We start from the raw sequence: 57,671 nt of genomic DNA on the forward strand, positions 1-57,671 counted from the left end.
TAGGCATAGGCGTCGGGGTGCGTGAAGTCGATCAGGCCGCTGTCGGGCAGGGGGGTCAGCACGGGGCCGAAGGGTTCCAGATCCCACGTGTAGCGATAGGCCTCGCCCGTGCGCCGGTCCTTGAGCAGCCAGCCCTTGGCGGCCAGCTCATCGAACAGCGGGTTGTTGACCGACACCAGCGGGTATTCCCAGGCGCAGATCTTGAAGTCCATGGCCTTCAGGGTCGCCAGCGTGGCGGTGGGGTCTTGGAAGCGCTTCGGATCCCATTCGAAGGCGAAGCGGGTGTCGGTGTCCTGCCAGGCGCGGCCGTCGAAGGTGATGGTGTCGCAGGGCATGCCCTTGGCGCGCACCTCCGTCGCCACGGCGATGACCTCCTCCGGCGTGCGGTAATAGGCCTTGGACAGGATGACGCCCAGGCTCCACAGCGGCGGCACCGGCGCCCGGCCGGTCAGGCCGGTGTATTGTTCCAGCAGGGCGGCGCCGTCATCGCCGGCGAACAGGAACAGGTCCAGGTGCTCATCCTCGACCACCAGGCCGTAGGCGCGCTGCGACCAGGGGGCGTAGCCCACGCCATGAGTCACCGGCGCCGGCGTGTGCGCCAGCAGGCCCCAGCCCTCGGGCGACCAGGCGAAGGGGGTGTTCTTGTAGGACCATTGGCCGTTGACGCCCAGCGCGTCCTCGTTGCGGGACCGCAGCAACTGCCCGCGATGGTCCAGTTGCCCCCACTTCTCCCCCAGGCCGTAGACGGGCTCGCCGGACTTCAGGTCCAGGCTGACGAACCAGGCGCCGTCCAGCTTGGCGAAGGGCGGCAGGCGGAAACGGCGGACGAAATGCCCATCGGTGGGCGAGGACTGAACCACCCGGCCGTCGACCCGGGTCAGGGTGAAGGACAGGGGCGCGTGGTCCAGCGTGCACGTCAGGCCCCCGGCCGTGACCACGGTGCGGTCACCCTCCGCCACCAGGGTGGGCGTCAGCGGCGCCGGTTCGGCCGCCAGCAGGCCATAACCGCCGATGGCCCGCTCCCCCGTTCGCAGGCGGGCGCCGAAGGCGTGCAGCGTCAGCCACAGGGGGCCGGCGTCGGTTTCCAGCAGGACGGTGTCGCCCGCCAGGCGGGCCTTGGCCGTCACGGTCACGGCGGGGATGCGGCCCCAATTGGGGGACGCCGCCGCGCCGACCATATCCTGCACCACGCTCATGGCTCCGTTCCTCACTGCCGCCGGGTCATAGGCTTAAGCCCATACCCCAATCGGCACCGGCCCCGCCAGGGTCTCCCCGCAGGGACGGGACGCGTGAAACGGCCGTTCTGATGTCAGAACAAGGGCTTCAACCCGGGTGCCCAATGGCGGCCAGCGCGTGGTCCAGTTCCTGGATGGCGCAGACGATGTGGTAGAAGCTGCTGGCGGGGGCGGCCTCCTCGACGAAGGTGCCGTCCGGGTTCAGGCGGTCGCGCCACAGGCCCTTCACCGGCGTGTCGAAGTACTTCATCAGGCCGCGCCCGCCGTTGGCGGCCATGGTCCAGTAGGTGTCGCTGCGGTCGGCGTCGTCGCGGGTGGCCAGCGCCGCCAGCACGGCGCATTTGATGCGTTCCGTCTGCGGCCACAGGCGGGCGACGGGGTCGTGGGGGGTGAGGTCGTCCAGCAGGGCGTTCATGGCCACGCCCCGCGCCGGGTCCACGCCCGGCCCCTCGCCCACGGCGATCATGCGCCAGGCGGCGTCCGAGGCCGCCTTGTTGCCGGTCAGCGCCGCCCAGCGCAGCATCAGCCACGACCATTCGAACTGGTGCCCCGGCTCGACGATGCGGCCGGGCGTGCCGGCCTGGGGCCGCCAGTCGCCGTCGAAGAATTCCTTCAGCCCGCCCATGTCGTCGTCGATGAAGCGGCTGAGGGCCAGGCCCACGATCTCTTCCGCCAGGTCACGCCAGCCGCTGTCCCCACCCTGCTCCATCCAGGCCAGCGACGCCTCCAGCATGTGCATGTGCGGGTTGGACAGCAGGGGCAGGGTGCGGGGGTGGCTTTCCTCGAAGCCGCCCTGGGCGTGGTGCAGGGTGTCCAGCAGCCGCTGGCGCAGGGCCACGGCCATCTCCTCGGGCATGCGGCTCTCCGGCGTGGCGCTCTGCGCGGCGGCCAGGGCGAACAGGGCGAAGGCCTGGTCGTACAGCACCACGGTGTCGTCCAGGGCGGCGCCGTCCGGCGCCACCTTGGTGCGGAACAGGCCGTCGGGCCGGCGGTAGTGGTTCAGGAAGAAGGTCAGGCCATGCTCCGCCGCCTCGCGCACTGGGCCGTTCCAGCCGGACTTGGCGGCGACGGAATAGGAATACACTTGGCGGGCCTGCACCCGGGCGCGGCGCGCGTCGTTGGTCGGCTTGCCGTCCAGGCCCAGCTTCTCATGGAAGCCGCCGTTCACCCGGTCCGCCCCCACCTCCCACCACAGGGGATAGGCCCGCTCCACCAGCCAAGCCTTCAGTTGGCCACGCACGGCGGCGGCGTCGGCCACGGCGCCGGTGGGGGTGGAGTTGGGGATGGTGGAGGACAGCACAGCCGCTTGCATCATCATTCGCCTTCCGGTCGGCTCTCGGGGAAATTTCCAAGACGATAAAAGGCGTTGCCCATGCGGGCTAGAGGCAAGGCGGTAATAATTCGGTGACTGGATGGGTTTCGTTTTTGGGAACGCCACTCGACATACGATCGCGGCGATGCCACCTTCTGGATATGAGCAAGCCGGAACCCATAACGCCTTTGAGCGACGAGGAGGCTGCCGAATTGGCGGCTTTGACCGCTGCCGTGGCGGAGGCCCGGGCGGATCATCGCGGTATCCCGCATTCTGAGGTGCGGGCATGGCTGCTGGAGATCGCCGCCGGCAATTTCGACGTGCCGCATCCCGTTCCTCGGTAATCAGCATGACTGAGCAGGTCACGTGGCGCCCTGTGGCCTTCGCGGACCTTGCAAAGATCATCGCCCATATTCACGCGGAAAATCCAATCGCAGCCCAGCGGGTTGGCCGCGAATTGCTGCTGGCGGCAGACAGCTTAGCGATTTTCCAAATCGTGGGAGACACGGACGTGTGCCTGGAACGCGCGAACTGGTGACCATCCGCCCTTACATCATCGTGTACGAGGTCGATGACCGGAAAAGCGCGACAATCCTGCGGATTTGGCACAGTGCTCAGGATTGGCCGGCCTCTTAAGACCTCCTCCCAAGAAAAACGGCCCGGGCTCCGTCAAGGAACCCGGGCCGCATCGTAACCGCCGCTTCTAGGGGGGAGAGGAAGGCGGCGGGTGCGATCACTCGGCGGCGTGCTGCGCCGTATGGCCGTTGAGGGCCGGCTGTTCCAGCTTCTCGTGGGTGATCAGCTTGCCGCCCGCCAGCTTGCGCAGCAGGACGTAGAACACCGGGGTCAGCCCCAGGCCGAAGAAGGTCACGCCCAGCATGCCGAAGAACACGGCGACGCCCATGGCGTGGCGCATCTCGGCGCCAGGCCCCGTCGACATCACCAGGGGCACCACACCCATGATGAAGGCGATGGAGGTCATCAGGATGGGACGCAGACGCAGGCGGCTGGCCTCGATCGCGGCCTGGACGGGGGTCTTGCCGTGGATTTCCAGTTCACGGGCGAACTCCACGATCAGGATGGCGTTCTTGGCCGACAGGCCCACCAGCACCATGAAGCCGATCTGGGTGAAGATGTTGTTGTCACTGCCCGTCAGCCACAGGCCGGCCAGGGCCGACATCAGGCTCATGGGCACGATCAGCAGGATGGCCAGCGGCAGGGTCAGGCTCTCGTACTGGGCGGCCAGCACCAGGAAGACCAGCAGCACGCTGATGGGGAACACCCACAGGGCGGAGTTGCCGGCCAGGATCTGCTGGTAGGTGAGGTCCGTCCATTCCAGCTTGATCCCCCGGGGCAGGACCTCATGCGCGATCCGCTCCGCGGCGGCCTGGGCCTGGTTGGTGGAATAGCCGGGGGCCGGGCCGCTGTTGATGTCGGCGGCGGTGTAGCCGTTGTAGCGCACCACCATCTCCGGCCCATAGGTCGGGCTGACGCTGACCAGCGACGACAGCGGCACCATCATGCCCTGGGCGTTGCGGGTCTTCAGCAGGCCGATGTCGTCGGCATGGGCGCGGAACGGGGCGTCCGCCTGCACCCGCACCTGGTAGACGCGGCCGAAGCTGTTGAAGTCGTTGACGTACAGCGAACCCAGGTAAATCTGCATGGTGTCGAAGACGTCGTTGACCGACACGCCCAGCTGCTTGGCCTTCACCCGGTCCAGATCCACGTTCAGCTGCGGAACGTTGATCTGGTAGCTGGAGAACGTCGGCCCCAGCTCCGGCGTCTTCATGGCCTTGGCGATGAAGTCGTTGGACGCCTTGGCCATGGCCTCGTACCCCAGGGCGCCGGTATCCTCAAGCTGCAGCTTGAAACCGCCCAGGGTGCCCAGGCCCATGACGGGCGGGGGCGGGAAGACGGCGATGTAGGCGTCCTTGATGCCCGCGTATTCCTTGCGCAGGTTGGCGGCGATCTCGGCGGCCGAGATATGGCCGGGACGATCGTCGTAATGTTCCAGCGGGACGAAGACGATGCCGGCGCTGGAGCTGTTGGTGAAGCCGTTGACCGACAGGCCGGGGAACGAGACAGCATGGGTCACGCCCGGCTGTTTCATCGCGATCTCCGACATCTTGCGGATGACCTCCTCCGTGCGGTCCAGCGAGGCGCCGTTGGGCAGCTGGGCGAAGGTCACCAGGTATTCCTTGTCCTGGGCGGGCACGAAGCCGCCGGGCACGGTGTTACCCAGGAAGACGGTGGCACCCAGCAGGGCGACATAAATGCCGACCATGATGCCCTTGTGCCGGATGACGCCGCCCACGCTGTTGCCATAGGCCTGGGACCCGCGGTGGAACACCTTGTTGAAGCCCCGGAAGAAGGGGCCCAGCACGGTGTTCATGCCGCGCGTCAGCCAATCCTGGCCGTCATGGTGCCCCTTCAGCAGCAGGGCCGCCAGGGCGGGGGACATGGTCAGCGAGTTGAAGGCGGAGATGACGGTGGAGATCGCGATGGTCATCGCGAACTGCTTGTAGAACTGTCCGGTCAGGCCGCTCATGGCCGCCAGCGGCACGAACACGGCCACCAGGGTCAGGGCGATGGCGATGATGGGGCCGCTGACCTCACGCATGGCCTGGTAGGTCGCTTCCTTGGGCGACAACCCGGCCTCGATGTTGCGCTCGACGTTTTCCACCACGACGATGGCGTCGTCGACCACGATGCCGATGGCCAGCACCATGCCGAACAGCGACAGCGCGTTGATGGAATAGCCGAAGGCCAACAACAGGGCGAAGGTGCCGACGATGGAGACGGGCACCGCCAGCAGCGGGATGATGGATGCCCGCCAGGTCTGCAGGAAGACGATGACCACGATCACCACCAGGGTGATGGCTTCCAGCAGGGTGTGGATCACCGCGTTGATGCTGGCGCGGACGAACTGCGTCGGATCATAGACGATGCGGTATTCCACACCCGGCGGCATGTCGGACGCCAGTTCCGCCATGGTCTTGCGGACCTCGTCGGAAATGGCCAGCGAATTGGCGCCGGGCGACTGGTTGATGGCCATGGCCACGGCCGGCTTGTTGTCCAACAGGGCGCGCAGGCCATATTCCGACGCAGCCAGCTCAATGCGGGCCACGTCGCGCAGGTAGGTGACGCCACCGTCGGCCGTGGTCTGCAGGATGATGTCGCCGAACTCCGCTTCCGTCTTCAGACGGCCGCGGGCGTTCACCGACAGCTGCAGGGGTACGCCCTTCACCGACGGGGACGAGCCAATCACGCCCGCCGCCACCTGGACGTTCTGGTCGCGGATGGCGTTGACCACGTCCTCGGCGGTCAGGTTGCGCTGGGCCACCTTCTGCGGGTCCAGCCAGACGCGCATGGAATAGTCGCCCGAGCCCCAGACCTGCACCTGGCCCACGCCCTGGATGCGTTCCAGCCGGTCCTTCACGTTCAGGACGGCATAGTTGCGCAGATAGGTCATGTCATAACGGTCGTTGGGCGAGATCAGGTGCACCACCATGGTCAGGGTGGGGGAGCTCTTGATCGTCGTGACACCCAGGCGCTGCACGTCCTCCGGCAGGCGAGGCAGCGCCTGCGAGACGCGGTTCTGCACCATCTGCTGGGCCAGGTCGGGGTTGGTGCCCAGCTTGAAGGTGACCGTCACCGCCAGGTTGCCGTCGCTGTTGGCCTGCGACTGCATGTACAGCATGTTCTCGACGCCGTTGATCTGCTCTTCCAGCGGCGCCGCGACAGCTTCGGCGATGACCTTGGGGTTGGCGCCCGGGTATTGGGCGTGCACCACCACGGTGGCGGGCACCACCTCGGGGTATTCCGAGATGGGCAGTTGGAACACGGATATCAGGCCGGCCACGAAAATGGCCACCGACAGCACGCCGGCGAAGATTGGCCTATCAATGAAGAAACGGGAGATGTTCATGGCTGTTCTCTAATGGAACGGGCGTTCATCCAGGCACCTCTTGGGTTCAGCCTCACAGGGCGGAACCGGCGGCGGTTTGCCGGGGCTGGGTGGCGGGGTTCTCGCCCGCCATGGCGACGTTCTTGGGCTTCACCGCGTCGCCCGGGCGGGCGAACTGCACGCCGTTGACGACGATGCGCTCCCCGGCCTTCAGGCCCTTGGTGATGACGCGCAGGCCATCCTGCATGCCGCCCAGGGCGACCTCGCGGTAGGCGACCTTGTTGTCGTCACCGACCACCAGGACGTACTTCTTGTCCTGGTCGGTGCCGATGGCGCGGTCGTCCACCAGCAGGGCCTCATGAGGGCTGCTGCCGCCCACCTTGATGCGGGCATACAGGCCGGGAACCAGCAGGCCGTCCGCGTTGTCGAACTTGGCGCGCACGCGGATGGTGCCGGACACGGTGTCCAGGTGGTTATCCACATGCTCCACCGAGCCGGTGCGGGAATAGCCGTCCTCGGTGGCGAGGCCCAGCTGCACCGGCGCGGTGCCGTCCTTCACGCTGGCGATGTAGCGCAGGTAGGTCTGCTCATCCACGTCGAAGGAGGCGTAGATGGGCGAGACGGAGACCAGCGTGGTCAGGGGTACGCTGGCGGCGCCGGCGGCCACGATGTTGCCCACCGTGATCTCCGCACGGGAAACCCGGCCGTCGACCGGGGCCACCACGCGGGTATAGCCGAGGTTCAGGCGCGCCACCTCCAGCGCCGCCTCGGCCGCCTTCACATCGGCGGCGGCGGTGCGGGAAGTGTTCTCGCGGTCATCCAGGTCACGCTGGGGAATGGCGTTGCTGGTGATCAGCTTGCGGGCGCGCTCCAGGTCCGTGGTGGCGAAGCGCAGGCGCGACTGCGCCGACGCCAGGGCCGCCTCGGCCCGGTCGACCTCCGCCTGGAAGGGGCGGGGGTCGATGGTGAACAGCAGGTCGCCCTTCTTCACCAGGGCGCCGTTCTTGAAGTTCACGGCCACGATGGGGCCGGAGATCTGCGGACGGATGTCCACATGCTCCACCGCCTCCAACCGGCCGGAATAGCTCTGCCAGTCGACGACGGTGCGGGCCAGCACCGGGGCCACGTCCACCTCGGCCGCCGGCGGGGCGGCGGGGGTGGAAGCGGCCTGGGCGCCGGAGGGACCGTGCAGGAAAAAGCCGCCGATGGCGACCAGGGCGACGCCGGCGGCCAGGGCCAGCACCAGCTTCGTGCGCGTGTTGGACATGGGGTGATACTCCTTGATACTGCGTTGGCGGGGCGTTACAGGCGACGCCCGAGGAAGTTGGCGATGGCCGCCAGGGCCGCGGGGTTGGCGGCCAGGTCGGCATGGGAAACGCGGGGGAAACGGGTCACCTCGGTGGGCACGCCGGCCCCGATCAGTTGACCTGCGTACTTCTCGGCCTCGACGTGCAGCACGTCGTTCTGGGCCGTGACGATCAGCGCCGGGGGCAGGCCGGCCAGGCGCCGGGATTCCAGCGGCGCCGCATAGGGATGCAGGCGCTGCGCCGCTTCCGGCAGATAGGCGCGGTAACACTTGGCGCAGTCGGCGATGGTGATGTCCGAACTCAGCAGCGTTTCGTCTCCCACCCGGGTCAGGCTGGGATCCAGCATGGGGCCGATCAGCACCTGCGCCTTCAGCGGCACGTCACCCTGGTCACGGGCGATGAAGGTCAGCGAGGCGACGATGTGCCCGCCGGCGTCGTACCCGGCCACGCCCAGGCGGTTGGCGGCGCCGCCGAAATCCTTGGCGTGTTCGGTGGCCCACAGGGCGGCGCGGTAGGCGTCGCCCGGGGCGGCGGGGAAGGGGTGGGCCGGGGCCAGGGAATAACCCACGGAGATGACGAAGGCCGGCGTGTGCGTGGCGATGAAGCGCGCCGCCGGATCGGCATCGTCCAGCCCGCCCTTGGTGAAGCCGCCACCGTGGAACACCAGCACGACCGGCAGCGAGGGCCGCAGGGTCTTGCGCGCGATGGCCGGACGGTACAGGCGCAAGGTCACCTCCTGGGCATAGCCCGGGATGCGCGTCTCGCACACGGTCACCTCATCCGGGCCGCTGGCGGATGTTTCACAGGGATTATGGCGCGATGGCCTGGACATTTCACATGGACGCGGATGCGTCCCTCCTGGTTTATGACAGGGTGGACTGTATGAGGGGTGCTGCGGCGAATAAATCAGTGTTTCGCTGCTACACAATTCGGATTGTCGGAACAATCGTGGAGGGCGGAGACGGAAACGCGTACCGCGGCGGATGCGCCGCGGTACGCGTGGCGGCCCAGGGATGGGCCCCGTAAGCGGATTGTCGGATAGGGACGGGCTTAGAAGCCCCGCAGCATGACGCCGATGAAGGGGAACAGGTCGCACAGCGCCAGGCCGGCGAACAGGGACAGCCCGGCACCCATGGCCGCCAGGACCGCCAGGGTCATGCGGGCGTCCGCGGTCAGCAGGGGTGCGGCTGCCGGCAACTCTCCCAGCAGCGGGCTGGGGGCGAAGGGATGGGGAAGCGTCAGGCGGCGCTGGGCATCAAGGATCGGTGCGGCCATCGAACGAACTCCTCACGAACGGGTGATGCCAGGCATACGCCAGGATCCGCGGCGGTCGCGTCCCGTTTCCCACCGTCAAAACGGCGGAAGAGGCGGGCGGCGGTATCGGCCGCAGAATCCGGCGGGTTGCCGGCATCAAGAATGGGGCGGTGTGACCTGTGACTGCCAAGACCAGGGATCACGCCAGCGACAACGCGTCCGCGCCCCTTTCCGGTGGATAGCCCCGGTGGAAAAGGACGGTCAGGCCGCGAGACTAGGTTGGGGCCCCGAACGGGGCGGTTTCACGACGGGCGGACCCTGAAAACATCCCCCGGGCCCGGGCTGCCGACCGGTCCGTGACCGGCACCGCAGCGACGGTTCCATCATAGCGAACGCCGCTCTAGGCGGAATACGCGATAATGCGAATACTCTGTTTAGAAAAAACCGCATAATCGGCGGGAATGACGCCGGGCCGGCGGTGCGGCCGCACAATGGATCCCACGGTACCATCGTCACGATGCCCAAGGCCAGCCCCGCCTGGGCGCGTTTGCGATCCAAGGTGAAAAGGATCGGGCATCAATGCCGGTCATCGTCCCGCCGGGCTCCCTCCGACCAGATTGTTGGTCAGACATAACCCCCTGGGCGGGCGAAGACAACGTCGCCCCCCGTGTGCGCCCGTTTCACGCGCAGATCAGGCACTTCTCCTCATCCTCCACATCGACCGCAACCGGGGCGGGGGGCTTTTCGGGGCAGAGGGTGGCCTGGCCGTTGAACAGGGGGCAACTGTCGAACAGGTCGGCCACCCAGTCCACGAACACCCGCACCTTGGGCGACAGGTGGCGATTGTGGGGATAGACGGCGGAGATGGGCATGGGCTCCGGCTTCCACCGGGGCAGCAGTTCCTTCAACTGGCCGGACAACAGGTAGGGCTTGGCCATGAAGTAAGGCGGCTGGATGATGCCCAGCCCTTCCAACCCGCAGGTGAGATAAGCGTCGGCGTCGTTAACAGCCACGGGCCCGGCGGCCTTCACCTCCTGCACCTCGCCCTCCACGATGAAGGACAGGTCGACGATCTTGCCGGTGCGGCTGTGGAAATAGTTCACGGCCTGGTGCCGCTCCAGATCCTCCAGCGTTTCCGGCACGCCGTAGGCGGCGATGTAGGCGGGACTGGCGCAGGTCACGCCCTGGAACACGCCCACGCGCCGCGCGATCAGGCTGCTGTCCTGCAGATGGCCCACGCGCACCACGCAGTCCACACCGTCCTGCACCAGATCCACCGGCCGGTCGCCCATGCCGATCATCAGGTCGATGTCGGGATATTGCCGGCGGAATTCATGGACGCGGGGGATGACCAGCAGCCGGCCGATGGCGCCCGGCATGTCCACGCGCAGCTTGCCACGCGGGTTCTTCTTCATATTGGCGAAGGAGGACTCCGCCTCGTCGATGTCGGACAGGATGCGGACGGCGCGTTCGTAGTAGGCGGCGCCGTCGGGGGTCAGGCTCAGGCGCCGCGTCGTCCGCTGCAGCAGGCGCACGCCCAGGAAGCCCTCCAGGTTCTGGATGATGGTGGTGACGGACGCGCGGGGCAGGCCCAGCGTGTCCGCCGCCTTGGAAAAACTGTTCACTTCCACGATGCGGGTGAACACCTGCATCGCCTGCAACTTGTCCATGGAACCCACCGGATGTCAGACGGTCCGGAACAATGTAGGTAATTGGGTGGCCGGGTTCCAGGCCGTGGTTGCGGGGTCTGCCATCAGCGGAACCGCTCCACCGCCCGGGTGATGGCGGCCAGCTTGTCCTGCGCCGTGCCGCCGGCGCAGATGGGATTGTCGGCGAAGGTGGCGAAACCGCAGTCAGGGTGCAGCAGCACCCGCTGCCGTCCGAACAGGTCGATGGCCTGCGCGATGCGGGCGGCCACCGCGTCCGTCTCCTCCACCGCCGCGTGCTTCTGGTTGACCACGCCCACGCCCAGCCGGGCGTCGTCGGGCAATGCGCGCAGCACTTCCATCTCACCGGCGCGGGGCGTGCACATCTCCAGCAGGTAGGCGCCGACCTTCACCTGGGACAGCGTGGCGACCAGGGGGGCGTAGCCGCCGGACAGGGCGACGCTCTCATCCGGCGTCCAATTGCCCCGGCAGACGTGCAGGGCGGTGCGTTCCCGGGGGAAATCCGCCAGCACGGCGTTCAGCAGGTCGCGGGCGAACCCTAGTTCATGGTCGGGCCCCAGGGACTCCGACAGGGCGCCGCACATGAAACTGCGTTTGTTCTTGGCCCCGGCGAAGACCACCTCCGACAAGACGGGCTCATCGAATTGTATGAGCGCCGCGCCGGCGTCCAACAGGTCGGCCAGCTCTTCCCGCAACACCCGCACAATGTCCTGAGCCAAGTCTTCCCGGCTGGCATAGGCCTGGTCGGAAATGCACTCCATCCACATGGTGCGGGTCAGCAGATAGGGGCCCGGCAGGGCCACCTTCACCGGCTTTTCCGTGACCGTCCGGGCGAAATCCACCTCATGCGCCACCAGCGGCCGGGACCGGACCAGCGGACCGAAGACGGCGGGATGACGCACCTCGCCCGCCGGAATGTCCAAGGCCCGCAGTTCCGCCGCGAACTCCTCGGGATCGTCCACCAGGGGCAGCAGGTCCGTCAGGGGGATGAGCTGGCAGTTGTCCAGCCGGCTGGCGACGAAACTGGCGTAGCTGTCGCGCCGCTGTTCCCCGTCCGTCACGACATCGACGCCCGCCCGTTCCTGCGCGGCGATGGCCAGCCGGACGGCGTCGTCGGCCGTTTCATGGAAGGCCTGCTCCGCCAGCCGCCCCTCCACATGGGCGTGCATGGCCTCCACCATCCAGCGCGGGCGTGGCCAGGACCCGATGCCCATCGCCGCCAGTGCCGGTATGGCTGGGACGGTGGCCGCCTGCCGCCTGGGCGGGGTGGCGGGCGTGGCCGAGGGCGCCGCCGTGCCCGCCTGGGGCGCGGCGGTTCGTTCCGACAGGGCGCCCTTGCACACCAGGAAGCTGCGCTGGCGCCCGGTTTTGGTCCAGGACACCAATTCGTTGCCGGTCAAGCGGCACCAGGCCGGCAGATCCTCATCGACCGACACCTCCGACGACAGGATTTCCAGCAGGCCGCCGCGGGGCAGCGGGTCAATGTGCCGGCGGATCAGCAGCAGCAGGCCGTTGCCGCAGTCAAGGTCACCCCCGTCGAAGGACGTGTCGGGGACGTGGATGTGGCGGGCTGTGGGTGTCATGGAATCCATCCGGTCAAGGGGCGCCGTAGAGGCGGGCGGCCGCGGCGTCATCGAACGAGGCGGCCGGCAGGTTCACCACCACCTGGCCGCCCGCCAGACCGACGATGCGGTCCGCGGCGGCGCGGGCCAGGTCCACCTGATGCAGGCTGCATACGACACCCACGCCTTGGGTCCGGGCGATGTCGCGCAGCAGATCCAGCACCCCGCCGGCCGTGGCCGGATCCAGGCTGGCCACTGGCTCATCGGCCACGATCAGGCGGGATCTCTGGGCCAGGGCCCGGGCGATAGCCACGCGCTGCTGCTGCCCGCCGGACAGGCTGTCGGCCCGTTGGTCGGCCCTGGCCAACAGGCCGACACGGTCCAGGCATTCCAGGGCCAGCAGGCGGTCCGCGCGGCTGAAGCGACGCGACCAGCCCCGCCACGCCGGCACATGGCCCAGCCTGCCGGCCAGGACATTGTCCAGGGCGGTCAGCCGGCCGACCAGATTGAACTGTTGGAACACCACGGCGATGTCGCGCGCCAGGCGTCGCCGGTCGCGGCCGCCGGCACGCGCGATGTCGTGGCCGCCCATCCATACCGACCCCGCATCGGGCGGGACCAGGCCGGCCAGGCAGCGGAAAAGCGTGGTCTTGCCGGCGCCGCTAGGTCCCAGCACGGCCACGACCTCGCCCGCGAGCACGCTGAAATTGACGTCCGCCAGGGCGGCCTGGCCGTGGAAGGCGCGGCGGATGCCGTGCGCGCGCATCAGCGGTTCGGTGGGTGGGACGTCAGCCGGGGCGATCGATGCGTCCCTCACGCCAGCCTCCGGCGCAGCCAGCCGGACAGCCGGTCCAGCGCCGTCACCACCACCAGGATGACGGCGATGATGGTGACCAGACGGGGGAAATCCAACAGATCCATGCTGTTCTTCAGTTCCTGGCCAATGCCGCCCGCGCCCACGACACCGAGGACGGTGGAGGCGCGGACGTTGAACTCCCACCAGAACAGGGCGGTGGACAGCATGGTCGGCGCCACATCGGGCACCAGGGCATAGACGATGGCGGTCAGCCGGCCGGCGCCCGTGGTGCGCACGGCCTCCAGCGGGCCCAGGTTGGCGCCTTCCAGATAATCGGCGAACTGCTTAGCGGCACTGCCCCAGGTGTGCAGGGCGATGCCCAGCACACCGGCGAAGGGGCCAAGGCCGACGGTCGCCACGAACAGCAGGGCGAAGACGAAGCTGTCGATGCCGCGCAAGGCGTTCAGGAACCAGCGCGCCGGGTAATACAGCCCGGGCCAGGGCGTGATGGTGCGGCTGGCCAGGATGGCCATGGGCAGGGCCAGCAGCGCCGCCAGGGTGGTGCCGATGGCGGCCATGGCCACCGTTTCCGCCGTGCGCCAAGCGAACAGGGGCAATTCGTGCAGGTCCGGTGGCCAGGCGGTCGCCAGCCAACGGCCCAGCTTGGGCAAGCCCGTCGCCAGCTTGTGCAGGTCGATGCCCGCCAGCCGCCAGGACACGGCATAGAAGGCCAGCAGGGCGGCGCAGATCCCCCACAAGCGCAGGCGGCGGGCCGTGAACCCCCGGTCCGTCGCCTCCATGCGCCGTAGCGCCTGTTCCGCCGCGCTGGTCATCAACGGTCCGATCTCAGGCCTTCGCCTTGATCTTCCCCAGCGCCAATCCCGCCTTCTCGATCATGTCGTAAGAGGCGTGGGTGGCGGTGACGAAGCCCGTGTACCGGTTGGGCAGCAGGGTCTTGGCCTGGTCCATCGTGATAGCGGTCAGGATCTTGCGTACTTGGTCGCCCATGCCGGCCGGGGCGTTCGCCGGCAAGACGATGGCGTCGTTGGGCAAGGGGTCCGAGGTCCAGACGATCTTGTTGGCGTCCTCCTTCACCTTGCCGCTGGCGATCATGGCGTTGCGGTTGCGGTCGAAGTCGGTCGCCAGGTCCACCTGCCCCGCGCTGACGGAAATCTCGTTGGCGGCGTGGGTGGCGCCCTCCGTATAGGTCCAGAAGGTCTTGGGATCGATCTTCCAGACCTCCTTCGCGTAATAGCTGGGAATCAGCCAGCCGGAGGTGGATCCCACGTCGGCGAAGGAGATGGTCATGCCTTTGGTGTCGTCGGGGAACTTGGCGACCTTCACGTCCGGCCGGGCGATGATGACGCCCAGGTAGGTGGGCTTTTCGTCATACTTGACCGTGGCCACCGCCTGGCAGCCGGTGGCGTTGTTCGCGATGATGTAGCCCCAGGGCCCCATCCAGGCCAGATCCAGCTGGCCCGATCCCATGGCCACGGCCATGCCCGCCCAGTCGGTGGTGGCCACCAGCTCGAAATCCACACCCAGCTCCTTGGCCAGGTGGGCGAACAGCGGCATGTAGGCCTTCTTGGTGTCCTCCGGCGACGGCAGCAGCGGCCCGATGCCGAAGCGCAGGGTCTTGCGGGCCTGTGCCAGGGCTGGTGCCGCCAGGGCGGCGGCGGCCAGGCCGGTGCCCGTGGCGATGCCCCTGGCGATGAAGGTCCTGCGGTCCATGTGCGCGTTCCTTTCCCGGATCAGTAGCTGACGCTGGGCGCGCCGTCGCTCATGAACTCGACCAGCTTGGCGCCGCCCACGATCTTGGCGCCGGCCACCAGCTTTTCCTCGTCCAGCCCGCGCTTCTTGAAGCAGGGGGAGCAGACATAGATGGTGCCGCCGGCGGCGGCGAAGTTGGCGATCAGGTCCTTCAGGGGGGCGAATCCCTCTTCATGGATGTCGTCGGCATAGCCCGCTTGCGACAGGCGGGTGCCCTCGATGGAGAGGAACACCACCGTTTCCTTGTCCGACGCCACGGCGGCGTTGGCGATGACGAAGGCGACGGTGGCCTTGTCGGTGTCATTTTTGGCGCAGCTCAATGAGACGACGAACTTTCCAGGCATGGTTTCTCTCCGATGAAGAGCTCACGGCCAGTCGGGCCGCGAGCGGATCCAGAAGCTATGGGTGGCGGGGTCGTGGCGGACCAGCTCGTTCCGGGTCATGCGGCACCAGGCCGGCAGATCCTCCGGCGCGCCGCTGTCGTGGGCGATGACGCGCAGTACGGCGCCGGGCATGGCCTTCAGCCGGACGCGCAGCAGCATCACCAGTTCGCCGCAGCCCATGTGGCCGGCGTCCCAGGTGCCGCTGTCCATATCCCGCGTATCCGCCATACCTGCCGCTTTCCGTCCATGCCGCGCCGGGGGCCACCCAGTGGACATGACTTGGCCCGCATGCGCCCAGGCGCAAGCAATCCCTTGAGGGTTTTTGAAGAGGGAGCAGATGGCGGCCGTGAACGTCCCCGTGGGCACACGGGCATCGGGTCAGCCCGCACGGGGCATGACGTAAGGCCGAAACACTCAATGAACACGATAGGTTGACGCCCGGCCGGGCGTCAAGCCGCGGCGGCGGCCCGTTCAGGCCGCGGATATTAATCGCGGCTTTTTCTTATAAAAAAGCATCAACTGTACAAGTCGGGCGGCGACCGGCAGGAAAAAGGGGCCGGCACGGAATGTGCCAGCCCCCATCGAAGTCGCCCTTGTTCGCGGGCTTAGAACCCGGCCTTCAGGGTGACGAAGAATTGGCGCGGGGCCAGCGGGTAGATGGCGTAGGTGCCGGAGGCCGAGCCCACGGTGATGGTGCTGGCCGCCTTCTTGTCCATCAGGTTGGTGACGTTCAGCGCGATCGAGGACGACTTCACGCCCGGGGCGATGGCGCCCAGGTCGTAGCTGGCCTCCAGGTTGAACTGCCAGTAGGACGGGACCCACAGGTCGTTGGTGTAGGTGGCGTAGCGCTTGCCGTAGTACTCGCCGCTGACCTTGGCGCCGAAGTCGCCATAGGTGCTGCTGACGATGAAGCGGTTCATCCACTCCGGATCGCCGGGGATCAGCTTGCCGGCGGTCTGCACCGTGCTGGCGCCGCTGACGTAGTTCTGGTCGTACTGGGAGTGGTTGTAGGACAGGGCGTCGTAGACCGAGAAATGGTCGCCCAGGTGTACGGTGGCGGCCACGTCAACGCCGTCGGTGGTGACGCTGCCCACGTTCTGCAGGATGCCGACGCCGCCCACGAAGGTGGTGAGGGTGGAATTCGGGCTGATCAGCAGCTGACGGTTGCTGAAGTCGACGTGGTAGTAGTTGATCTGGCCGCCGATGCCGGTGATGAAGCCCAGGTCCACCGGGTGGTCGCCGCGCCAGCCCGCCTCATAGGTCCAGGAGGTTTCGGGGTTGCCCGTCCTCTTGAACAGGTCGAAGGCCGCCTGGCTGCCCAGGCTCCACGGCGAGGCGCCGCCCAGGCCATAGGTGATGTACTGGCGCAGGTTCTTCTGGATGTTGAAGAACAGCTGGTCGTTGCTGGTGATGTCCCACAGGGCGCCCACCTGCGGCAGGAAGCCTTCCTTGGTGTCGATCTGGCCCTCCGGCAGGTTCACGGTGGTGCCGCTATAGGAACCGGACAGCGGCTGCACCGGCATCTTGCCGTCGGCGAACTGCAGGCTGGCCTTGAAGCCGGCCTGCAGCTTCACGGTCGGCAACACCTGCCACTGGTCCTGCAGGTAGGGCTCGATCACGTCGTTGGTGATCTTGCTTTCCACCTGGGTGAACAGCGCGTTGTCCGGGACGTCATAGGGCGTCAGCGGGTTGGTCAGCGACAGCTGGTACCAGCGGCGGGCCGTGGTGGTCTCGTTATGCTCCCACCACACGCCGCCTTCGATCTGGTGATCGCCCAGGGTGTAGGTGGCGTTGGAGCGCACGCCCTCGCGGTCGATGGTGTACTCGGTGGTGCGGACGCCGTAACCGGTGTTGCCCAGCACGGTCTTCAGATCCTGGGTCGGGTAATAGACCTTGAACACCGAGGCGGCGCCGCTGATGGGCAGGGCCACGATGCCGCGGCCATCGTCATGGTGGTAGTAGACCTGGTTGTGCCAGACCAGATCGTCGCTGAACTGGTAGTCATAGCTGACGTAGCCCAGGTAGTCGGTCCGCTGCGCCGCGCTGAAATAGTTGGAATAGTTGGCGCCCAGGGCCGCCGGGGTGTTGCCCTTGGCGTCCACGTAGGTCAGCGCCTTGGCCAGGTCCGGGTACAGGAAGGGACGGGTGTAGGGCTGGTAGGCCTGGTTGGCGGCGATGGAGGTCGCGTCCTCGTTGGGCTCGACCTTGTCCGACCAGTCGAAGAAGGCCTTCAGCGTGCCCTTGTCACCGGCATGCACGAACTTGCCGTTGACCTGGTAGCCGCCCTGCTGGCCGTTGAAGTCCCAGGCGCGGGAGTCCTGGCGCACGAAGGAGACATAGCCGCTGTTGCCGCCGTCCAGCTCGCCGGTGTCGATGCGGGCGAAGGTGCGGAAGGTGTCGTAGCTGCCGAACACCTGCTCCACCTGCGCGCCGGCCTCATCTTTGGGGTCGCCGGAGAACACCGCCAGCGTGCCGCCCAGGTTGCTGGTGGAGGCGGTGCCCAGGTCACCGGCGCCCGACGCCAGGCTGATGCGGCCGATGTTCTCGCTGATGATGGCGCGCTGTGGCGACAGGCCGTTGTAGTTGCCGTAGGACTGGTCGCCCAGCGGCACGCCATCCAGGGTGTAGCCCAGCTGCTGCGCGTTGAAGCCGTGGATGTAGAGCGAGGAGTTCTGCTCGTTGTTGCCCCACGGATCGGCGTTCTGGAAGATGACGCCCGGCAGCATGTTGATGGCCTTCACCGCGTTCACGCCGGGCATGATCGCCTGGATCTCGCGGGTCGGCAGCTCGATTTCCGACGCGGAGCGGCGGGACGAGGTGATGATGACCTCCTCCATCTGATCGTTGTCAGAGGCGGCCGTGTCGGGCGCCTGCTGGGCCGAGGCCGACAGCGCCAGGCCGGTCATCAGCGCCAGGGCGGCGGCCGATGCCAACAGGTGACGGATGTGCATTTCTTTCCCCCAGGGTTATGAAATTGCTGGGGTAATAGCCAGGCTACCGCAGTGCGGCAAATTAAGTTTTGATTTCAGGTGAGGTGCGGAAATATTGCGGAATCGTGTATTTTATACTTACAACGAATAGTTACTGATCGTCGTGATTATATCTTAAGCGCAGTATATTGAACATTTGAAGCGGTGGCGAGATGCCGCAGATGCGAAAGGTGGCCCAGGCCGAGAGCCTTCCGGCCGGGGTGCGCATCATTGCGCCCGTTCGTCGTTCGGCCTTATAAAACCTCATGCAATATTCAGGTTCAGCCGCGCCCATGCCCATCCCGCCCATCCCGCCCAAGCCGTCCGCCGCCAAGCCGAAGCGCGAACTTTCCGTGGGGGAGGTGGCGAAACGCGCCGGTGTCGCCGTTTCCACCCTGCATTTCTATGAGGCCAAGGGCCTGATCACGGCGACCCGCAGCGGCGGCAACCAGCGCCGCTACCCGCGTGAGGTGCTGCGCCGCATCGCCATCATCCGCGTGGCCCAGCGCGCCGGCATCGCCTTGGCGGACATCCATGACGCCCTGGACACGATACCGGACGGGCGCACCCCCACCCAGGCCGATTGGCGCCGCCTGTCAAGCGGCTGGAAGGACATGCTGCAGCAGCGCATCGACAGCCTGATGCAACTGCGCGACCAGCTGGAAACCTGCATCGGTTGCGGCTGTCTGTCGCTGGCCGACTGCCCCTTGCGCAACCCGTACGACCAGCTGGGCGCCGACGCGACGGGCCCGGTGCTGCTGCAGCGGGCGGGGGCGGGGAAGGCGGGGGAGTAAGGCGACGGTGGTCTCAAGGCAACATCAGGGGAACGTTGCTTGAGGCGGCGGCTTGCCGCAACGCCTTGTCCAAAGTGGCGAGCGGCAGACCCGATCTCAACGCCAGTTCCAGATAGATGGCGTCATAGACGGAGAGCTCGTGGCGTAGGGCAAGGTTGGGGACCGCGCCCCACAGCCTGGCATTGCCATCTTCATCGAAAGCGATCGGCAACCGAGCAAGCTGTTGCAGCGCGTTTTGTCGATCCGGTGCCGAGATTCGGCTTCGGCGTTCCGCCATCGCCAAGACATTGGCGACTTCAATCCGCCATAGAGGTGGAGCCAGTGCTCCATCCTGGATGATCCGTTCAAGCAGGGCCTGCGCCGCCGGACCTGCTTCTCCAGGAAGGATCCACGCGAGGGCCGCAGAGCTATCGATGACGCACAGGGTCATCGACGGCCTTCAAGACGATATTCCTCCAACTCAGCCATTGTGAAGGGCGTCTGGTCCTTGGCCGCGATGGAATGGCGCAGAGCCGCCAGCGCGGATGCCGCCGCTTTGGCTGAGGCGATGTCCTTGCCACCATCGATAGGGCCGAGTTTGGCGACGGGACGGCCGTGGCGGGTGATAATTACCTCCTCACCCGCTTCGACCTTATCAAGCAGCGCGGCCAAATGGGTCTTCGCTTCAAAGGCGCCTACGGTTGCCATGGCGGGTCTCAAACTGGTTGGACGTCTAGTTTAAAGTGAGAGCGGGCATTTGTCCCCGGAAACTTCCGCCGCTGCGCCCGGCAGCAACCGGGGTCGGTACGGTGGACGACGGCGCAGGGGTGGCGGGGAACTGGCCTTGGGCGCAATCCCGCGACCTCCGCCAGGGCGAGGGCGCGCCCGGATCAGCGCACCACCGGCACCACCCGCTGGTCGATGGCGCCGAAGACGCTGCCGCCGTCGGCCAGCTTGACCTCCATGCGCACGCGGTCGCCATAGCGCATGAAGGGGGTTTTGGGCTCCCCCTCGTCCAGGATCTCGATGCCCCGCCGCTCGGCGATGCAGCTGGACCCCACGGTGCGATAGCTGTCGTTGGACACGGTGCCAGAGCCAATGATGGTGCCGGCGCACAGGTCCCGCGTGCGGGCGGCGTGGGCGATCAACTCATGGAAGCCGAAGGCCATGGCCCCGCCCTCCGCCGCGCCGAAGCGCTGGCCGTTGAACCACACGTCCAGCGGCCGGTGCACGCGGCCCTCGCGCCAGGCGTCCCCCAGCTCATCCGGCGTCACGGCAACCGGGGCCACGCTGCAGGGCGGCTTGGCCTGCACCCAGCCGAAGCCGGTCTTCATCTCCCGTGGGGCCAGCACGCGCAGCGACCAGTCGTTGATCTGCACCACCAGGCGGACGTGGGCCAGGGCCTGCTCCGCCGTCACGCCCAGCGGCACGGCGCCGGTGATGACGCCGAACTCCCCCTCGAAGTCGATGCCGTCCGCCTCCGACGGCAGGGCGACATCCTCGGTCGCGGCCAGGAAGCGGTCGGAGACACCCTGGTACATCAGGGGTTCCGCCCCCTGCACGTTGTCGATCTTGAACACCTTGGACATCAGCTCGCCATGGCTGAGATAGGCAGAGCCATCCAGCCACTGCCAGGCGCGGGGCAGGGGCGCCAGGGCCTGGCTGGCGTCGAAGGGGAAGGTGTCGCGGCCGATGTTGACGGCTTCGTACAGCGCCTGCAGCGCCGGGGCGACCTCGTCCCAGCGCTCGATGGCGTCCTGCAGGGTGGGGGCGATGCCGTCGGCAAACGCCGCGCGGCGCAGGTCGCGGGACACGACGGCCAAGCGGCCGTCACGGCCGCTGCTGGTTAAGGCACGGCCGTCGCGCGTCCCGTTGGGCAGGGTGGCGAGTTTCATCGGATGGTCCTTCAGCCCACGTTTCCGCCAAACGTCTCGGCGATCCAGTCGGCGATGTAGTCGCGGCCGAAGGACATGTTGTCCACGCCCACATGCTCGATGCCGCCTTCGCGCGGGGTGAAGATCTTCAACTCGCGCTTGGGGCTGTTGACCAGCTGGTCATAGGTCTGGTGGGCGTAGTCCAGGCTGATCTGGCGGTCGTTCTGGCCGTGGGTGACCAGGAAGGGCACCTTGATGCGCTCCACCACGCCATTGAGGTTCATGCCCTCCGCCTTGGCGAGGAAGTCGTCCATGTCGGTGGCGCCGAACACCCAGCTGACATGGGCCCAGTAGTGCGGCACCGGGTTCTCGCCCTCACGCGCCAGGCGCTTCTGCTGCACCTCGGCCCAGTTGTGGTTGGCGCCCCAGACGACGCCCAGGGCGAAGCGCGGCTCGAACGCCACGGCGCGCGGGGTGAAATAGCCGCCCAGGGAAATGCCGGTGATGCCGATGCGCTTGGGATCGACGTCGTCCTGCGTCTCCAGCCAATCCACCACCTTGGACGCCCATTCCTCCGATTTGTGGGTGGCGGGCAGGTTGTGCAGGCGCAGGGCCTCGCCGCTGCCCGGCTGGTCGATGCACAGTGTGGAGATGCCCCGGCGCAGCAGCGCGTGCGGCAGGCGGGACCAGTACAGCAGCTCCTTGCAGCTATCCAGGCCGTTGACGTAGACGACCACGGGCTTGGGGCCGGGGCCCGGCGCCCGGGTGTACAGGCCGGCGATGACGCCGCCCTGGTAGGGGATTTCGATGCGCTCGGCGTTTTCCTTGCCCAGCGCCATGGCGCGGCGGAAACTGTCCTGCGCCTTGGCATAGGTGGCGGCCCGGCCGGGATGGCCGTGACCCTGCATGCGCTCCGCCGTGGTGTAATAGAGCGAGGCGCGCTGCAGCTTGGTCCCGGCGGAGAAGTTGCGGCCCCGGGCCTCATCCTCGGCGGCGAGGTCCACCAGCTTGTCGGCCATGGCCACCCAGTGCTTCAGGAACTCCCCCGTGCCGGCGTCCTCCCCGCGCGCCGACGCGTCGCGCAGCGGCCGGCACATCTCATCGATCTCGCCGATCTGGGCGCCGGACTCGATGGCGATGTCCACCGACAGGTTCCAGACGTAATTCTTGGGGAAGTATTCGAACATGGGGTCCTGGCCTCTGGTCGCGAAAGGGACGCTGGGCCTGGGGGCTTCCGGTCGGACCACGGGGATGGGGCGGCACCCGTGGTGACCGCTCGGGGGGCATGGTTCCGCCCCACATTCGCTTTCCCTCCCGCCGTCCGCCGGTGGCCCCGGGGCACCAACGATACGCATGGGTGCACCCTGACGCGGGGTTAGGCATTTGTGAAATCGAACGATGCGATGGGACGCTAACGGTTTGGGTGATGATGCGGTGCCGCCTGCCGAATGCCGCGTTCAGCCCCCACCTGCCGCTGGCAGGCAGGGACCGGACGCGGTCTGCGTTACGCCGCGCGGATCTTGGCCAGGAAGCCATCGACGGCCTGACCCAACCGCCCGGTTTCGTGGGAGATCTCGCCAGAGACCTTCATGACCTGGCTTGCCGCCTTCCGCGTGTCGGCCGCAGCTTGGGTGACGCCCTGGATGGTCACCGTGACCTCCTGCGTTCCGCTGGCCGCCTGTTGGACGTTGCGGGCGATCTCGGCGGTGGCCGCGTTCTGCTCCTCCACCGCCGAGGCGATGCCCGTGGTGATGCTGCGCATTTCCTCGATCACCCGGCCCACGCCCTGGATGGTCGTCGCGGAGTCCCGCGCCACCTGCTGCATGTTGGCGATTTGCTGGGCGATCTCGTCGGTCGCCTTGGCCGTCTGGTTGGCCAGGCTTTTGACTTCCGACGCCACGACGGCGAAGCCCTTGCCGGCGTCGCCCGCCCGCGCCGCCTCGATGGTGGCGTTCAGCGCCAGCAGGTTGGTTTGCCCTGCGATGGAGGAGATCAGCTCCACCACATTGCCGATCTTCTCGGCCGCCGTGGTCAGGCCCATGATCTGGGCGTTGGCCGCGTCCGCCGTCCGCACCGCGTCCGTGGCGATGGTCGTGGACTTGGCCACCTGGCCGGCGATCTCCTTGATCGAGACGGACAGTTCTTCCGTGGCGGCGGCGACGGTCTGCACGTTGGCGCTGGCCTCCTGCGAGCCTTCAGCCACCAGATTGGCCTGGCTGTTGGTTTGGTCCGCCGTGGCCGTCATGCTGGTGGCGGCCCCACCCATCTGGTCGGCGGCGCCGCTTAGGGTGGCCACCACCGCCTTGACGCTCGCTTCCAGTTCGCTCGCCATGCGCCCCAGGGTCTCCCGCCGTTCCGCCTCGGCGGCGGCTTGCATGGCGCCGCGTTCCTGTTCGGCCCGCCGCAGGTCGGCTGCCATCTTGTTCAGGGCTTGCGCCAGGGTCCCGGTCTCATCCTGCTGATCGACCACTAGGTCCTTGTCAGCCCGGCCGCCCGCCACGTCTTCCGCGAAGTGGGCGCTGGCGCGGATGGGGCGGGCGATGCCGCGGGCCACGAACCACATACCGCAGACGGCGCCGGCGGCGATGGCCAACGCCACGGCCAGTTGCAGCATGGTGTCGCGATTGCCGCGCTGCCGCAGCGCGTCGTCCAGGGCTGTCGCCTCCGCCAGGGCCACTGGCCGCGGCACATCCACCAGCACGGACCAGGGCGTCTTGGTCCGGCCCAAGGTGATGGGGGCGAACGCCTTGACGGAGTCGGAAACGGTATCTTCCGTCACCTGCTCTTTACCCGCCTGGATGACCGCCAAGTCGGCCTGCCAATTGTGGTCGAAGCGCTCGAAGGAGCTGCCGATGGCGTCCGGATGTTCGCTGGACGCGACGATCAGGCCCTTGTGGCTGATGATGGTGACCGACGCCTTGCCACTGAAGACCGAGGCCTTCACCTGTTCGGCCAGTTGCTGCACGAAAGCCAAGTCGAAGTCGGCACCGGCAACGCCGCGAAACTTGCCATCGATCATGATGGGCACCGACATGGTGGCCAGGTAGACGTTCTTGCCCTGCACGATATAGGGCAGGGGATCGAGGATGCTTTCACCGCCGCCGCCCTGCGGTCCGATATACCATCCCCCCTTCATGACCCCATTGGGATGCAGCTCATGGCTGTCGTATTCCACCAGCGGCTGGATGGCGACATGGCCCGAGGCGTCGCGGGTCCAATAGGGCAGGAAACGGCCTGTGGCGTCTGAACCCGCCTCATGACGGTCCTTGAACGCCGTATCCTGGCCATCCAGGGCGTCGGGCTCCCAGGCGCTGTAGGTCCCGTTGAACCGGGGGTTGGCTTTCAGGACGTTCAGCAGCACGGCGTTGAACTGCGCGCGGCGCAGTGCTGGCGCGGTGCTGACTTTATCCTGGGCGTCGGCCAGCACTTCGAACGTCCGGGCCATGTCGCGGGCGCTGTCGAACGCCCCATCCAGGGTGGACCGGATGACACCGGCCTGGGTGGAGGCCAGTGTCTGCAAGCTTTCCCGCGTTTTGTTATCGGACAATTGCCCGACTTGCTCGCCAACGAAGGCTTTGGTGTTGCTGGACGCGATCAGTCCATAGCCCACCAGAGCACCCGTCGCTCCCAAGACGCACAACGCGGAAAGTAAACTGATCTTTGTCTGTAACGATTTAAAACGCATGGTATTTTCCCGGATTGTGTGGGCCGGCGAAGTCGGCGCTTATCCGGAACAAAATACATATGTAGTTTTTCTTGCGGGTGATCCAGATCAACGGGAAATGGTTAATTACTCCAACCACATACCAACGGATATGTTCGCGATGTGATCGTATTTTTAATACAATTTCCATTTGGATTGAACGTTGAGGACTGTCTCCTCTCTTCGTAAAAAAGGGCCGCCGGCGGGAAGTCCGGCGGCCCCGAGGTACCTTCCAGGGGGCCAACCCGAGGAAGGGAACTGGGGACGATCGCCCCGCCCTGGTGGTACGGCCGGGGCGGGGCGGTCCTGACATCAGAAATCGTATTTCAGGCGCACATAATAATAGCCGCCGTCGTAGCCGTAGGGGCTGCTGAAGGAATACTGCTGGCCGACGCCATAGGTGCCGAACTCCGGCCGGATCTTGGCGGGGTACTTGTCGCCCACGTTCTGGCCGCCGACGCTGGCGGTCAGGTCGTCCAGCACCTTGTATGAAACCTCGGCGTCGAAGATCCAGGCGGGGTCGAAGTTCTGGCCCAGGCAGGTGGTGCCGCAGATGCTGACGTTGTCCTCCCACGCGCCGAAATAGCTGGCGCGGCCCAGGATGCTGAACTTGCCGATGTCCCACACGCCGGTCAGCGTGGCGCGATAGTGCGGGCTTTCGTTCTGCAGGTCCTGCACCTGGCCCAGGCCGATGACCGTGGGGTTGTACTTGGTGACGACCGTGTGGTTGATGTTCATGGCCGCCGTGGCGTGCAGCTCGCCCGCCGTGTCCAGGTCGAAGGTCTTGTTGGCGACGATGTCCACACCCTGGGTGCGGGTGTCGAAGCCGTTGGCGAAGTAGTTCACCTGGCCGCCCACGCCCACCGCCGCCAGCGCCGGCTGGGCGACGATGTCGGCCGCCGTCACCGAATAGGTGCTGGTGATGCCGATGCGGTCCTCGACCTTGATGTTGTAGTAGTCGACGGTCAGGTTGACCTTGTAGGGCAGGTCGAAGACCAGGCCGCCGGCGATGTTGAACGAGGTCTCGGGCTTCAGGGCCTGGGCACCGTAATAGCGGGCGATGGCGCTGCCCACGGGATAGGTGCCCTGTTCCACCGGGTTGCCGTTCTGGAAGATGGTGGTGACCTTCGACACGTTCTCCTGCCCGGGCGTCGGCGCGCGGAAGCCGGTGTTGACGGAGGAGCGGACGGCCAGCCAGTCGGTCAGCTGGTAGCGGCCGGTGACCTTCCAGTTGGTGGTGTTGCCGAAGTCGCTGAAATCCTCATAGCGCAAGGCGAACCCCAGGCTGAGGTCCTTGATCACGTCGGCTTCGGCGTCGGCGTAGAAGGCGTAGTTGCTGCGCGGAAACTGGCCGGCGTCGGTGGGGGTGAAGCCGGGCATGCCGTTGGACCCCACCGGCACGTAGGCGGCGTAGGGGCCCGAGGTGTAGGACGCGGCGTCGCCGGGGGTGATGGTATAGGTCTCGCGCCGGTATTCGGCGCCGCCGGCCAAGGTCAGGGGGCTGGCCAGCCAATCGATGTGGACCGGATAGGTCAGGTCCAGGTTGAGGTCTGTTTCCTCCTGCGTCTGGGTGCCCACGTAGAACTGGGTGGGGCTGACGGCCCCCAACGAGGGATTGACCGTGTTGGTCAGGTTGTAGCGCACCTCGTCCCGGCCATAGCTGGCGCTGGCATCGATGATCAGGCCGGACTTCAGCGTGGTCTTGTAGCCGCCGGTGATGCTGCTATCCAGGATGTCGCCATAGAACCAGGGGTGGTAGCCACCGGGGTAGACGCTGGCCCAGGAGAAAGTGCCGCCGCTGGTCAGGGGGAAGGTCGTGCCCAGCCAGCTGCTGACCGGGTCGCGGTAGTAGAAGCTTTCCTTCTCATTGCTGTGGCCGAAGTTGCCGAACAGGTAGATCTTGGAATTGTCGGTCAGGTCGACGCCGCTGTTGATGAACAGGCGCTCCGCCTCCACCGCGTTGTCGCCCCAGCGCTGGTTGGGCGTGGGATAGCCCTTGGGGCCCGGGTTGTAGCCGGACGCCTTCAGGTCGGTGACGTCGCTGCGCTCCACACCCCGGTCGGTGGGGTCGTTCTTCTGGTACTCGGCGCTGATGTTGACGAAGCCGCGGTCGCCCAGGGGCAGGCCGGAATTCACCTGGATGTGGCCGGTGGCGCCGTCGCCGGCATAGTCCTGGCCCCATTGCACGATGATGCTGCCGCCGTCGGCGGCATCCTTCAGGGTGAAGTTCATGACGCCGGCGATGGCGTCAGACCCGTATTGGGCGGAGGCGCCGTCGCGCAGCACCTCCAGCTGCTTGATGGCGATGGCCGGGATCTGGTTCAGGTCGGCCCCCTGCGAGCCCGAGGTCTGGGCGTCGCCGGCGATCTGCACCAGGGCGGAGCGGTGGAACCGCTTGCCGTTGATCAGCACCAGGGTCTCATCCGGCGGCAGGCCGCGCAGCGTCGGCGGGCGCACGATGCCCGAGCCGTCGTCGCTGGAGAAATGGCCGACGTTGAAGGAGGGCACCAGGGTACGGATCAGGTCCTGCGTATCGCTGCCGGCCTGGCGTTCCAGATCCTCCGGTGTGAAGACGTCGACGGGGGAGGGGCTGTCGGCCACCGAGCGATCGATACGGCGCGTGCCCGTCACGATGATCTCGCTGAGGTTGTCCGCGTCGGCGGGTGCCGTCGCGGCCCAGGCCCCGGATGACATCGAAATGGAGGCCAGCGCCGTGCCGGCCAGAAGAGTCAGCGCAGTAAAAACGCGCGCACGGCGCCATTCAGGCGCGGAACACCGCGCGCTGCCGCGAAATCCCATATGAAGTCTCCCAGATTATCGTTTCGATACGCTTCTGGGTCGCTTCGTGGTGATTTATCCCTATTTGCCCGTTTCGCGCTTGCGGCACGTTTTGCTCTTGGGGGAAGCGTACGGGACGCGACTTAGGGTTGGGGATGCGACATTTCGCCTTCGGCTGAACGGGTTATGACCGTGCCGTGACGCCGAGGGGCGCGGGCATCAGCGCAGGAGGGGGCTGTCAGGGGCCAAGGCCAGGTACAGCCAGCCGTCCTCGATGACCAAGGGCAAGGATGCCAAGGACATACCACGGCAGGGCCCATCGGTGCACAGGCCCGTGTCGGCCTCGAAATGGGCGCCGTGGGCGTAGCACAGGATGCGCTGGCCGTCGCCGGACAGGAAGCGGTCCTTGCGGTATTCCAGCGGCACGCCCTGGTGGGGGCAGTGGTTGCGATAGACCCGGATGCCGTCGCTGCGGCGCAGCGCGAACACCGTATCGCGGCCGGATTTCACCGGGTCGAAACCCCGCGCCTGGCCCACAGGCGGCAGGGCATCGAGGGCGCACAGCGGGGTGCGAGGGCTCCCCTGATTTTGCCCCTGATCCTGCCCCGGGGCTGGCGCCCCGGGGATGTCGGATGGGACGGGCACCTTAGTGCGCGCCGCCCTTGGGCGGCGGGCCACTGGGGAACCACTTCTCCCGCGCCGTGAACAGGAACAGCTGGGAATTGTCGGCCCCCGGTGGACGGTGGCGGGCCTCCCACGCATCGTCGTGCAGGTCCATGTCGGCGTCGTACTCCACATGGCAGCCCAGCGGGCTGTTGAAGTACCAGAACCAGTTGGACCCGAAGTAGTGGCGGCCCGGGCCCCAGAAGGTGGTGTAGCCCTTGGCTTCGAACTGGGTGCCGGCGTGCAGCACCTCGGTTCCGCTACCCAGGTGGAAGGTGAAATGCTCCACCCCCTTCATGAAGGGCGGCGTCTGGATCAGGAACAGGGTGTGGTGGTCCTCCGTGCCCGCCGGGCGCAAGAAAGGGCCGACGCCGATGAACTTGTCCGTCAGGCGGAAGCCGAGGCGGTTCACGTAAAAGGCCTCCGCCTGCTCCATATTGGGGACGAACAGCACCACGTGCGACAGGGTGCGGGGCTCGACCTTCATGTCCCAGTCGATGCCCAGCAGGTTGGGTCCGCGCTGGGGCGGGTGGCCGGGGGCGTTGGTCAGGTCAGGCGGTGCGGTGTAGGGCCGGCGGATGGTCAGCGCGAAGCTGAGATGGAAGCCGGAATCGTCATCGGCGTGCACGCTGCCGCCCTCACCCCGGCGCACCTCACGGTCCTTGGACAACTCGGCGGCGATGGCCTCCAGCGTCGCCGCGTCGCCCACGCCGTAGACGATCTCACGGATGGAGGGGGCGGGGCCGATGGCCGGCGGCAGGCGAGGGTCGTCGGCCGCGCGGATGATGACGCAGGTGCCGTCCAGCGCCTCGAACCGGCCGTCACCGGTCGGCTTCAGGCCGTAGTCCGTCAGGTACTGGCTGCAGGCGTCGACATCGTCGACACCGAACACCAGGGCGTCCGGTCCGATGATATTCATGAGGCGTTCATCTCCCGAGATATGGGGCCGCCCTCTCCCGCGGGGCGATCCAGCCTGAAATCTAGGGATCCGGTCGCGCTGTTAAAAACCGTTCCTATCCATTGCATGTATGGATGAAACCGATGGGTGGGGCGGCGGGCAGGGGCGGCATCTATGGATGCCGCCAATAAATCCGCAGCGGAAATATCCATTTCTCCATGGCCCGTCGCCCCGCCTAGCGTGTCCGCTCAACAAGACCCAGAGGGAGAGGCCCGGCCGCGCCACAGGGCGCCGCCGGGATGGAGACCGCAGCCATGCCCCGCACTTTCGTCCGTTGCCGCCGCCTGTTCACCGGGCTGGAGGATGGATCCCGCGCCGACCAGACCCTGGTGATCGAGGATGGCCTGTTCACCCATGTCGGCCCCACGGCCGAAGCGCCGGCGCCCGGCCCGGATGATGATGTCCTTGGCGCCGGCGACCGTTTCGTCATGCCGGGCCTGGTGGATGCCCACACCCACATCGTCTTCGGCAACGCCCGCAGCGAGGAGGATATCGACTTCTGGGGCACGCCGGAGTTCCGGGCCCTGCGTGGCCTGTTCTTCGCCCAGCGGGTGCTGGCGGCGGGCTACACCTCCATCGTCGTGCCGGGGGATGCCGGCAACTGCAGCATTTCCGTCCGCGACGCCATCAACGCCGGCCTGTTCACTGGCCCCCGCATCGCCGCCAGCAGCTGCGTCATCGCCAACCGGCACAGCCTGAACGACTGGTTTCCCGAGCATGTCGGCACGCCGGATTATGTCACCGGCCGCCTGTGCACCACGCACGACGCCCAGATCGAGGAGGTGCGGCGCCAGGCCAAGGCCGGGGTGGACGTCATCAAGATCGCCATGGACGGCACCCATTTCCGTGAGGATGGCACCCACATCGCCGCCTTCACGCAGGACGAGATCGGCGCCATGGTGGCGGAGGCCCATCGCCTGGGCAAAAAGGTGGTGACCCACGCCTATGGTAAAGAGGCGGTATTGTACGCCGCCCGGGCCGGGGTGGATGTCATCAACCACGCCTTCTTCGCCGACGACGAATGCATCGAAGCGATGTTGAAATCCGGCAGCCATGTCAGCCCCACCCTGACCTTCCTGCGCAACAACGTGGAATTCGGACAGCCGCACGAGCCCACCGCCGGTTCGGGCTACCAAGGGGCGCAGCGCCGCGTCATCGAGGTGGCCAGGCGCACCCTGGGCCGGATGCGCCAGGCCGGCGTGCCCTTCATGACCGGCAGCGACAGCGGCTTCGCCGTCACCCCCTATGGCGAATGGCATGCGCGCGAGATCGAGATTCTGGTGGACTGGCTGGGCTTCACCCCGGCCCAGGCCCTGCGTGCCGCCACCAGCGTCTCCGCCCGCGCCATGCCGCGCGGCCACACCCTGGGCGCCATCGATCCCGGCCGGCGGGCGGACTTCATCTTCGTGGACGGTGATCCGCTGGCCGATGTCGCCGTGCTGCAGCGGCCTGGCGCCGTCACAGCCGTCCACATCGGCGGCGTGGCGGTGGCCGTGGAGGCGCGACGCTATGACCCATACAAGGTCACCCATCTCAGCAGCCTGAAATGGACGGACGTCTACACCCGCGACCGTGCCGCCGAGCTGGGCCTGTGGCACAGTGCGGCCCAATAAGTCGCTTGAAGGGAGAACGCGATGACCGTGCTCAGCTGCACCGTGGCGCTGAAACTGGTGGAGGCCATCCTGGCCGAGGGCAAGGCGCGTGGCTTCGCGCCGCTGACCGCCGCCGTGCTGGACGCTGGCGGCCATGTGGTGGCGCTGGCGCGCGACGACGGGTCCAGCCTGCTGCGGCCGCAGATCGCCACGGGCAAGGCCTGGGGCGTGCTGGGCATGGGCTTCGGCGGGCGGGAGCTGGCGCAACGCGCCGCCAAGATGCCGGCCTTCTTTACCGCCGCCATCGAATTGGCCGACGGCAAGATGGTGCCGGTGCCAGGCGGGGTGCTGATCCGCGATGCCGACAACCGCATCGTCGGCTCGGTCGGCGTATCCGGCGACACCTCCGACAATGACGAAATCTGCGCCGTCGCGGCGCTGGCGGCGGTGGGCGGCCCGCTGGGCCTGAAGGCCGACACCGGTGCCGCCTGACCTTCCAGCCCTTCAGTGGTGATGATGCCCGCCGCCGCCGGTGGCGAAGGGGTGGCGCTCGGCTTCCTCCGCCTTGGCCGCCAGCACGGCGATGGCGGCCGGCGTGGCGGGGAACGGGCCCTGCCAGATGGCGCGCAGGGCGCCCCGGCTGTCCACCAGCACCAGCAGCGGCCCCTCCGGCGCGCCACCGATGGTGCGGTAGGCCACGGCGGCCTCAGGCACCGTGCCGCCGCAGGCGCCGGCGGGGGGCGGCTGGTCGGGGTTGGTGCTGACGATGACGGGCACGACCGACGTCGCCCGCACCGCCGCCAGGGCCGGGGCCGGCACGTCGCTATAGCCGATGGCCAGCAGCAGGGGATGGCCCGCCAGGTCGGCCAGGCTGCCCGCCTTGGCCAACGCGCTGTCGGCCGGGCAGGTCAGGTCCAGCTCCGGCGCCGGCATGCCCCAGGTCCACACGCCCTTGGCCTCCGCCACCGTCGTGCCGCTGTTCAGGGTGTGGATATAGTCGATGAGGGCCCAGCGATCGTCTTCCGACAGCTGGCCCTCGAAGGCCGGCATGACCGGCTTGCCGTCGGGATCGGGCATGCCGTGGCTCAGCCACCAGAAGATGTCGCCCTCGCTGTGATCCAGCAGATGGTGGGCGGTCAGGTCGGCGGGCGGGACGCTCAGCTTGGCCGCGTCGGGCCCGTCACCGCCGCCGCCCGCGCCATGGCAGCGGGCGCAGTGGCCGGGGAACAGGGCGGCCCCCTGCGCCACCGAGGCGGCGGTGAAGCCGGTGGGGGACGACCAGTAGCTGGTGGGGAAGGCCTCCACCGTCAGCAGGTCCAGGTCGGGCACGCCGAACCACAGGGCGGCGCCGGCGGCGGCCAGGGCCGGCAGGCGCAGGGCCAGGGCGGGACGGCGCCAGGCTCCGGGCCATGGCGGCAGGATGGCCAAGACCAGGGCCAGGACGCCCAGGCCGGTCAGGCCGATGGCCGTCCAGGCCATGCCGCCGTAGTCGGGATCGGACAGAATCTCGCCGCTGAGCTTGCGGGTAAAGGGCCACAGCGGCTGGTCATGCACGCCCGGCACGATGCTGGCCAGCCAGGCGGCCAAGGCCACCACGGCGGTGCCCAGGGACAGTTCCACCAGCACGCAAGCGCGCAACAGCCCCAGCGGCGCCGTCCCCCGGGCCAGGCCCGGGGCGATGCGCCAGCGGTTGAGCGCGGCGCAGCCCAGCATCAGGGCGAACAGGACGGCCTTGGCGATGGCGACATGGCCATACGTGGTGCCGATCAGGCCGGCCAAGGTGCCGATCAGGCCCACGCCGTTCAACAGGGCGGTCGCGGCCAGCAGGGTGACGCAGGTGACGCCCAGGGGAGAGAAGCGTGTGGCCAGGTCCGCCGCCAGCGCCGGGCGCGACAGGGCCAGCAACAACCCCGCCATGCCGCCCAGCCAGGCGCCGGCCGCCAGCAGGTGCAGCACCTCCGCCGCCAGGCCCGGCAGGCTGGCGGCGTCGAAGGTGACGGCGACATGGCCAACGCCGGCGTGCAGGGCCAGCGACAGGCCCAGCAGGCCGGCCAGCCCTTGCACCGACAACCGCTTTTCCAGGATCACCGCCGCGACCAGCAAGGCCAGGCGGGGCAACACGACATGGCCGTAACGGGTGGCCGCCGTGGGGGCCAGCGCACCCAGCACGGCGGCGGGACTGCCGTCACCCACGAACACGGCCGCCTGCGCGGCGAACCACGGCAGTCCGGCCGCCACGGCCGCTCCCGCCGTCCCACGCGTCCAGCGGCGCAAGGTGGCGGTCAGGTCGTCACGGGCGGGGCCCGCCGGCGCCTTCGCCACCACCAGGGCGGCGAAGGCGGGCAGGCCCCAGGCGACCAGCGCCAGGGCGAGGTGTAGCGCCCGGGCGATGGCCAGGCCGGTTTCCAACGTGCTCATGAGAGGGGTTTAGACGCCTTACTTCTGAACCTCAAACGTGAAGCTGCCGTTGGACTTGTGAGTATCGACCGAGGTGACGGCCCAGGTCACCGTGTAGGTGCCAGGGGCCGCCCCGTCGATGCTGACGATCAGGTGCTTGGCATCCGCCGGATCGGTGTGGGTGTCGCCCTTGTCCACCTTTTTGCCATTCTGACCGGGCCCCGTGACGGTGATGCTGCTGAACTTGGGTTCCAGGTCCTCGGTGAACCAGGCTTCCACCTGGGTGGGGCCGGCGACGGTGCCGCTGGCGGTGGGGACGGAGCGCTTCAGGTGGGCATGGGCGGCGGCGGTCCCGGCCAGGCCCAGGGCGATGACGAAGGCGGCGACGGAGGCCGCGACGGTGCGGGAGGTCATGGGACGTATCCTTGAAGGGGATGGGGAAACGGGTGACGTGACCGGCATTATGGCGGCGCGTTTCAGAGCGACACTTTCAGGCCGCCGAAGAAAGTCCGCCCCGGGAAGGGATGGTAGAGGAAGTACTTCTCATCATTGAGATTGTCGACGCCCAGATCCAGCGTCAAATTGTCCAGCACCTTGTAGTTGATGTGGACATCGGCGACCAGGAAGCTGTCGAAGGCGCCGAAGACCTTGGCTACGCTGTCGGTGTTGTCCACGGTCGAATACTGTTTTCCACTATAACGGCCGGCAAGGGTGAAGGCCCATTGCTCGTCCGGCCGATAGGTCGCCGCCAGGGTGACGCGCCAATCCGGAACGTAGGGCACATGCTTGCCCGTGGCCGTGGTGCCGGTGGTGCTGGCGAAGGTGGGGTCGGACAGGATGGTGCTGTCGACATAGGTGACGCTGCCCGACAGCTCCAGCCCCTTGACCAGCACATCCTGCTGGCTGGCTGCCAGCTCGACGCCACGGTTGCGCACCTCATCCACGTTCACGGTGTAGCTGACCGGCGTGGATCCCGTCAGGAAGGCGGTCTGGGCGATCAGGGCGTCACGGGTGTTCTCCTGGAACAGCGACAGGCGAACCCGGCCGTCCGCGAAGGGACCATCGGTGAAGCTGCGCTCGATGGCCAACTCGCCGCTCAACACCCGTTCCGGCTTCAGGGTGGCGTTGGGCGCGGTATAGGTCAGGCCTGTCTGCACCAGCTGGTACAGCTCGCTGACCGTGGGGAAGCGGTAGGCCTCGCCGAACGAGGCGGTGACGTGCCAGTCGGTGGTGGGTGTCCAGGTCAGGGTCGCCTTGGGCGAAAAGGCTCCCCTTTCCGCGTCCGGCTGCTCCACACCCTTGCCGCCGCTGTAGTTATAGCCGTCGAAGGCCTGCCAGCGCTCCAGCCGGCCGCCCAGGGTGACGGTCCAGTCGGGCAGGAAGCTCCATTCGTCCTGCGCCCACAGGGCCAGGGTCTGGGTCTTGCCCCGGCCGCTGCTGTACAGGCTCTGACCCTGGTCGCTGCCGCCCCGCCAGGTGGCCGTGCCGTAGGTGGGGTTGACCAGTTCATACTGGTCGGCGTGCAGGCCGGCGCTGACGGTGTTGGACGGCGTGGTGCGCCATAGGGCCTTGGCGTCCACATTGGTCCAGTTGGTGCCGTCCATGCGGGCGATGCGGCCGGCGGTGCTGAAGCCGGTACCGCTGGCGGTCACGCCGGTTGGGGTGCGCTGGATGTCGTCCAGCATCTCGTAATAGCTGGCCGTCACCTCCGCGTCCCAGGGGCCCTTGCTGTCGCTGCGCAGGGTGACGCTTTGCGCCAGGTGGCTCTGCCACAGGCTGTACTTGCCGCTGGCGAAGCCGGACAGGCCGGCGAAGGTGGGGGTGCCGACGGCGTCGCGCAGATAGGTCTGCACGTCCGAGGTGGCGTCGTTCTGCCAATAGCCCAGGGTGTAGTTCAGGCGCCAGTCCGGCGACAGGTCATAGCCCAGCTTCAGCTTGGCGTTGGTCATCTGGGTGTGCAGCAGGCCGCTGGCACCCACCACGTCGGCCACGGCCCCCGTCTTGTTCTGCGCCAGGAAGGTGCCGCTGGTGCCGGTGGGCACCTTGCCGTTGGTGACAAAGCTCAGCGGCTGGCTATCGCTGTCCTGGTAGTTGGCGCTGAGCGACCAGGTGAAGCGCCCCATCCGGTCGCCGGCATGGGCGCTGGTTTGCGAGGTCACCAGGTCCTTGTGCGTGCCGTAGAGGCCGAAGCTCTGCACCGCCTCCGACTGGCGGGCATCCGCCTCCAGCTTGTCGGGCGTGCGGGTGGTGATCTGCACCACGCCGCCCATGGAATTGCCGGCGTAGGCGGCGGAATAGGGGCCGTACAGCACGTCGACCCGCTCGATCTCCTCCGGCGCCACCAGGCCCCAGCGCGGGGCGCCGATGGTGTTGTTGTTGGCGATCAGGGCCGAGATCAGCACGTCGTCGGCATAGACCAGGGTGCGGGCGCTGGAGTTCACGCCCCAGGTGCGGGTGGCCAGCACGGCCTGGGTGTCGCCGTTGTTGCGCTTACGCAGGAACAGGCTGGGCAGGTATTTCAGCGCGTCCTCGCTGTCCAGGACGTTCTGGGTCTCCAGGACCGTGGCGCCGGTGACACCCACGGCGGTCTGCGGGGCGGCGTACTTCTCCAAGGCCGGCCGGTCGGCGGTGATGACGATGGGGTTGGTGGCAAGGTCCAGGTCGGCGTCGGCTTCCGGCGCGGCAAAGGATGGGCCTGCCGCCAGGCCAACGCCCAGGGCGATGGCGGCGGTGAGCGGGCGGCGCGAGGGGCGCCGGGATAGGCATACCATGAAGGCGATCCCTTTGGGGGACGGCCGGCGGCGGCCCGGGACGGTGCCGGGCGGCGCGGACACGGCCGTTCAGGACAGGGGGCCGTCGCCGGCCCGGAAAGGGGCCGGACGGCGGGCGATGTGGGGATGCCCGGAGGGTGGGAAGGTCGCTGAAACGCGGGGTGCCCCGGGCTCAGGCGGCCAGGGGCGGGGCGCGGGCGCCGGGGGTGCCGGGCAGTCGCGAGGTGAAACGGCGGGCCCGGGTGCTGGGCCGCCAGCTTTGCCGCGCCTGACGCGTGGGCAGCGCCAGGATCAGCAGCAGCAGCGGGACGGCCAGCGCCGCCAAGGCGGCGAAGGCGCAGGGCCCCATATGGTCCTGGTCGCCGCCCGGCCGGTGGTCGTGATGGCCGGCATGGCCCTGCGGCATCAGCAGGCCGCCCGGTTCCGCATCGGGATGGTGGTGATGCGCGTGCGCCACGGAGGCGGCCGGCACGGCCATGTCCATGGGAGCCAGGACGCGATCCAGCACGTCATGCACGCCAGGGCAGAGCATAAAGGGTGCCGGCCCGCCGCCGGTGTTGACCATGTAGCCGACAGGAATCAACCCGCGCAGCAACACCGCCGCCAGCACCAGCCAAGCCCATCCGCGCGGCATGCGCCGCGCCCGGCCGAGGTCCAGGAACCTCAGCGCGGCGGCCGGCACAGCCGACAGGGGGGACAGGGGGCGGGGTGTCATGGTGCTACTTTTGTGCGCATAAAGATTTTTGATCGGCAACCCGAATGATGTGTCGCCAGCATCCTATTCCGGCTCCGATTTGTCTACCCTGAGATGGATCAAGCCTGGTCTCGGCGCTTCGTTCCGTCGGATCACCAGCGCCCCGGCCTCGCCCCCATGCTGGCGCACCTTCGAGATCAGAACGCCTGTTCTATCCATTTCCACGGCCTGCGATGGGAACCACCACCCTTCCAGCAGCCAAGTTCTCTTGCGTAATCATCAAGTTTGCTGCGTGCCCGTTGTCAGAAATTGGACCGATAGGTGGGTATCGGCGAAGCCGTGTTGACAGTTCTCCAGGCACGTGGTTATCCAAGAATACGAACAATAATTCTAGTTCCGGGGAGGGAATGCTGATGAGCAGGATATGGGGGACGTGCGCCCTGATGCTGGGCGCGGCCGCCGTCGCGGTCCTGGCGGCGGGAACCGCGGGCGCGCAGGAAGAGACGACCTTGCAGGATATCGTCGTGACCGCGACCAAGCGCGCGACCGACGTGCAGAAGACACCCATCGCCATGGACGTGGTCACCGGCGACGCGTTGGCCAACCAGGGCGTGAACAGCGTGGACGCGCTCAACAACGCCGCCCCCGACGTCAACTTCGCCGGTGGCGGCTTGAACACCACGGTCATCACCATCCGCGGCATCTCCAGCCAGGATGTGACGGAACTGGGCGATCCCGCCGTCTCCCTAAACTTCGACGGTGAATACCTGACGCGGCCGCTGGGGCTGAACGGCGTGCTGTTCGACATCAGCCGGGTGGAGGTGCTGCGCGGGCCCCAGGGTACGCTCTATGGCCGGAACGCCACCGCCGGCGCCGTGAACATCATCACCAACCGTCCGTCCGACAAGTATGAGGCGTCGGCGTCCCTGGATGTCGGCAACTATGGCTCCATCATCACCCAGGGCATGGTGAACGTGCCGGTCAGCGACACGCTGGCCCTGCGCGCGTCCTTCATGACCGACGACCGCGACGGCTATCGCGACCATGGGGAAAACGGCAAGTCCGATGACGCGCAGATGCGGGCGGCGCGCCTGCGCGCCCTCTACACCCCAACCGACCGCTTCTCCGCCCTGATCACCGGCGAATACATGCGGGCGGGCGGCGTGGGCAACCAGCCTTCCGGCTTCCTGCTGCCCAGCACGCCCGCGACGCTGGGCAAGGTGCCGTCCACGTATCAGCCGGACCTTGGCAACACCGCCAACTGGCCTCTGGACATGAAGGGCTTTTTCCACCTGGACCAGTCGGACCTGCGGTGGGAACTGAACTATGACTTCGATTGGGCGCGGCTGACCTATGTCGGCGGCTACCGCCGCGTCACCAGCCACCAGCTGAACGACATCAGCGGCACCGCCACCCAGGTGGTGGATTACGACAGCCGCAGCGACTACACGACCCAAGGTCATGAATTCCGCCTGTCCAGCGTGGCGGGCAGCCCCTTCAACTGGCAGACCGGCGTCTATTATTCCAATGAGGACCAGTTGACCGACAGCGGCCTGTTCACCCCGGCCACGGTGTTCAACGGCACCCGCGACGTCTACACGGTGAAGTTCAACTATCCCAACGTGAACTCCACCTCCACCGCCCTGTTCGCCCAGGTGTCGGAACCGCTGACCGACAGCCTGACCTTCACCCAGGGCGTGCGCTGGACCCATGACGAGAAGTCGCGCATCGGCACGCAGAACACGCTGAATTTCGGCCAGTACTTCGGCACCGGCGGCCACATCATCGCCTACACGCCGCTGGACGTGGGCGGCCAGGGCTCCTGGTATCGCACCAACTGGCACGTGGGGCTGGATTGGCAGGTGACGCCGGACAGCATGGTCTATGTGAAGGCCAGCAGCGGTTACAAGTCGGGCGGCTTCACCACGGTGAACACCTATGGGCCGGAGGATCTGCGGGCCTATGAGATCGGCACCAAGAACCGCTTCTGGAACAACCGCCTGGAGGTGAACGGCGACCTGTTCCACTACGACTACACCGGCCAGCAGGTGGCCACCTTCGTGCCCACCAACGACGGCAGCGGCCTCAGTGTGCTGTCCACGCAGAACGCCGGCGCCTCCACCATGGATGGTGTGGAGGGCGAGGTGACGGTGAAGGCCACCAGCGACGATAAACTGCACTTCTCCGCCAACTACCTGTTCGCGGAATTCACCAAGTTCACCGGCGCGCAGGCCGTGATCGTCAGCAGCACGTCCGATCCTGGCAGCGTCGCGGTGAACTTGAAAGGCAACACTCCGCCGCAGTCGCCCAAGTGGACCTTGGGGCTCAGCTGGGAACACACCTTCAGCTTCAGCTGGGGCGACATCGTCACCACGGCGCAGGGGCGTTACCTGTCCTCATATTACCTCACGCCCTACAACCTGCCGGCCGACCGGCAGGCGGGCTATCACCAGACCGACCTCAACGTCGCCTACTACGCGCCCAACGGGCATTGGGACCTGATGGCCTATGTCCGCAACCTGGAGGACAACCGGGTGATCACCTACTCGTCCTTCACCTCGCAGGGCGGCAGCAATGTGTATTCCTTCACCTTCGCCCCGCCGTTGACCTACGGCGCGCGGCTGGCCGTGCACTGGTAGGCCTCTTCCTCTCTACCAGTGACGGGTTCTGGGCCCGCCCCCGGGCGCAAAGCCGGGGGCGGGCTTCTTTTCCAGAGGCTTAGAACTTCGCACCGGCGCTGAGGCGGAAGTACCGGCCCAGGATGGCGCTGAAGTAACGGTTGGTGCTGTAGCCCGCTTCCGGGAACGGCAGTTTGGTGTTCAGCACGTTGTCCACCATGAAGCGGACGCGGTAGCCGCCGTCGAACTCATACCCCGCCGAGGCGTTGAACATCACGTACGGGTCCATGATCGGGTACTGGTAGTTGGACAGCGGCGTATTCACGCTGATGCGGGTTTCGCTGTAGTACTGGGTCTGCCACAGGAAGTCAAAGCCGCCATTCTTGTAGTTGACGTTGGCGGTGAAGTTGTTGCGCGGCTCCTGCACGCCGCCGACCGTGTACTGCTTGTCGCCGGTACCCACCTTGTAATAGTGACTGAAGGTGTGCAGGTAGTTGACGCTGAAGTCGATGGCGCCATAGTTCTCCGGCAGGCCCAAGTCGCTAAGGGCGAAGGGGTAGTCCAGCACGGCCTGGAAGGCTTTGAAGCTTTCAATGGCGGCGTTGTAGTAGCCCTCGGCCACCGATGTCACCTGCCCGGTATTGTCGCGGACGAAGGTGCTGCAGAAGGAATTGCCAGGGGCGCCGTCATAACAAGCGTCCAGCAGATCAGTGGCGCTCAGTTGCGCGATCTCATTGGTGATGTCGATGCTGATGTAATCACCGGACAGGGTCAGGCCGGGAACGAACCGGGGGCGCAGCACTGTGCCCACCGTCCAGCTGTCGGCGATTTCATTCTGCAGGTGCGGGTTACCGGAGCTGGTGCCCGGGATGGTGAAGTCCACGATGTTGGAGGTGAAGGGTTGGGTGATGCCGGCGGCCGCGCAGTTGGCGGCGCGCGCGGCCGGGTTGGGCCCGCCTTTGATGTAGCGGGCATCGCAGGGATCGTCGGCGGTGTCGAAGATCTGGCCCGTGGGGCTAAAGGCCTCGGTGATGGCCGGCGCGCGGAAGGACCGGGTGTAGTTGCCGCGCAGGGTGATGTCGCGGATGGGCTGATAGGTGCCGCCGCCGGTATAGGACCAGAAGGTGCCCGTCTGGCTGTTGTCGACGAAACGGGCCGCCCCCTGCAGTTCCAGGTTATAGATCAGCGGCAGATTCATGTCCGGCGCCACCACCGGAATGTCCACTTCGCCGAAGCCTTCGTTGGTATGGTATTCGCCGGCCACCGGATCGATGGGGATGCTGTTGCCGAACTGCGTCCGGGTACCGTCGCCGTTGGGCTGGCCGTAATAGAAGGCGCCGGGATCGAAGTCCGTCGTTTCACGACGATATTCATATCCCAGCGAGAACTTGGCGTCGCCGGCCGGCAGCTTGACGATGTTGCCGTTGATGTCGGCCACAACATCGTACTGGGCATTGTTCTGCTTGGGCTTGGCGATGGCGGTGACGTAGTCGATCGCCGCCTGGCTGGCCTGGTTGATACCGAAGATGTTCAGCGGCGCGCAGGTGCTGCTGAGGGTGGCGATGGCGGCGTTGGTGTAGCCGGGGGCGCAGGTGATGTTGCCGTTTCCGTCCCGCACCGCATTGATGGCGTTGAAGAAGTTCTGGGTCACCAGTTCGCGGGCTTCGGTATCGGTTTCCGCATGGCCGTAGTTGCCAGTGATTTCCCAGTTGAAGGTGCGGTTCAGCGCATCGAAGTCACCTTCCAGGCCCGCGACCACGCGGTAGGTGGTGGTCGTGCTCTGGAAGGCGCCGGTGGCTAGATCGGTGTTGGCGCGGGCCATATAGAAGGTGCTGGGATCCCCACCATAAGCGTTCAGGTTACTGATGATGGTCGCGCGGTCGGCGGCGCTCAGATAGGGATTGTCCGTGCTCAGGACCAGGTTGCCATTGGGGTCGCCCGCGTTACCGAACAGGGCGGTGTTGTAATAGGGCTGGTCGCGGAGGTTCTGCGCCCGCGAGCGGCCATACCACAGCTCGCCGTTGAAGCGCAGATGGTCGGTGATGTCGTAATGACCCAGCGCCGTGACCTGTTCCCGATTACTCTGTGTTTCCAGGTTGGCGAAGTCGGCGATGGGGAAGCCGCTGCCGCCCGCCTGGTAGAGAGAGCTGCCGGTCAGCTGGCCGTTGATGAAGGGCGTCAACTGGCCGTTGGGGCCGAAGAACAGAGCTTGACCGGCGTCGTTGGTGATGGCGTAGGCTGGCTGGCCCCGGGAGATGGGAACACTGTCGTCCACCATGGGCATGCCGGTGTTGGTGAACACGTTGTAGTGCTCGCCGCCGGAATACAGTTGCTGGGTGTAGGTGTGGCCCTTGGTGGCGCTGCCGAAGAAGTTATTGGCGCCGCCGGTGATGCTCTTGCGGTCTTCCGTGGTCAGGCCGTTCTGCTTGTCGTACTGGGCGGCCACGGTGATGTTGCCGCGACCGTTGTTGAAATTCTGCCCGAAGACGACCGAGGCGTTGTAGTCGGCGGCGTCGCCGTACTCCGACAAGCCGCTCTGCACGTTGACGTCGACGCCCTGGAAATCCTTCTTCAGGATGATGTTGATGGTGCCGGCGATGGCGTCGGAACCGTAGGTGGGCGCGCCGCCCACCGCCACCACTTCCGTGCGGTCGATCAGGGCGACAGGGATGGACGAGAGGTCCACCGGGCTGCCGGCCACGGGGCCGAAGATGGACGAGGTGGCCGGAGAGACGAAGCGGCGGCCGTTCACCAGGGCCAGGGTGCGCTGGGACCCCAGATTGTACATGTTGGCGAAGGTCTGGCCCGCGCTGAACGAACCCTGGCTGCCGATGGTGCTGTTACCCGGCACGCTGAAGGCCGGCAGCTCTTGCAGCGCTGTGCCCAGATTGGTGAAGCCGCGCTTGGCGATCTCGTCTGAGCCTAGGACTTCCGCTGGCTGCATGGTGTCGAAATTGGCGCGCTTGATGCGGGAACCCGTCACGACGATTTCGTTGAGGGAGGATTGCTGAGCGCCGTTGCTGGCGGTGGTGTCGTCCGTCTGCGGAGCCGTTTGCGCCACTTGCGCCTGTGCCGCAGGCGCCGGAATTACCTCGCCGGCCTGCTGGCCCCAGGCGCTGGCGGCCGTTCCCATGGCGCCGATGGCGGCACCAACCATTAAGCTGAAGCGCAAGGGATTGATTTTTTGGGAAAAATGCGACGATTGGGTAGACCGGCCCATAGTTGCCCCCGTTGTTTTTGATGCCCGTTATGGCACCAATGGGAGGTTGACCAAATGGTCAGGGTCAATCCTGTTTTATTGCTCGACTGTTAATGTTCATGACGAACGTCGCAAGAATGCAACACGGCCGATATAATTTTATAACTTTCTGGTGCGGCGATAGGACCGCACCATCTCCCGTTCGGGTTAAATCGGCTCAACCTATCGGCGTGGTCATTTGGTGTATCCGATTACGGGCGTAGGATGCCCGCCCGGGCAATGCGCCGAGGAGTGATCACCCAGGACGCGACTCAGACAGGGCCGGTTTCACGCCGCGTCCCACCCCAGCGCCAAGGCGCCGGCCAGGCCCGCGTCGACGCCCAGGCCCGGCGGCACGATGAAGCCTGTCAGGCCTCCGGTCAGCGCGGGGTGGTCGATGTAGCCGCCGATGTGGCGTTCGGCATGATGGCGGACGCGGTCCAACAGGCCGGGGCGCCCGCCGACGCCCCCGCCGATGACGATGCGCTGGGGCGACAGGACGAACAGCAGGTTGGCCGCCATCTGGCCCAGATAGTCGCCCACCAGGTCCCAGACGGGATGGTCGTCGGCCAGCTCCGTGGCCGGCCGGCCCACGCGCGCCTCGATGGCGGGGCCGCAGGCGAGACCCTCCAGGCAGTCGCCATGATAGGGGCAATGGCCGCCGTAAGCGTCGCGGGCCGGGTCGCGGCGCACCAGCAGGTGGCCACCCTCCGGGTGCACCAGGCCATGCTGCGGGCGCCCGCCCACCACGACGCCCACGCCGATGCCGGTGCCCACGGTCACGTAGACATGGCTGTCCAGGCCCCGCGCCGCCCCCCAGCGGCCCTCGCCCAGGGCGGCGCCGTTGACGTCGGTGTCGATCGCGACGGGGACACCCCCCTCCTTCAAGTGTCCAAGCGCGTTGGCCAGTTGGTAGCGCACCGGCGCGCCGGTCCACCCCGGCTTGGGCGTGCGGGTGATGGCACCGTAGTCCGGGCGGTTGGGGTCCAATTGCAGGGGCCCAAAGCTGGCCACCCCCACGGCGTCCAGGCCGCCCATGCGCCCGCCCAACGCGTGCAGCGTCTCGACGCAGCGCGTCAGCGTCTCCTCCGGCGTGGTGGTGGGGATGCGGACGGTTTCGATGGATTGGGGCCGGGTGCCGCCGTCCATGACGGCCGCGCCCACGACGGCCTTGGTGCCGCCCAGTTCCACCGCCCCGATGCGCCTCATGGCCGGACCTCGATCCAGCGCGCCTGCCATGGACCGAGGGACAGGGCCGCCAGGTCGGTGTCTTCTTCCGCCACCACATCCCGGCCGGCGGGCCCGATCGGCAGCGATAGCGTGACCGTCCCGCTCGTCAGGTTGGCCAGGCACAGCAGCGGGCGGGTGCCGACGCGCTCGAAGCCCAGCACCCCGCTGGGCAAGCCGGTCAGGGGACGCGCCGGTTCCGCGCCGTGCAAGGCGGGCAAGCCGGCGCGGACCTGGATCAGCCGGCGCAGGGCCGCATGGCACCTGCCCGCGGCGGTGTCGCCGCCGCGCAGGGCGGCGCGATCCCAATCCATGGCGGGCCGATGCAGCCAGCGGCCTTCGCCGGCGGGGACGCTGGCCAATGGCGCGTTGGTCAGCGCGATCTCATCCCCCATGTACAGCACCGGCAGGCCATCCAGGGCCAGGGTCACCTGGTACAGCTGCAGCAAGCGGGCCAGGGCGGCGTCCGTGTCCGCTTCGCCGGGGCGCCCCTCCGGCCGCAAGCCCACCAGCGAGGCCGCCATGCCGTTGGTGCTGGGCGCGCCGCCGCCGTCCGCCTGGAAGGCGGCGCCCATGGCGTAGCTGCCCGGCAGGGCGCCGGCATAGAAGGCGGAAACCCGGTGCAGCGTTTCCGCCGGTATCAGGGCGGCCAGCGCGTCCCAGATGATGTCGTCATGGCAGCGGACGTAGGTGATCCAGGCCGCCTGCCGCGGCCGCCCGGCCAGCCGATCCAGCAGGGCATGGGCGGGGGTCGCGTCGCCGGTGGCTTGGGCCAGCCACAGGGCCGTCATCATGCCGTTGTTGTAGGCCAGGTGGCATTCGTTGGCGGCCGGCCGCCCGGTGGCCTCGTCCCGGCCGAAGAAGGACACCACGTCGTCCGGGTCGACGATGGCCTCGCCCTTCAGCAGCACACCCGGCGCCGCGATGGCCAGCAGCGCCCGCCAGGCCTGCACGATCCAGTGGGTCTGCGGCAACCCCCGGCAGGACGTGCCCGGCGCCTTCCACAGGAAGGGTGTGCTGTCCAGGCGGAAGACGTCCACGCCCTGGTTGGCCAGGTGCAGCAGCACATCCAGCATTTCCAGGAACACGGCCGGGTTGGCGTAATTCAGGTCCCATTGGTAGGGGTAGAAGGTGGTCCACACCCAGGCGCCGCCGCCATCGCGGGCCAGCGACGGTTCGGGGGTGAAATTGCCCGGCGCCGTCTTGGGGAAGACCTGGCCCAGCGTGGCCTCATAGGCGGCGACCTCGTCCGCGCTGTCCAGCACGTGGTAATAGGCGCGATAGACGGGATCGCCCGCCCGCGCGGCCTGGGCCCAGGCATGGTCGCGGGCGGTATGGTTGCACACCACGTCCAGGCACAGGGCCATGCCGGCCTGGTGGGCATCCTCGGCCAGCGCCCTCAAATCCTCCGCCGTGCCCAGGCGGGGTTCCACGGAGCGATAGTCGGCGACGGCGAAGCCGCCGTCGTTATCGCCGGACTGCATGGCCAGCAGGGGCAGGGGGTGGAGGTAGGTCACGCCCAGTTCCGCCAGATAGTCCAGCCGCCGCCGCACCCCGGCGAGCGTGCCGGCGAAGCGGTCGACGTAGAAGCAATAGCCCAGCTGGTTCGGACGCTGGAACCAGTCGGTCTCCGCCTGCCGTCGCGCGTCCAGGTCGGCCAGAGCCGCCGTCCGGTTGCGCGCCGCCCGGATCACGGCCTCACGAACCTGGCTCAGCCAGCCCTCCAGCGCCGGGACCTCGCCGTACAGGCGCCGCAGCAGGGCGTCGGCCACCAGCCAATGCCGGTCGAGGCGATCATGCAGGCCCGTGGCCCGGCTGAAGACGGAAGAGGTCATGCCGTGAAAGTCCCAGGAGGATCCATGTCAAAAAAAGCCGGCTGGCGGGAGGGGTGCCCGCGACGGGCGGTCCCACGACGGGCGGTCCCGCGACAGGCGGTCCCACTGGGGAGGAAAGTGGGGCCCGCCAGCCGGCACAGGGTCAGAAGCTGTATTTGACGCCGGTCTTGAAGGTGCGGCCGTTGATGGACCGCGCCAGCAGGATGCCGTTGCTGGGCAAGGCATCGGTGGTGCCGTCCACCTCCGTCAGGCCCAGGGTGTTGAACAGGTTGTTGGCGGAGAACGACCAGACGATGTCGTTGGTCAGGTTGTAGGTGGCGAACAGGTTGACCTGGGCGTACCCGGGCATCACCAGCTTGTTGGTGGGGTCGGCGTAGCTGTCGGTGGTGCCGATGATGTTCACGCCCACGCTGTAATCGTTGCCCACATAGGACGGGGTGATCTGGTAGACGAAATCGGCCTGGCGCTGGGGCACGTTGCCCACGTCGCTGGGGGTGATCTCATCCTTTGTGATGCGGGAATGGGTGTAGGTGACGCCCGCGTCCAGCTGGAAGGCGCCATAGCGGTAGCTGGCCTCCAGCTCCGCCCCCTCCGCGTCATAGACGCGGGAGATGAAGCGCTGGGTCAGCGAGGTCACGTCCTGGTTGGCCTCCTCGGTATTGGCGTAGAAGCCGGTGAGGAAGACGCTGACGCCGATGTCCGACCGCCACTTCACGCCGCCCTCGGCCTGCTTCACCTTGTTCACCGCGTTCTGGTAGGCGGTGGAACCGTCGGGGTTGATGGAGCCGAAGGCCAGGCGGTCGGCGTTGGCGCGCCCGCCTTCGCTGTAGCGCACGAACAAGGCCAGGTCGTGATCGATCTCGTAGTTGGCGCCGATGGAATAGGAGATGTAGTGCCAGTCGTAATTCACCGGGCTGGCCGCCGACTGGTTGACCACCGGCACCGTCAGCTCCGGCACCTGCAACACGCCGTCCTGGTTCACGTCCAGGGACGTGGTGCCGGTGGGGCCGGCGTAGGTGCCGGACGCGTGGCCGTAGTCATAGCGCAGGCTGGCGTCCACCGTCAGCTTGTCCCACGCCCAGTTCAGGGCGGCGTAGGGCGCGTCGATGTCATAGTGCATGTCATAGCTGCGCACGCAGCAATTGCCCCAATAGGGCTCGCCATAGGCGACCAGGCCGTTGGAGGTGACGGCCTTGCCGCTGGAATTCAGTACGTTCAGCAGCACGGCGTCCTTGCCGTTGACCGTCTCCAGATAGGTGTTCCAGTGCCAGTCCATGTCGATGTTCTGGCGGGCCTTGTAATAGCCGAACGAGACCGTGCCCTTGCCCAGGGGCAATTCATCCAGCGTCTTGCTGACCTTCAGGTCGTTGGTATAGGTGCCCAGGTCGTTGAGTTTGACGTTGAACAGGGCGATGCGGGACGCCAGCCCGTTGCCGCCCACGCTGGCGGCGCCGACCGTCTGGCCGGCGTTGGGGCCCGTCGCATATTGCAGCGTGGCGCCGGTGCCGCCGATCTCCGTCGCCAGGACGGAGGCGCGGTCCACCTCCTGCGGATAGGGGCCGACGAAGTCGCCGGTGTTGTCGGCCACGCGGAACTTGTCGTCCAGCGTCCAGCCGGGCGCCACCTCGAACTGGGCCTGGCCGCCGAACGCGGTGCTGACCGGGTGGTAGCCGTCGCCGATGTTGGTGGTCAGCCGGTTGCCGTTGGCGTCCACCGCCAAATCCTTGCGGAAGTAGGGTGACTGGAAAGCGCCGCTCAGCGCGTCGAACCCGGGCAAGGAGGAGATGTGCGGGTTGTTGCCGCTGCCGGAAATGGCCAGCGGTACCGGCAGGTAAACGGGCGAGCGGTCGTTCAGGTATTTGAAGTCCAGGCGGATGAAGCCCTTTTCCATGTCGTGGGTGACGTTGGCCTTCACCTGGCCGCCGTTCATGGCGTCGTCATAGCCGACGGAACGCGGGCCCTCGCCGGTGTGGTAATAGCCGCCGACATGGAAGCGCCAGCCGGGTGCGATGGGGCCGCCATAGGCGAAGTCGGCCCGCGTCTCGTTATAGTCCAGGCCCCGGGTCAAGCCGATGGCTCCGCCTTCCTTCTCGCCCGTGTCGCTGACGAAGTTGATGACGCCGCCCGGCGCGTTGCTGGCGAAGGTGGAGGCGGAGCCGCCGCGGATGGCCTCCACCCGCGCCACGTTGTAGTCGGCCCGCAGATAGGTGTCGGCGGTACCGAAGGCGATGTCCCCGAACTGCATGACGGGCAGGCCGTCTTCTTGCAACTGCAGGAACTTGGCGCCGCCCGAGGCCACCGGCAGACCGCGCACGGCGATGTTGGCGTTGCCTTCGCCGCCCGACGCCTCGGCCCGGAAGCCGGGGATGTTGCGCAGGATGTCGGCGGCGCTGCTGGGCGCGGACTGGGCGATCTGGGCCGGATTCAGCGTGCTGACAGAGACGCTGGTGTTGAACTTCGACATTGGCAGGGCGGTGGCCGTGACGATGATGTCATCCAGGTCCAGCCCCTGCTGCGCCGGGCCCTGGGTGGGATCTTCGGCCGCCAAGGCGGGGGTGAACAAGGCAGGCGTGGTGGTGACGGCGGCGCCCAACAGCAGGGCGCGGGCCAAACGGCGCTTCATGGTGATCTCCCTCGTTCGTTCTTTTTTGATTGTCGTTTTGGGGGCGACCTCCCCGGCCGCCTCGAACGCCGTTACCCAAACACACGCTGCAACCGATTGCAATACCGTTTCTGCGCAAGTTTGCGCAATTTCCAAGTGGTCAACGCGCCGGATAAGAAAGTGGGGCAAGGGAAACCCAGCAATATCAGGCGGTTTCCTTTTGTGGATGGACTTAAGGTGCGCTCACGACCGGCTACGACAAATACAACCGATTGCAATTTGGCCGCGGCGGCGTCAAGGTGCGCCAAGTCCGGGTTTGGCCCGGAACCGAAAGACAAGCAAAATATGAGGGAGGACGGGATGAACGGCGGCAGTCCGCTGGGGTCCTGGGATGTGGCAATCATCCTGGTGTATGTCGTGGTCATCATCGCCATCGGCCTGGCGGTCAGCCGGCGCCAGCGCACGGCGTCGGATTATTTCCTGGCCCACAAATCCAAAACCTGGCCCGTCATCGGCCTGGCGCTGCTGGCCTCCAACATCTCCAGCACCACGCTGATCGGCTTGGCGGGCGCCGCCTACGACCACGGCATCGCCGTCTTCGACTATGAATGGATGGCCGGCATCGTCCTGGTGTTCTTCTGCATCTTCCTCTTGCCCTTCCTGCTGAAGACGGGCGTCTACACCACGCCGGAATTCCTGGAACGGCGCTACGACCGGCGTTCGCGCCTGCTGTTCTCGGGGCTCACCCTGTTCCTGAACATCGCCGTGGACACGGCCGGGACGCTGTATGGCGGGGCGTTGATGTTCCAGCTGGCCTTTCCGGCCGTGCCCATGGGCGTCATCGTGCTGCTGCTGGCGCTCGGGGCCGGCATCTACACCACGGCCGGCGGCCTGGCGGCGGTCATGGTGACGGAAACCATCCAGGCGGTGCTGCTGCTGACGGCCGCCGCCGTCATCGCCGTCATGGCCTTCAGCCAGGCCGGCGGCTGGGACGCGGTGATGGCCGCCACCAAGCCCGAGATGTTGAGCCTCATCCGCCCGGCCAGCGACCCGGTGCTGCCCTGGACGGGCCTGGTCACCGGCGTGCCGCTCATCGGATTTTATTTCTGGTGCACCAACCAGTTCATGGTGCAGCGCGTGCTGTCGGCCAAGAGCATCGACCACGGCCGCTGGGGCTGCCTGTTCGCCGGGCTCTTGAAGCTGCCGGTGCTGTTCCTGATGGTGCTGCCCGGCACCGCCGCCCTGCTGTTGTTCCCGGGCTTGCCGCGCGGCGACCTGGTCTACCCCTCGCTGGTGTTCAAGCTGCTGCCGGCCGGCGTGGTCGGCCTGGTGGTGGCGGGCTTCCTGGCGGCGATCATGTCGGCCACCGCCTCCACCTTCAATTCCGCCTCCACCCTGGTCACCATGGATTTCGTGCGCCTGCGCTGGCCCCACCTGGGGGAGAAGCGGCTGGTGACCACCGGGCGCCTGGCCACCTTGGCGTTCATGGGGCTGGCCGTGCTGTGGGCGCCGCAGATCGCCCGCTTCGGTTCGCTGTGGCAATACCTCCAGGCCATCCTGGCCTACGCCGTGCCGCCGGTGGTGGCCTTGTTCCTGGTGGGGTTGTTCTGGGCGCGGGCCAACGCCACGGGGGCCTTCGCCGCCTTCGCCGGCGGGCTGGCCCTGGGTTTGGGCCTGTTCGTCTATTGCGTGGTGCTGGGCCATGGCGGCCCGCATTTCCTGCTGATGGCGCCCGTGCTGGTTCTGGCTTCCGCCCTCATCCTGGTGGTGGTCAGCCTGGCCACGGGCGACGGCAAGCCGGGCGCCGGCCAATCGAAAGAGGGGGCGGCGCTGGTATGGACGCCGGCCGTCTTCCGGGCGGAGACGGCCACCCTGGCGGGGCAGCCGCTGTGGACGAACTACCGCGTGCTGTCGCTGGGGCTGGTGGGCCTCACCGCGATCCTGGTGTGGTGGTTCCGCTGAGACCGGCCCCGCTGCTGGCCCGCACCACCAGCTCTGTCGGCAGCATGACCGAGCGGGCGGTGCGGCCGGCGATCTGCGCGAACAACAGATCCACCAGCAGGCGGCCGCCGGTGGCGGTGTCCTGGCGCACGGTGGTCAGGGCGGGATTGTAGAAGGCGGCCATCTGGATGTCGTCGTAGCCGACCACGGCCACATCCTCGGGCACCTTCAGGCCCTGGTCCTGCAGGGCGCGGATGGCGCTGATGGCGATGACGTCGGAACAGGCGAACACCGCGTCGAAGGAGGCGCCGCCGCAGATCAGGCTGCGCATCGCCGTCAGCGCCGCGGCGCTGGCGAAGCGCGTGGGCACGTCCAGCGCCGGGTCCGGCGCGATGCCTGCGGCGGTCAGGGCCGCGACATACCCCTCATGGCGCAGGCGGATTTCCGGCACCGCCCGCTGGCCCAGGAACACGATGCGCCGCCGCCCTTGGGCGATCAGGTGGGCCACGGCGCGCTCCGCCCCCGCCAGGTTATCGGATCCCACGGTCACATAGTGCTGCTCGGGCAGTTGGGCGCCCCAGACCACCAGCGGCATGCCGCGGGCGGCCAGCCGCTCCAACCCCAGGTGGGCGGTGCTCTGGCCGATGGCGATCAGTCCATCCACACGCCCGGTGTCGACCAGGTCGGCCATGCCGTTCGTCCGGCCGGGGCCGATCTTGGACAGCAGAAGATCATAGCCGTGGTCGGCCACGGCGTCGGCGATGTGACCCAGCAATTCCAGGAAGAACGGGTCGGAAATGGGCTGGTCGTGTTCGTGCAGCAGGGGGATGACCACGGCGATGGTGTGTGTGTGCCCCTTGCGCAAACCCTGCGCCCGCGTGTCGACCCGGTAGGAGTGGGACTCGACCAGGGCCTGGATGCGGGCCCGCGTCTCCTCATTCACCAGCGGGCTTCCGGACAGGGCGCGTGATACGGTCGATTTGGAAACACCCGCCATGCGGGCGATGTCGTCCATCTTGACCGCGCCCATCTTGGCCCTGGCCTGGCTTTCCTGTGTCGCGGCCGTCGCCGCCGGCTTATCAGCCATGTCCCGATCCTGACAGTTCAACCAGCGGACCATACAACAGCGGATCTGGATTGCCGATGGTCACGGCGCATCCCACCCCAGGGCCAAGGCGCCGGCCAGGCCCGCCTCGGCCCCCAGGCCTGGCGGCACGATGAAGTCGGCCAACCCCTCGGTCAGCGCGGGGTGGTCGATGTAGCCGCCGATGTGGCGTTCGGCATGATGGCGGACGCGGTCCAACAGGCCGGGGCGCCCGCCGACGCCCCCGCCGATGACGATGCGCTGGGGCGACAGGGCGAACAGCAGGTTGGCCGCCATCTGGCCCAGATAGTCGCCCACCAGGTCCCAGACGGGATGGTCGTCGGCCAGCTCCGTGGCCGGCCGGCCCACGCGCGCCTCGATGGCCGGGCCGCAGGCGAGACCCTCCAGGCAATCGCCGTGATAGGGGCAATGGCCGCCGTAAGCGTCGCGGGCCGGGTCGCGGCGCACCAGCAGGTGGCCACCCTCCGGGTGCACCAGGCCGTGCTGCGGGCGGCCGCCCACCACGACGCCCACGCCAATGCCGGTGCCCACGGTCACGTAGACATGGCTGTCCAGGCCCCGCGCCGCGCCCCAGCGGCCCTCGCCCAGGGCGGCGCCATTGACGTCGGTGTCGATCGCGACGGGGACACCCCCCTCCTTCAAGTGTCCAAGCGCGTTGGCCAGGTTGTCGCGCACCGGCGCGCCGGCCCACCCCGGCTTGGGCGTGCGGGTGATGGCACCGTATTCCGGGCGGTTGGGGTCCAACTGCAGGGGCCCGAAGCTGGCGACGCCCACGGCGTCCAGGCCGCCCATGCGACCGGCCAGCGCGCGCAGCGTCTCCGCGCACCGCGTCAGCGTCTCCTCCGGCGTGGTGGTGGGGATGCGGACAGTCTCGATGGAGTGGGGCCGGGCGGTGCCGTCCATGACGGCCGCGCCCACGACGGCCTTGGTGCCGCCCAGTTCCACCGCGCCAATGCGCCTCATGCCCTGCCTCCCCGCGTTTGAGGCGGGCATCCTGCCAAGGGCGGGGCCGTCTGACAACGGTGGCAATCGTCCGGCCTGATGGTTACGCGACCAACAATCGCTGGATGTCCGGCACCGGCAGGTTGGTCAGGTCCCTGGCCACCTCCGCCACGATGACGTCGCGGGTCGCCGGGGTCAGGTGCTTGCGCAGGATGCCCAGGGCGCGCGGCGGGGCGGCCAGCACCATGCGGCCGATGGTGCCGGTCTGCACCATGCCGTCCAGATGCCGGGCCACGTGGGCCAGGAATTCCGCCTCCGCCTGGTCCTGCCAGTCGGTTTCCTCCGTGGCGCTGCGCACGGTGCCCATGCCGAAGCGGCCGGGCTTGTCGGTGCCCAGCTCGCGGGTGGGCGTGGTCGGCCGCGTCTCCGTGTGCTGGACGGTCAGGTTCAGGGCTTGGGCGTCGCCATCGTTACGCAGGACCAGCATCTTCGCGCCGTCGCATGTCACGATCCAGCTGTGCCGGGCGACCACAATACCATCCATAATCCAATCCCTCCCAGTCGGTGCGCCGTTACCCGGGCTTGCGGGTAACGCCTGTCAGGCAACGACGGACCATGGGAAAGGTTCCTCAAGGTCCGGGATTCCGCTTGTCTCCGCACCCGTCCCCACGCCAGTCTTAGGTGGGAGAGCCGCCAAGCCTTGAGAGGGACCATGACCGTCGCGTCCAACGACCGCCGCCTTCCGTTCCCACTGGCCGGTGTCGGCTTGGGCGGAAGTGGTGGAGTACCGGCCCACGTAAATCGTTGCTTTACCGGAACGGATGGTCGCTGATGGTTCGCTGGCGTCTTCTGGCCTGTGTCGCCCTGGGTCTGGCCACTGTCGGCATGGCTGCGCCGGGAAGGGCCGCGCCGCCGGCGGACGCGGCTGACAGCTTGCGCGCCGTGGTCGAGGCCTCGGCTGATCGACTGGCGTTGGCCCACCAGGTGGCATTGTCGAAGTGGGACAGTGGTGCCGCGGTGGAGGATGGCGGACGCGAGGCGGTGGTGATCATGAGCGCCGTCTCCCAGGGCGAAGGCCAGGGGCTGGAGCGCATCTGGGTGGCCAGCGTCTTCCGCGCGCAGATCGAGGCCAACAAGCTGGTGCAATACGGTCTGATCGCGGATTGGGCGCGCAGCGGGGCGGCGCCGGACCACGCGCCCATTGATCTGGTGCGGGACGTGCGCCCGCAATTGGACACCGTGCAAAAGGCGCTGATGGCCGCCCTGCCGGGGGTGGCCCCCTTGCGCGCCCGCAAGACCTGCCGGGCGGAGGTGGCGGCGGCGGTGAACGACTATCTCTATCGTCGCCAACTGGCGGCGGGCACGCTGGACGCCATCGCGTTGGACCGCGCCATGGTCGGGGTGTGCGGCGGCTAGCCTTGCGTGCAGGGCGCAGGTGGGGTTCGCCCCCCGGGGATGCGGGCGGGACCGGTCTTGGGACAGAATGATTGTCCCATCGACCCGGCCTCTCTGTCGCGGCCCGTATGAAAGCGCATCCCGATGAAAGACCGCATTCGCGTCCGTGAGGACCGTCTCCTATCCAAGGGCTGGTCCGAACTGCGCAGCGTCACCTTCGACTATCACCGGCGCGATGGTGACTGGCAGACCATGACGCGCGAGGTTTATGACCGGGGACACGGCGCCGTCATCCTGCCCTATGATCCGGTTCGCGGCACCGTGCTGTTGATCCGCCAGTTCCGCTACGCCGCCTACGTCACAGGCTACACCACCCCGATGATCGAGGCTGTGGCCGGCCTGCTGGACGACACCTCGCCCGAGGAAACCATCCGTCGTGAGGCGGAGGAGGAGGCCGGCTGCCGCATCGGTGAGGCGCGCAAGGTGTTCGAGGCCTTCATGAGCCCCGGCTCGGTCACCGAGCGCCTGACCTTCTTCGTCGCCCCGTACAGCGCAGCCGACCGTATCGGCGCCGGTGGCGGCCTGGTGGCGGAAGGCGAGGACATCGAGGTGTTGGAACCCACCCTGGATGAGGCGCTGGCCATGGTGGCCGACGGCCGCATCGTGGACGCCAAGACCATCATGATGCTGCAGTACGCCAAGCTGAACGGGCTGGTGGGATAAGGCGGGATGCCTGGTCAGACCTGCCTGACCAAGCCGCCATATCGCGCCACGATCGGATCGGCCGTCAGGAGCGGAATTCCTTCCGCTTGTGATTGGGCGATCAGAATACGGTCGAAGGGATCCCGGTGCAGGGCGGGCAGGGTCTGGACAGCCAGCGCATGAGTGCCGGTGATGGGCAATTCCTCGTAGCCGTTGTCCAGAAGTCCGTGCCGCAGCAGGCGCGGATCAACCTGGAAATCCGCGCGCCCCAGGCTCCGCTTGATCGCCACCTCCCACACGCTGGCGACACTGAACAGGCATTCCTGGCTCAGATCCTCCAACAGGATGCGGACCTCCACCGACAAACGATATGGCTCACTGGCCGCCCACAGAAGAAGGTGGGTGTCGAGCAGCAGCTTCACGGCGTGTCGCCGGCGAAAAGATCAGCGATATCGCCACTGCCCATTCGGTCGAAGTCGCTCGGAATTTGGAATTGTCCCGCGAGGAAGCCCAGGCGACGGGGCTGGCGAGATTCCGTTTCCCCCAGCGCGACCACCTTCACCAAGGGTTTGCCGGCTTTGGCGATAATGAACGTTTCCCCTTGGGCGGCGCGATCGACCAAGCGGGACAGATGGGTTTTGGCTTCGTGGATATTGACTGTCCGCATGGTAAAGCTCCGGGCTATAGCTCAGTCTGTCCGCGAGCGAATTCATCCCTGCAGGCGATTTCCGCCCTTAGGTGACCCGCTCTAAACTAAGTCGACTTAGTTTAACTCAATGCCCATTCCGGCTTCAACGGCAGCTGGTGGGATGCTGGTTAGTCGACATAGACCAGGAACTGCTCATACCGCCCGGTATCCGCCCGGGCGACGATGCGCACGCCGCGGCTGGCGAAGCTGGCCTGGTAAATCTCTTCGGTAAAGCCGCCCCGCAAACGGCGGGCGATGGGCTTCACGTCTTTCACCGCCCCCAGCGGGCCCAAGGTCGCGGCATAGTCGGCCAGGGCCGCCGGGGTGAAATAGGCGGCGCCGTTGGCCGTCAGGTGGTTGGCGTCGGCCCGTCCTTGGGCCAGGCCCTCCAGGAAAGCGCGGGCGGTCGCGGTCTCCTCGGCGCTGGGTTGGGTCGATAGCGGCAGGAGGGCGCCGATCTTCTGGGCGATGCCGGCCGGGTCGCCGTAATCGCTGTTGACCAGCACGACGATGGCCATGCCCAGATCCGGCCATACCCGGTTCTCCGCCAGGAAGCCCGAGACTTCGCCACCGTGGCGCAGCAGGCGGGCGGCGCCGTCGCTGGTGACCGTCAGGCCCAGGCCATAGCGCGTGTCCTGGCCGTTGTTCAGGCGCACGCTCGTTTCCATGGCGCGCCAGCTTTCCGGCCTCAGCAGTTTCCGCTGCATCAACGCGATGTCCCAGCGGGCCAGATCCCGCGGCGTCAGGGCCAGTTGGGCGGCCCCGACCAGCCAACCCGGCGCCTCCTTGGGCGCTGGACGCGGCTGGCCCAGGGCATAGCGGGTATAACCGGCGGCGTCCTTGGGCCCCAGCGGCCCCTGGTCGATGTCGGCGGCATCCAGGCCCAAGGGCTTCAGCACCCGATTGCTGAGGAAGGTGAAGAAGGGCTGGCCCGACGCCTTTTCCACGATGCGCGCGGCGATGGTGAAGCCGGTGTTGGAGTACTGCCAGGCCTCACCCGGCTGGAAATCCAGCGACACCCGGGCCCAGCGGTCGAAGATGCCATCGGCCGAGATGGGCTTTTCCATCATGGCGGGGACGTAGTCCTGCGGCCAGAAATCCCGGTAGCCGGCCGTGTGGCTCAGCACCTGGCGGATGGTGATGCGGTCCCCGTCGGTCAGGTTGGGGATGAACTTGCCCACCGTGTCGTCCAGCGACAGCGCGCCATCCTCCACCAGCACCATCAGGGCGGCGGCCGTGAATTGCTTGGAGACGGACCCGATGGCGAAGCGCTGCGCCGGCGTCGCCGCCACCGCCGGCTCCCGCCGCGCCTGGCCGTAGGCGTGGGCATAGACGATGGCGCCGTCCTGTACCACGGCGATGGAGGCTGCCGGCGTGCCGCTGTCCGCCAGCGCCTGCGTCACCGCCGCATCGATCTTGGCGGTCACGGCGGGGGCGAGATCCGCGCCGGCGGCAGCGCCGGCCAGGAACAGGTTGCCTATGAAAAGGGAGACAAGCAGAGGGCGCATCGATTTCCCAGGATTGACGGCGGCGGCGGCCATCTTGTCACTACCTGGTCCGATGCGGAACCGGCCTTGCTCGGTTCAACGGCGTCACCCTATGGAAAAATGGTGGCGTTTTTCAATGCACCGTCAATGTCGCGTGCCATTGGAAATAACCTAGCAAGGCGGGCTGTCCGTCGTAGGTATCTGTTGTGGTGAGATAAAAGCGCACTTCGATCGGCTGCATCCCGACATGGCTTACCGGCGTTTCCAGAATGTAGACGCTGAATGGTGCGCCGGTGAAGGTGGGCGGGTCGGTGTTGGTGCCGTCGACCAGACAGGGCAGCGGGACTTGCTGTGTCACGACGCGCGCCACGGCGGTCTCCAGTTGACCCGTGTGGCCCTTGCTACCAGCCACGCGCGCCAAACCATAAATGATAACCCCTTGCCCCGTATTGCCCGACAGGGAAACCCCCTGCCAGCGCAGTAGAGGAAGGTGCCGCGCGGCCAGGCGCAAGTTGGCCGATGCCAGGCCGGCGCGCGCCTGCGACGGGGGCGCGATCAAAAAGCAAAGGCTACCCGGCACCGGCGTGGGGGCCGTGGCATCTTGGCTGGGATTGGGACAGGCCGCCAGCACGCTGGCCGTGTCGACGACGAAGCCGAGGTTGATGACGGCAACCATGGGAATGGCGCTCCCTGAACGGGTTATCCATGGGGAAGGTAGGGCCCGCGCTGGTCTCCCCGCGCGGGCCCAAGGCGGCCGTGGCCGCCCACGACCTTAAACGGTCAAGCCACCGTGATGGTCGGATCCCAGTAGAAGTAGCCCACCAGCTCGGGCTGACCGGTGCTGGAGTTGGGCTGGGTCAGGTAGAAGTAGACCTGGTAGTTCTCGGTCCCGTGGTTGATGACCGTGGTTTGCAGGTAATAGTCGAGATCGGTGATCGTGGTGAAGGTGGGCGGGTTGGTGTTCTTGCCGTCGACCAGCGTCGGCTTCGGCTCATAGGGGTTGGACTCGATGGCGGTGATGGTGCCGGTGACCTGGGTGCCGGAAAACTGACGGATGTCGTAGAGGACGACGGACTGATCGCTGTTGCCGGACAGCGACAGGGACCGCCAGCGGATGGTGTCGTTGACCAGGGCGTTGATGTTCAAATCGCCCGTGGCCTGACCGCTGCGCACGAAGGCGCTCTGGGCGATCATATACGAAAAGTTGTGGGCGATGCCGGTCGGGGCATTGGCGTTCTTGCTGGGGTTGGGGTAGGTGGCCAGCAGGGTGACGGTATCGATCACGATTTCGATGTCGATGAATTTGCTCATGGCGCGTCTCCTCGGGTGGGTGGGCTCCCCTCGACATTAAATTGTCATTCAATACGGCAATGCACGTATTGGGGGAGCCAGGCAGAGATAACACCGCCCCAAGGAATCGGCAATCTGTAGGCACAAATAATTAGTGGTAACTCTACCATTACGGGTAAGTGACCACACAGTTGGCAGGCTTGAATATGGGCTGTCGAGTGGGCCGGAAATGACCA

General features: G+C 67.2%; 46 protein-coding genes and 1 pseudogene (1 of these 47 running past the window's edge). 9 read left to right on the forward strand and 38 right to left on the reverse strand.

The features are described from left to right. A protein-coding gene (locus tag UAJ10_RS07920; protein WP_322914843.1) for a glycoside hydrolase family 31 protein crosses the window boundary here: on the reverse strand, positions 1-1,196 show its 5' portion. The gene continues 892 nt to the left of window position 1, outside the view; only the first 1,196 of its 2,088 coding nucleotides appear in the window; its start codon is at positions 1,194-1,196; the stop codon falls past the left edge of the window. Positions 1,197-1,323: 127 nt separating this feature from the next. Next, entirely contained in the window at positions 1,324-2,553 is a 1,230-nt protein-coding gene (locus tag UAJ10_RS07925; RefSeq protein ID WP_322914844.1) for an AGE family epimerase/isomerase, read from the reverse strand. Positions 2,554-2,708: 155 nt separating this feature from the next. On the opposite strand from UAJ10_RS07925, the gene UAJ10_RS07930 reads away from it, so the two are divergent. Then, complete coding sequence (locus UAJ10_RS07930) at positions 2,709-2,891, forward strand: hypothetical protein (protein WP_322914845.1); 183 nt, start codon at positions 2,709-2,711, stop codon at positions 2,889-2,891. Positions 2,892-2,896: 5 nt separating this feature from the next. After that, positions 2,897-3,183: pseudogene (locus tag UAJ10_RS07935) on the forward strand (type II toxin-antitoxin system RelE/ParE family toxin). 97 nt (positions 3,184-3,280) lie between these two features. Here the strand turns inward: UAJ10_RS07935 and UAJ10_RS07940 are convergent. The 12 genes from UAJ10_RS07940 to UAJ10_RS07995 all read right to left on the reverse strand — a co-directional run bounded on the left by UAJ10_RS07940 (position 3,281) and on the right by UAJ10_RS07995 (position 18,144). Next, entirely contained in the window at positions 3,281-6,475 is a 3,195-nt protein-coding gene (locus tag UAJ10_RS07940) for an efflux RND transporter permease subunit (protein ID WP_322914847.1), read from the reverse strand. A gap of 52 nt (positions 6,476-6,527) precedes the next feature. Next, positions 6,528-7,721, reverse strand: a complete 1,194-nt coding sequence (locus UAJ10_RS07945; protein ID WP_322914848.1) for an efflux RND transporter periplasmic adaptor subunit — start codon at positions 7,719-7,721, stop codon at positions 6,528-6,530. Between the two features lie 35 nt (positions 7,722-7,756). Further along, positions 7,757-8,530, reverse strand: coding sequence for an alpha/beta hydrolase (locus UAJ10_RS07950; protein ID WP_322914849.1), 774 nt, complete (start codon positions 8,528-8,530; stop codon positions 7,757-7,759). A gap of 281 nt (positions 8,531-8,811) precedes the next feature. Continuing rightward, a complete protein-coding gene (locus tag UAJ10_RS07955) occupies positions 8,812-9,036 on the reverse strand; it encodes a hypothetical protein (protein ID WP_322914850.1) in 225 nt (74 codons plus the stop codon). Between the two features lie 659 nt (positions 9,037-9,695). After that, the gene (locus tag UAJ10_RS07960; protein WP_322914851.1) at positions 9,696-10,685 is read right to left on the reverse strand and encodes a LysR family transcriptional regulator; all 990 of its coding nucleotides are present in this window, start codon (positions 10,683-10,685) and stop codon (positions 9,696-9,698) included. Positions 10,686-10,768: 83 nt separating this feature from the next. Next, positions 10,769-12,265: a hypothetical protein gene (locus UAJ10_RS07965; protein WP_322914852.1), complete on the reverse strand. Its 1,497-nt coding sequence runs from the start codon at positions 12,263-12,265 to the stop codon at positions 10,769-10,771. Between the two features lie 13 nt (positions 12,266-12,278). Further along, the gene (phnC, locus tag UAJ10_RS07970; protein ID WP_322914853.1) at positions 12,279-13,061 is read right to left on the reverse strand and encodes a phosphonate ABC transporter ATP-binding protein; all 783 of its coding nucleotides are present in this window, start codon (positions 13,059-13,061) and stop codon (positions 12,279-12,281) included. Next, positions 13,058-13,873 (reverse strand): phosphonate ABC transporter, permease protein PhnE, encoded by an 816-nt coding sequence (gene phnE, locus UAJ10_RS07975; RefSeq protein WP_322914854.1) that lies wholly within the window; start codon positions 13,871-13,873, stop codon positions 13,058-13,060. The genes phnC and phnE overlap by 4 nt, the downstream gene beginning before the upstream one ends. 13 nt (positions 13,874-13,886) lie before the next feature. After that, positions 13,887-14,771 carry a phosphate/phosphite/phosphonate ABC transporter substrate-binding protein gene (locus tag UAJ10_RS07980; RefSeq protein WP_322914855.1) on the reverse strand — a complete coding sequence of 295 codons (885 nt, stop codon included), beginning with the start codon at positions 14,769-14,771 and terminating at the stop codon, positions 13,887-13,889. Positions 14,772-14,791: 20 nt separating this feature from the next. Further along, positions 14,792-15,154: a DsrE family protein gene (locus tag UAJ10_RS07985; protein WP_322914856.1), complete on the reverse strand. Its 363-nt coding sequence runs from the start codon at positions 15,152-15,154 to the stop codon at positions 14,792-14,794. A 21-nt stretch (positions 15,155-15,175) separates the two neighbouring features. Further along, positions 15,176-15,421, reverse strand: a complete 246-nt coding sequence (locus UAJ10_RS07990) for a sulfurtransferase TusA family protein (RefSeq protein ID WP_322914857.1) — start codon at positions 15,419-15,421, stop codon at positions 15,176-15,178. A gap of 377 nt (positions 15,422-15,798) precedes the next feature. Next, positions 15,799-18,144 (reverse strand): TonB-dependent receptor, encoded by a 2,346-nt coding sequence (locus UAJ10_RS07995; RefSeq protein ID WP_322914858.1) that lies wholly within the window; start codon positions 18,142-18,144, stop codon positions 15,799-15,801. 311 nt (positions 18,145-18,455) lie between these two features. Between UAJ10_RS07995 and soxR the strand changes: the two genes are divergently transcribed. Beyond that, positions 18,456-18,956, forward strand: a complete 501-nt coding sequence (gene soxR, locus UAJ10_RS08000; RefSeq protein WP_322914859.1) for a redox-sensitive transcriptional activator SoxR — start codon at positions 18,456-18,458, stop codon at positions 18,954-18,956. Between the two features lie 13 nt (positions 18,957-18,969). On the opposite strand, the gene UAJ10_RS08005 is transcribed toward soxR, so the two are convergent. The 8 genes from UAJ10_RS08005 to UAJ10_RS08040 all read right to left on the reverse strand — a co-directional run bounded on the left by UAJ10_RS08005 (position 18,970) and on the right by UAJ10_RS08040 (position 28,872). Then, positions 18,970-19,386, reverse strand: coding sequence for a type II toxin-antitoxin system VapC family toxin (locus UAJ10_RS08005; RefSeq protein ID WP_322914860.1), 417 nt, complete (start codon positions 19,384-19,386; stop codon positions 18,970-18,972). Further along, positions 19,383-19,643: a type II toxin-antitoxin system Phd/YefM family antitoxin gene (locus UAJ10_RS08010; RefSeq protein ID WP_322914861.1), complete on the reverse strand. Its 261-nt coding sequence runs from the start codon at positions 19,641-19,643 to the stop codon at positions 19,383-19,385. The genes UAJ10_RS08005 and UAJ10_RS08010 overlap by 4 nt, the downstream gene beginning before the upstream one ends. Before the next feature lie 182 nt (positions 19,644-19,825). Beyond that, entirely contained in the window at positions 19,826-20,830 is a 1,005-nt protein-coding gene (locus UAJ10_RS08015) for a fumarylacetoacetate hydrolase family protein (RefSeq protein ID WP_322914862.1), read from the reverse strand. An 11-nt stretch (positions 20,831-20,841) separates the two neighbouring features. Then, positions 20,842-21,996: an alpha/beta hydrolase family protein gene (locus UAJ10_RS08020; protein ID WP_322914863.1), complete on the reverse strand. Its 1,155-nt coding sequence runs from the start codon at positions 21,994-21,996 to the stop codon at positions 20,842-20,844. Between the two features lie 317 nt (positions 21,997-22,313). Continuing rightward, positions 22,314-24,329: a methyl-accepting chemotaxis protein gene (locus UAJ10_RS08025; RefSeq protein ID WP_322914864.1), complete on the reverse strand. Its 2,016-nt coding sequence runs from the start codon at positions 24,327-24,329 to the stop codon at positions 22,314-22,316. A 495-nt stretch (positions 24,330-24,824) separates the two neighbouring features. Further along, the gene (locus UAJ10_RS08030) at positions 24,825-27,206 is read right to left on the reverse strand and encodes a TonB-dependent receptor plug domain-containing protein (protein WP_322914865.1); all 2,382 of its coding nucleotides are present in this window, start codon (positions 27,204-27,206) and stop codon (positions 24,825-24,827) included. A 303-nt stretch (positions 27,207-27,509) separates the two neighbouring features. Further along, the gene (locus UAJ10_RS08035) at positions 27,510-27,800 is read right to left on the reverse strand and encodes a Rieske (2Fe-2S) protein (RefSeq protein WP_322914866.1); all 291 of its coding nucleotides are present in this window, start codon (positions 27,798-27,800) and stop codon (positions 27,510-27,512) included. Between the two features lie 136 nt (positions 27,801-27,936). Next, positions 27,937-28,872, reverse strand: a complete 936-nt coding sequence (locus tag UAJ10_RS08040; RefSeq protein ID WP_322914867.1) for a VOC family protein — start codon at positions 28,870-28,872, stop codon at positions 27,937-27,939. Positions 28,873-29,165: 293 nt separating this feature from the next. Here UAJ10_RS08040 and UAJ10_RS08045 point away from each other — a divergent pair, with 293 nt between their 5' ends. Both UAJ10_RS08045 and UAJ10_RS08050 read left to right on the forward strand, forming a co-directional pair. Continuing rightward, a complete protein-coding gene (locus UAJ10_RS08045; RefSeq protein ID WP_322914868.1) occupies positions 29,166-30,524 on the forward strand; it encodes a metal-dependent hydrolase family protein in 1,359 nt (452 codons plus the stop codon). Positions 30,525-30,545: 21 nt separating this feature from the next. Continuing rightward, positions 30,546-30,995 (forward strand): GlcG/HbpS family heme-binding protein, encoded by a 450-nt coding sequence (locus UAJ10_RS08050; protein ID WP_322914869.1) that lies wholly within the window; start codon positions 30,546-30,548, stop codon positions 30,993-30,995. Between the two features lie 12 nt (positions 30,996-31,007). On the opposite strand, the gene UAJ10_RS08055 is transcribed toward UAJ10_RS08050, so the two are convergent. The 4 genes from UAJ10_RS08055 to UAJ10_RS08070 form a co-directional block, all read right to left on the reverse strand. Further along, positions 31,008-32,921, reverse strand: a complete 1,914-nt coding sequence (locus UAJ10_RS08055; RefSeq protein ID WP_322914870.1) for a CopD family protein — start codon at positions 32,919-32,921, stop codon at positions 31,008-31,010. Positions 32,922-32,939: 18 nt separating this feature from the next. Next, positions 32,940-33,314, reverse strand: a complete 375-nt coding sequence (gene copC, locus UAJ10_RS08060) for a copper homeostasis periplasmic binding protein CopC (protein WP_322914871.1) — start codon at positions 33,312-33,314, stop codon at positions 32,940-32,942. Positions 33,315-33,376: 62 nt separating this feature from the next. Continuing rightward, complete coding sequence (locus UAJ10_RS08065) at positions 33,377-35,671, reverse strand: TonB-dependent receptor (protein ID WP_322914872.1); 2,295 nt, start codon at positions 35,669-35,671, stop codon at positions 33,377-33,379. 172 nt (positions 35,672-35,843) lie between these two features. After that, on the reverse strand, positions 35,844-36,386 hold the full coding sequence (locus UAJ10_RS08070; RefSeq protein WP_322914873.1) for a hypothetical protein: 543 nt from the start codon (positions 36,384-36,386) through the stop codon (positions 35,844-35,846). A 392-nt stretch (positions 36,387-36,778) separates the two neighbouring features. On the opposite strand from UAJ10_RS08070, the gene UAJ10_RS08075 reads away from it, so the two are divergent. Then, complete coding sequence (locus UAJ10_RS08075) at positions 36,779-39,004, forward strand: TonB-dependent receptor (RefSeq protein WP_322914874.1); 2,226 nt, start codon at positions 36,779-36,781, stop codon at positions 39,002-39,004. 79 nt (positions 39,005-39,083) lie between these two features. On the opposite strand, the gene UAJ10_RS08080 is transcribed toward UAJ10_RS08075, so the two are convergent. From UAJ10_RS08080 to UAJ10_RS08095, 4 genes are all read right to left on the reverse strand, one after another. Next, positions 39,084-42,155, reverse strand: coding sequence for a TonB-dependent receptor domain-containing protein (locus UAJ10_RS08080; protein ID WP_322914875.1), 3,072 nt, complete (start codon positions 42,153-42,155; stop codon positions 39,084-39,086). 354 nt (positions 42,156-42,509) lie between these two features. Then, entirely contained in the window at positions 42,510-43,430 is a 921-nt protein-coding gene (locus tag UAJ10_RS08085; protein ID WP_322914876.1) for an ROK family protein, read from the reverse strand. After that, a complete protein-coding gene (locus UAJ10_RS08090; protein ID WP_322914877.1) occupies positions 43,427-45,283 on the reverse strand; it encodes an alpha-amylase family glycosyl hydrolase in 1,857 nt (618 codons plus the stop codon). Before UAJ10_RS08090 ends, UAJ10_RS08085 begins: the two co-directional genes overlap by 4 nt. Before the next feature lie 142 nt (positions 45,284-45,425). Further along, a complete protein-coding gene (locus tag UAJ10_RS08095; protein WP_322914878.1) occupies positions 45,426-47,906 on the reverse strand; it encodes a TonB-dependent receptor in 2,481 nt (826 codons plus the stop codon). A gap of 339 nt (positions 47,907-48,245) precedes the next feature. Between UAJ10_RS08095 and UAJ10_RS08100 the strand changes: the two genes are divergently transcribed. Continuing rightward, positions 48,246-49,847, forward strand: a complete 1,602-nt coding sequence (locus UAJ10_RS08100; RefSeq protein WP_322914879.1) for a sodium:solute symporter — start codon at positions 48,246-48,248, stop codon at positions 49,845-49,847. Here the strand turns inward: UAJ10_RS08100 and UAJ10_RS08105 are convergent. From UAJ10_RS08105 to UAJ10_RS08115, 3 genes are all read right to left on the reverse strand, one after another. Continuing rightward, the gene (locus tag UAJ10_RS08105) at positions 49,816-50,913 is read right to left on the reverse strand and encodes a LacI family DNA-binding transcriptional regulator (RefSeq protein ID WP_322914880.1); all 1,098 of its coding nucleotides are present in this window, start codon (positions 50,911-50,913) and stop codon (positions 49,816-49,818) included. The two genes, UAJ10_RS08100 and UAJ10_RS08105, sit on opposite strands and share 32 nt — an antisense overlap. 60 nt (positions 50,914-50,973) lie before the next feature. Then, on the reverse strand, positions 50,974-51,894 hold the full coding sequence (locus UAJ10_RS08110) for an ROK family protein (RefSeq protein WP_322914881.1): 921 nt from the start codon (positions 51,892-51,894) through the stop codon (positions 50,974-50,976). Positions 51,895-51,976: 82 nt separating this feature from the next. Then, positions 51,977-52,417 (reverse strand): host attachment family protein, encoded by a 441-nt coding sequence (locus tag UAJ10_RS08115; protein ID WP_322914882.1) that lies wholly within the window; start codon positions 52,415-52,417, stop codon positions 51,977-51,979. Positions 52,418-52,704: 287 nt separating this feature from the next. Here UAJ10_RS08115 and UAJ10_RS08120 point away from each other — a divergent pair, with 287 nt between their 5' ends. Together UAJ10_RS08120 and UAJ10_RS08125 are read left to right on the forward strand one after the other, a co-directional pair. Next, positions 52,705-53,289 carry a chorismate mutase gene (locus UAJ10_RS08120; protein ID WP_322914883.1) on the forward strand — a complete coding sequence of 195 codons (585 nt, stop codon included), beginning with the start codon at positions 52,705-52,707 and terminating at the stop codon, positions 53,287-53,289. A 123-nt stretch (positions 53,290-53,412) separates the two neighbouring features. Continuing rightward, entirely contained in the window at positions 53,413-53,991 is a 579-nt protein-coding gene (locus UAJ10_RS08125) for an NUDIX domain-containing protein (protein ID WP_322914884.1), read from the forward strand. 14 nt (positions 53,992-54,005) lie between these two features. On the opposite strand, the gene UAJ10_RS08130 is transcribed toward UAJ10_RS08125, so the two are convergent. The 5 genes from UAJ10_RS08130 to UAJ10_RS08150 form a co-directional block, all read right to left on the reverse strand. Then, positions 54,006-54,392 (reverse strand): type II toxin-antitoxin system VapC family toxin, encoded by a 387-nt coding sequence (locus tag UAJ10_RS08130; RefSeq protein ID WP_322914885.1) that lies wholly within the window; start codon positions 54,390-54,392, stop codon positions 54,006-54,008. Then, positions 54,389-54,637: a type II toxin-antitoxin system Phd/YefM family antitoxin gene (locus UAJ10_RS08135; RefSeq protein WP_322914886.1), complete on the reverse strand. Its 249-nt coding sequence runs from the start codon at positions 54,635-54,637 to the stop codon at positions 54,389-54,391. Before UAJ10_RS08135 ends, UAJ10_RS08130 begins: the two co-directional genes overlap by 4 nt. A gap of 149 nt (positions 54,638-54,786) precedes the next feature. Beyond that, positions 54,787-56,166, reverse strand: a complete 1,380-nt coding sequence (locus UAJ10_RS08140; RefSeq protein WP_322914887.1) for a serine hydrolase domain-containing protein — start codon at positions 56,164-56,166, stop codon at positions 54,787-54,789. Positions 56,167-56,278: 112 nt separating this feature from the next. After that, complete coding sequence (locus UAJ10_RS08145) at positions 56,279-56,821, reverse strand: AidA/PixA family protein (RefSeq protein ID WP_322914888.1); 543 nt, start codon at positions 56,819-56,821, stop codon at positions 56,279-56,281. A gap of 104 nt (positions 56,822-56,925) precedes the next feature. Then, a complete protein-coding gene (locus UAJ10_RS08150; protein ID WP_322914889.1) occupies positions 56,926-57,456 on the reverse strand; it encodes an inclusion body family protein in 531 nt (176 codons plus the stop codon). Positions 57,457-57,671: the final 215 nt, after the last annotated feature.

Origin of the sequence: Nitrospirillum guaranorum, assembly GCF_034653275.1 — a bacterium.
Taxonomy (GTDB): Bacteria; Pseudomonadota; Alphaproteobacteria; order Azospirillales; family Azospirillaceae; genus Nitrospirillum.

Bases quoted from the DNA above. Each gene is read 5' to 3' on its own strand.
- UAJ10_RS07925 (WP_322914844.1), bottom strand. From the start codon at position 2,553: ATGATGATGCAAGCGGCTGTGCTGTCCTCCACCATCCCCAACTCCACC.
- UAJ10_RS07930 (WP_322914845.1), top strand. From the start codon at position 2,709: ATGAGCAAGCCGGAACCCATAACGCCTTTGAGCGACGAGGAGGCTGCC.
- UAJ10_RS07940 (WP_322914847.1), bottom strand. From the start codon at position 6,475: ATGAACATCTCCCGTTTCTTCATTGATAGGCCAATCTTCGCCGGCGTG.
- UAJ10_RS07945 (WP_322914848.1), bottom strand. From the start codon at position 7,721: ATGTCCAACACGCGCACGAAGCTGGTGCTGGCCCTGGCCGCCGGCGTC.
- UAJ10_RS07955 (WP_322914850.1), bottom strand. From the start codon at position 9,036: ATGGCCGCACCGATCCTTGATGCCCAGCGCCGCCTGACGCTTCCCCAT.
- UAJ10_RS07960 (WP_322914851.1), bottom strand. From the start codon at position 10,685: ATGGACAAGTTGCAGGCGATGCAGGTGTTCACCCGCATCGTGGAAGTG.
- UAJ10_RS07965 (WP_322914852.1), bottom strand. From the start codon at position 12,265: ATGACACCCACAGCCCGCCACATCCACGTCCCCGACACGTCCTTCGAC.
- phnE (WP_322914854.1), bottom strand. From the start codon at position 13,873: ATGACCAGCGCGGCGGAACAGGCGCTACGGCGCATGGAGGCGACGGAC.
- UAJ10_RS07980 (WP_322914855.1), bottom strand. From the start codon at position 14,771: ATGGACCGCAGGACCTTCATCGCCAGGGGCATCGCCACGGGCACCGGC.
- UAJ10_RS07985 (WP_322914856.1), bottom strand. From the start codon at position 15,154: ATGCCTGGAAAGTTCGTCGTCTCATTGAGCTGCGCCAAAAATGACACC.
- UAJ10_RS07990 (WP_322914857.1), bottom strand. From the start codon at position 15,421: ATGGCGGATACGCGGGATATGGACAGCGGCACCTGGGACGCCGGCCAC.
- UAJ10_RS07995 (WP_322914858.1), bottom strand. From the start codon at position 18,144: ATGCACATCCGTCACCTGTTGGCATCGGCCGCCGCCCTGGCGCTGATG.
- soxR (WP_322914859.1), top strand. From the start codon at position 18,456: ATGCCCATCCCGCCCATCCCGCCCAAGCCGTCCGCCGCCAAGCCGAAG.
- UAJ10_RS08005 (WP_322914860.1), bottom strand. From the start codon at position 19,386: ATGACCCTGTGCGTCATCGATAGCTCTGCGGCCCTCGCGTGGATCCTT.
- UAJ10_RS08010 (WP_322914861.1), bottom strand. From the start codon at position 19,643: ATGGCAACCGTAGGCGCCTTTGAAGCGAAGACCCATTTGGCCGCGCTG.
- UAJ10_RS08015 (WP_322914862.1), bottom strand. From the start codon at position 20,830: ATGAAACTCGCCACCCTGCCCAACGGGACGCGCGACGGCCGTGCCTTA.
- UAJ10_RS08020 (WP_322914863.1), bottom strand. From the start codon at position 21,996: ATGTTCGAATACTTCCCCAAGAATTACGTCTGGAACCTGTCGGTGGAC.
- UAJ10_RS08030 (WP_322914865.1), bottom strand. From the start codon at position 27,206: ATGTCATCCGGGGCCTGGGCCGCGACGGCACCCGCCGACGCGGACAAC.
- UAJ10_RS08040 (WP_322914867.1), bottom strand. From the start codon at position 28,872: ATGAATATCATCGGACCGGACGCCCTGGTGTTCGGTGTCGACGATGTC.
- UAJ10_RS08045 (WP_322914868.1), top strand. From the start codon at position 29,166: ATGCCCCGCACTTTCGTCCGTTGCCGCCGCCTGTTCACCGGGCTGGAG.
- UAJ10_RS08050 (WP_322914869.1), top strand. From the start codon at position 30,546: ATGACCGTGCTCAGCTGCACCGTGGCGCTGAAACTGGTGGAGGCCATC.
- UAJ10_RS08055 (WP_322914870.1), bottom strand. From the start codon at position 32,921: ATGAGCACGTTGGAAACCGGCCTGGCCATCGCCCGGGCGCTACACCTC.
- copC (WP_322914871.1), bottom strand. From the start codon at position 33,314: ATGACCTCCCGCACCGTCGCGGCCTCCGTCGCCGCCTTCGTCATCGCC.
- UAJ10_RS08065 (WP_322914872.1), bottom strand. From the start codon at position 35,671: ATGGTATGCCTATCCCGGCGCCCCTCGCGCCGCCCGCTCACCGCCGCC.
- UAJ10_RS08070 (WP_322914873.1), bottom strand. From the start codon at position 36,386: ATGACACCCCGCCCCCTGTCCCCCCTGTCGGCTGTGCCGGCCGCCGCG.
- UAJ10_RS08075 (WP_322914874.1), top strand. From the start codon at position 36,779: ATGAGCAGGATATGGGGGACGTGCGCCCTGATGCTGGGCGCGGCCGCC.
- UAJ10_RS08085 (WP_322914876.1), bottom strand. From the start codon at position 43,430: ATGAGGCGCATCGGGGCGGTGGAACTGGGCGGCACCAAGGCCGTCGTG.
- UAJ10_RS08090 (WP_322914877.1), bottom strand. From the start codon at position 45,283: ATGACCTCTTCCGTCTTCAGCCGGGCCACGGGCCTGCATGATCGCCTC.
- UAJ10_RS08095 (WP_322914878.1), bottom strand. From the start codon at position 47,906: ATGAAGCGCCGTTTGGCCCGCGCCCTGCTGTTGGGCGCCGCCGTCACC.
- UAJ10_RS08100 (WP_322914879.1), top strand. From the start codon at position 48,246: ATGAACGGCGGCAGTCCGCTGGGGTCCTGGGATGTGGCAATCATCCTG.
- UAJ10_RS08105 (WP_322914880.1), bottom strand. From the start codon at position 50,913: ATGGCTGATAAGCCGGCGGCGACGGCCGCGACACAGGAAAGCCAGGCC.
- UAJ10_RS08110 (WP_322914881.1), bottom strand. From the start codon at position 51,894: ATGAGGCGCATTGGCGCGGTGGAACTGGGCGGCACCAAGGCCGTCGTG.
- UAJ10_RS08115 (WP_322914882.1), bottom strand. From the start codon at position 52,417: ATGGATGGTATTGTGGTCGCCCGGCACAGCTGGATCGTGACATGCGAC.
- UAJ10_RS08120 (WP_322914883.1), top strand. From the start codon at position 52,705: ATGGTTCGCTGGCGTCTTCTGGCCTGTGTCGCCCTGGGTCTGGCCACT.
- UAJ10_RS08125 (WP_322914884.1), top strand. From the start codon at position 53,413: ATGAAAGACCGCATTCGCGTCCGTGAGGACCGTCTCCTATCCAAGGGC.
- UAJ10_RS08135 (WP_322914886.1), bottom strand. From the start codon at position 54,637: ATGCGGACAGTCAATATCCACGAAGCCAAAACCCATCTGTCCCGCTTG.
- UAJ10_RS08140 (WP_322914887.1), bottom strand. From the start codon at position 56,166: ATGCGCCCTCTGCTTGTCTCCCTTTTCATAGGCAACCTGTTCCTGGCC.
- UAJ10_RS08145 (WP_322914888.1), bottom strand. From the start codon at position 56,821: ATGGTTGCCGTCATCAACCTCGGCTTCGTCGTCGACACGGCCAGCGTG.
- UAJ10_RS08150 (WP_322914889.1), bottom strand. From the start codon at position 57,456: ATGAGCAAATTCATCGACATCGAAATCGTGATCGATACCGTCACCCTG.